The 57,207-nt window shown below is 52.2% G+C and carries 57 protein-coding genes (2 of these 57 cut by a window edge); 35 read left to right on the top strand and 22 right to left on the bottom strand.

The annotated features are described in order from the left end of the window. The 9 genes from AC07WB_RS21380 to AC07WB_RS21340 form a co-directional block, all read left to right on the top strand. Positions 1–673, top strand: the 3' portion of a protein-coding gene (locus tag AC07WB_RS21380) for an acyltransferase family protein (RefSeq protein ID WP_494941275.1). 398 nt of this gene lie to the left of the window's left edge; the window shows 673 of its 1,071 coding nt (coding positions 399–1,071); the start codon falls outside the window, past its left edge; the stop codon is at positions 671–673. A 209-nt stretch (positions 674–882) separates the two neighbouring features. Beyond that, complete coding sequence (locus AC07WB_RS21375) at positions 883–1,317, top strand: RidA family protein (RefSeq protein ID WP_097097929.1); 435 nt, start codon at positions 883–885, stop codon at positions 1,315–1,317. A gap of 4 nt (positions 1,318–1,321) precedes the next feature. Continuing rightward, entirely contained in the window at positions 1,322–1,996 is a 675-nt protein-coding gene (locus AC07WB_RS21370) for a DUF1028 domain-containing protein (RefSeq protein WP_494941274.1), read from the top strand. A 16-nt stretch (positions 1,997–2,012) separates the two neighbouring features. Further along, complete coding sequence (gene argE, locus AC07WB_RS21365; protein ID WP_494941273.1) at positions 2,013–3,173, top strand: acetylornithine deacetylase; 1,161 nt, start codon at positions 2,013–2,015, stop codon at positions 3,171–3,173. 124 nt (positions 3,174–3,297) lie between these two features. Further along, on the top strand, positions 3,298–4,446 hold the full coding sequence (locus AC07WB_RS21360; protein ID WP_400457700.1) for an ABC transporter ATP-binding protein: 1,149 nt from the start codon (positions 3,298–3,300) through the stop codon (positions 4,444–4,446). A 5-nt stretch (positions 4,447–4,451) separates the two neighbouring features. Continuing rightward, positions 4,452–5,462, top strand: coding sequence for an NAD(P)H-quinone oxidoreductase (locus AC07WB_RS21355; protein WP_097097925.1), 1,011 nt, complete (start codon positions 4,452–4,454; stop codon positions 5,460–5,462). Next, positions 5,459–6,070, top strand: coding sequence for a glutathione S-transferase (locus AC07WB_RS21350; RefSeq protein ID WP_345830682.1), 612 nt, complete (start codon positions 5,459–5,461; stop codon positions 6,068–6,070). Before AC07WB_RS21355 ends, AC07WB_RS21350 begins: the two co-directional genes overlap by 4 nt. A 15-nt stretch (positions 6,071–6,085) precedes the next feature. Continuing rightward, a complete protein-coding gene (locus tag AC07WB_RS21345) occupies positions 6,086–6,535 on the top strand; it encodes a type II 3-dehydroquinate dehydratase (RefSeq protein ID WP_400457706.1) in 450 nt (149 codons plus the stop codon). After that, the gene (locus AC07WB_RS21340) at positions 6,532–7,461 is read left to right on the top strand and encodes a 2-hydroxyacid dehydrogenase (RefSeq protein ID WP_494941272.1); all 930 of its coding nucleotides are present in this window, start codon (positions 6,532–6,534) and stop codon (positions 7,459–7,461) included. Before AC07WB_RS21345 ends, AC07WB_RS21340 begins: the two co-directional genes overlap by 4 nt. Positions 7,462–7,567: 106 nt before the next feature. Here AC07WB_RS21340 and AC07WB_RS21335 read toward each other — a convergent pair whose 3' ends face one another. After that, on the bottom strand, positions 7,568–8,530 hold the full coding sequence (locus AC07WB_RS21335; RefSeq protein ID WP_097097922.1) for a LysR family transcriptional regulator: 963 nt from the start codon (positions 8,528–8,530) through the stop codon (positions 7,568–7,570). Positions 8,531–8,893: 363 nt separating this feature from the next. Here AC07WB_RS21335 and AC07WB_RS21330 point away from each other — a divergent pair, with 363 nt between their 5' ends. From AC07WB_RS21330 to AC07WB_RS21310, 5 genes are all read left to right on the top strand, one after another. Further along, positions 8,894–9,925, top strand: a complete 1,032-nt coding sequence (locus tag AC07WB_RS21330) for a polyamine ABC transporter substrate-binding protein (RefSeq protein ID WP_097097921.1) — start codon at positions 8,894–8,896, stop codon at positions 9,923–9,925. Between the two features lie 70 nt (positions 9,926–9,995). Next, the gene (locus AC07WB_RS21325; RefSeq protein WP_345830688.1) at positions 9,996–10,850 is read left to right on the top strand and encodes an ABC transporter permease; all 855 of its coding nucleotides are present in this window, start codon (positions 9,996–9,998) and stop codon (positions 10,848–10,850) included. A gap of 1 nt (position 10,851) precedes the next feature. After that, positions 10,852–11,670 carry an ABC transporter permease gene (locus tag AC07WB_RS21320; RefSeq protein WP_097097919.1) on the top strand — a complete coding sequence of 273 codons (819 nt, stop codon included), beginning with the start codon at positions 10,852–10,854 and terminating at the stop codon, positions 11,668–11,670. 99 nt (positions 11,671–11,769) lie between these two features. Further along, positions 11,770–13,020 carry a flavin-containing monooxygenase gene (locus tag AC07WB_RS21315; RefSeq protein WP_400457710.1) on the top strand — a complete coding sequence of 417 codons (1,251 nt, stop codon included), beginning with the start codon at positions 11,770–11,772 and terminating at the stop codon, positions 13,018–13,020. A 70-nt stretch (positions 13,021–13,090) separates the two neighbouring features. Next, positions 13,091–14,239, top strand: a complete 1,149-nt coding sequence (locus tag AC07WB_RS21310; RefSeq protein WP_345830692.1) for an alpha-hydroxy acid oxidase — start codon at positions 13,091–13,093, stop codon at positions 14,237–14,239. 43 nt (positions 14,240–14,282) lie between these two features. Here the strand turns inward: AC07WB_RS21310 and mqo are convergent, their stop codons facing one another. Then, a complete protein-coding gene (gene mqo, locus AC07WB_RS21305; RefSeq protein WP_494941271.1) occupies positions 14,283–15,929 on the bottom strand; it encodes a malate dehydrogenase (quinone) in 1,647 nt (548 codons plus the stop codon). 362 nt (positions 15,930–16,291) lie between these two features. Here mqo and leuC point away from each other — a divergent pair, with 362 nt between their 5' ends. From leuC to AC07WB_RS21285, 4 genes are read left to right on the top strand one after another with little or no spacing between them, the layout of a single operon-like run. Next, complete coding sequence (gene leuC / locus AC07WB_RS21300) at positions 16,292–17,713, top strand: 3-isopropylmalate dehydratase large subunit (protein WP_400457717.1); 1,422 nt, start codon at positions 16,292–16,294, stop codon at positions 17,711–17,713. Between the two features lies 1 nt (position 17,714). Continuing rightward, positions 17,715–18,353: a 3-isopropylmalate dehydratase small subunit gene (gene leuD, locus AC07WB_RS21295; protein ID WP_097097914.1), complete on the top strand. Its 639-nt coding sequence runs from the start codon at positions 17,715–17,717 to the stop codon at positions 18,351–18,353. Then, positions 18,346–19,260 carry an alpha/beta fold hydrolase gene (locus AC07WB_RS21290; RefSeq protein WP_097097913.1) on the top strand — a complete coding sequence of 305 codons (915 nt, stop codon included), beginning with the start codon at positions 18,346–18,348 and terminating at the stop codon, positions 19,258–19,260. Before leuD ends, AC07WB_RS21290 begins: the two co-directional genes overlap by 8 nt. Positions 19,261–19,290: 30 nt before the next feature. Further along, positions 19,291–20,253 (top strand): LysR substrate-binding domain-containing protein, encoded by a 963-nt coding sequence (locus AC07WB_RS21285; RefSeq protein ID WP_345830702.1) that lies wholly within the window; start codon positions 19,291–19,293, stop codon positions 20,251–20,253. Between the two features lie 24 nt (positions 20,254–20,277). Here AC07WB_RS21285 and AC07WB_RS21280 read toward each other — a convergent pair whose 3' ends face one another. The 5 genes from AC07WB_RS21280 to AC07WB_RS21260 form a co-directional block, all read right to left on the bottom strand. Continuing rightward, positions 20,278–20,583 carry a YdgH/BhsA/McbA family protein gene (locus AC07WB_RS21280; RefSeq protein ID WP_097097909.1) on the bottom strand — a complete coding sequence of 102 codons (306 nt, stop codon included), beginning with the start codon at positions 20,581–20,583 and terminating at the stop codon, positions 20,278–20,280. Between the two features lie 341 nt (positions 20,584–20,924). After that, positions 20,925–22,793, bottom strand: a complete 1,869-nt coding sequence (kup, locus tag AC07WB_RS21275) for a low affinity potassium transporter Kup (RefSeq protein WP_494941270.1) — start codon at positions 22,791–22,793, stop codon at positions 20,925–20,927. Between the two features lie 276 nt (positions 22,794–23,069). Beyond that, entirely contained in the window at positions 23,070–23,870 is an 801-nt protein-coding gene (locus AC07WB_RS21270; RefSeq protein ID WP_097097907.1) for a MetQ/NlpA family ABC transporter substrate-binding protein, read from the bottom strand. 101 nt (positions 23,871–23,971) lie between these two features. Continuing rightward, positions 23,972–24,766 (bottom strand): MBL fold metallo-hydrolase, encoded by a 795-nt coding sequence (locus AC07WB_RS21265; protein ID WP_097097906.1) that lies wholly within the window; start codon positions 24,764–24,766, stop codon positions 23,972–23,974. 33 nt (positions 24,767–24,799) lie between these two features. After that, positions 24,800–25,126, bottom strand: coding sequence for a gamma-glutamylcyclotransferase family protein (locus AC07WB_RS21260; RefSeq protein ID WP_097097905.1), 327 nt, complete (start codon positions 25,124–25,126; stop codon positions 24,800–24,802). A gap of 145 nt (positions 25,127–25,271) precedes the next feature. Between AC07WB_RS21260 and AC07WB_RS21255 the strand changes: the two genes are divergently transcribed. After that, positions 25,272–26,291: an MBL fold metallo-hydrolase gene (locus AC07WB_RS21255; protein WP_494941269.1), complete on the top strand. Its 1,020-nt coding sequence runs from the start codon at positions 25,272–25,274 to the stop codon at positions 26,289–26,291. Positions 26,292–26,330: 39 nt separating this feature from the next. Here the strand turns inward: AC07WB_RS21255 and AC07WB_RS21250 are convergent, their stop codons facing one another. The 5 genes from AC07WB_RS21250 to AC07WB_RS21230 form a co-directional block, all read right to left on the bottom strand. Further along, positions 26,331–26,879 (bottom strand): RNA polymerase sigma factor, encoded by a 549-nt coding sequence (locus AC07WB_RS21250; RefSeq protein ID WP_097097903.1) that lies wholly within the window; start codon positions 26,877–26,879, stop codon positions 26,331–26,333. A gap of 5 nt (positions 26,880–26,884) precedes the next feature. Further along, positions 26,885–27,331: a hypothetical protein gene (locus AC07WB_RS21245; protein ID WP_097097902.1), complete on the bottom strand. Its 447-nt coding sequence runs from the start codon at positions 27,329–27,331 to the stop codon at positions 26,885–26,887. 89 nt (positions 27,332–27,420) lie between these two features. Continuing rightward, positions 27,421–27,885: a hypothetical protein gene (locus AC07WB_RS21240; protein WP_494941268.1), complete on the bottom strand. Its 465-nt coding sequence runs from the start codon at positions 27,883–27,885 to the stop codon at positions 27,421–27,423. Positions 27,886–27,989: 104 nt separating this feature from the next. Next, on the bottom strand, positions 27,990–28,700 hold the full coding sequence (locus AC07WB_RS21235; RefSeq protein WP_494941267.1) for an SDR family oxidoreductase: 711 nt from the start codon (positions 28,698–28,700) through the stop codon (positions 27,990–27,992). Between the two features lie 65 nt (positions 28,701–28,765). Then, entirely contained in the window at positions 28,766–37,399 is an 8,634-nt protein-coding gene (locus AC07WB_RS21230) for a glycoside hydrolase family 94 protein (RefSeq protein WP_494941266.1), read from the bottom strand. Between the two features lie 269 nt (positions 37,400–37,668). On the opposite strand from AC07WB_RS21230, the gene AC07WB_RS21225 reads away from it, so the two are divergent. Continuing rightward, on the top strand, positions 37,669–37,830 hold the full coding sequence (locus AC07WB_RS21225; RefSeq protein ID WP_494941265.1) for a YnfU family zinc-binding protein: 162 nt from the start codon (positions 37,669–37,671) through the stop codon (positions 37,828–37,830). Positions 37,831–37,937: 107 nt separating this feature from the next. Here AC07WB_RS21225 and AC07WB_RS21220 read toward each other — a convergent pair whose 3' ends face one another. Continuing rightward, complete coding sequence (locus tag AC07WB_RS21220) at positions 37,938–38,210, bottom strand: hypothetical protein (protein WP_494941264.1); 273 nt, start codon at positions 38,208–38,210, stop codon at positions 37,938–37,940. 187 nt (positions 38,211–38,397) lie between these two features. Between AC07WB_RS21220 and AC07WB_RS21215 the strand changes: the two genes are divergently transcribed. After that, positions 38,398–38,874, top strand: coding sequence for a YciE/YciF ferroxidase family protein (locus tag AC07WB_RS21215; RefSeq protein ID WP_400457742.1), 477 nt, complete (start codon positions 38,398–38,400; stop codon positions 38,872–38,874). A gap of 3 nt (positions 38,875–38,877) precedes the next feature. Here the strand turns inward: AC07WB_RS21215 and AC07WB_RS21210 are convergent, their stop codons facing one another. After that, positions 38,878–39,480, bottom strand: coding sequence for a LysE family translocator (locus AC07WB_RS21210; protein WP_494941263.1), 603 nt, complete (start codon positions 39,478–39,480; stop codon positions 38,878–38,880). 134 nt (positions 39,481–39,614) lie between these two features. Here AC07WB_RS21210 and AC07WB_RS21205 point away from each other — a divergent pair, with 134 nt between their 5' ends. Both AC07WB_RS21205 and clcA read left to right on the top strand, forming a co-directional pair. Beyond that, complete coding sequence (locus AC07WB_RS21205; protein WP_494941262.1) at positions 39,615–40,043, top strand: hypothetical protein; 429 nt, start codon at positions 39,615–39,617, stop codon at positions 40,041–40,043. A gap of 134 nt (positions 40,044–40,177) precedes the next feature. Continuing rightward, a complete protein-coding gene (gene clcA, locus AC07WB_RS21200; protein ID WP_494941261.1) occupies positions 40,178–41,563 on the top strand; it encodes a H(+)/Cl(-) exchange transporter ClcA in 1,386 nt (461 codons plus the stop codon). An 8-nt stretch (positions 41,564–41,571) separates the two neighbouring features. On the opposite strand, the gene ampR is transcribed toward clcA, so the two are convergent. Further along, positions 41,572–42,453 carry a LysR family transcriptional regulator AmpR gene (gene ampR, locus AC07WB_RS21195; protein ID WP_400457750.1) on the bottom strand — a complete coding sequence of 294 codons (882 nt, stop codon included), beginning with the start codon at positions 42,451–42,453 and terminating at the stop codon, positions 41,572–41,574. Positions 42,454–42,563: 110 nt separating this feature from the next. On the opposite strand from ampR, the gene ampC reads away from it, so the two are divergent. Together ampC and AC07WB_RS21185 are read left to right on the top strand one after the other, a co-directional pair. Then, positions 42,564–43,703, top strand: a complete 1,140-nt coding sequence (gene ampC, locus AC07WB_RS21190) for a class C beta-lactamase (protein WP_494941260.1) — start codon at positions 42,564–42,566, stop codon at positions 43,701–43,703. 100 nt (positions 43,704–43,803) lie between these two features. Next, entirely contained in the window at positions 43,804–43,944 is a 141-nt protein-coding gene (locus AC07WB_RS21185) for a hypothetical protein (RefSeq protein WP_176519236.1), read from the top strand. Between the two features lie 2 nt (positions 43,945–43,946). Here the strand turns inward: AC07WB_RS21185 and AC07WB_RS21180 are convergent, their stop codons facing one another. From AC07WB_RS21180 to AC07WB_RS21170, 3 genes are all read right to left on the bottom strand, one after another. Beyond that, a complete protein-coding gene (locus AC07WB_RS21180; RefSeq protein WP_400457755.1) occupies positions 43,947–45,068 on the bottom strand; it encodes an MFS transporter in 1,122 nt (373 codons plus the stop codon). After that, complete coding sequence (locus tag AC07WB_RS21175; RefSeq protein WP_400457757.1) at positions 45,065–45,607, bottom strand: TetR/AcrR family transcriptional regulator; 543 nt, start codon at positions 45,605–45,607, stop codon at positions 45,065–45,067. The genes AC07WB_RS21180 and AC07WB_RS21175 overlap by 4 nt, the downstream gene beginning before the upstream one ends. Positions 45,608–45,690: 83 nt before the next feature. Next, positions 45,691–46,608, bottom strand: a complete 918-nt coding sequence (locus tag AC07WB_RS21170) for a LysR family transcriptional regulator (RefSeq protein ID WP_494941259.1) — start codon at positions 46,606–46,608, stop codon at positions 45,691–45,693. A 142-nt stretch (positions 46,609–46,750) separates the two neighbouring features. Between AC07WB_RS21170 and AC07WB_RS21165 the strand changes: the two genes are divergently transcribed. From AC07WB_RS21165 to AC07WB_RS21155, 3 genes are read left to right on the top strand one after another with little or no spacing between them, the layout of a single operon-like run. Further along, a complete protein-coding gene (locus tag AC07WB_RS21165) occupies positions 46,751–47,488 on the top strand; it encodes an SDR family oxidoreductase (RefSeq protein WP_494941258.1) in 738 nt (245 codons plus the stop codon). Between the two features lie 28 nt (positions 47,489–47,516). Then, a complete protein-coding gene (locus tag AC07WB_RS21160) occupies positions 47,517–48,416 on the top strand; it encodes an SDR family NAD(P)-dependent oxidoreductase (RefSeq protein WP_097097884.1) in 900 nt (299 codons plus the stop codon). A 28-nt stretch (positions 48,417–48,444) separates the two neighbouring features. Next, the gene (locus AC07WB_RS21155) at positions 48,445–48,705 is read left to right on the top strand and encodes a hypothetical protein (protein ID WP_097097883.1); all 261 of its coding nucleotides are present in this window, start codon (positions 48,445–48,447) and stop codon (positions 48,703–48,705) included. A 55-nt stretch (positions 48,706–48,760) separates the two neighbouring features. On the opposite strand, the gene AC07WB_RS21150 is transcribed toward AC07WB_RS21155, so the two are convergent. Further along, positions 48,761–48,982, bottom strand: coding sequence for a hypothetical protein (locus AC07WB_RS21150; protein WP_097098335.1), 222 nt, complete (start codon positions 48,980–48,982; stop codon positions 48,761–48,763). Between the two features lie 156 nt (positions 48,983–49,138). On the opposite strand from AC07WB_RS21150, the gene AC07WB_RS21145 reads away from it, so the two are divergent. The 3 genes from AC07WB_RS21145 to AC07WB_RS21135 all read left to right on the top strand — a co-directional run bounded on the left by AC07WB_RS21145 (position 49,139) and on the right by AC07WB_RS21135 (position 51,907). After that, positions 49,139–49,702: a TetR/AcrR family transcriptional regulator gene (locus AC07WB_RS21145; protein ID WP_494941257.1), complete on the top strand. Its 564-nt coding sequence runs from the start codon at positions 49,139–49,141 to the stop codon at positions 49,700–49,702. Positions 49,703–49,764: 62 nt separating this feature from the next. After that, entirely contained in the window at positions 49,765–51,177 is a 1,413-nt protein-coding gene (locus AC07WB_RS21140; RefSeq protein WP_494941256.1) for an aldehyde dehydrogenase family protein, read from the top strand. A 73-nt stretch (positions 51,178–51,250) separates the two neighbouring features. Continuing rightward, positions 51,251–51,907 (top strand): Rossmann-fold NAD(P)-binding domain-containing protein, encoded by a 657-nt coding sequence (locus AC07WB_RS21135; protein ID WP_494941255.1) that lies wholly within the window; start codon positions 51,251–51,253, stop codon positions 51,905–51,907. Positions 51,908–52,418: 511 nt separating this feature from the next. On the opposite strand, the gene AC07WB_RS21130 is transcribed toward AC07WB_RS21135, so the two are convergent. Then, positions 52,419–52,775, bottom strand: coding sequence for a helix-turn-helix domain-containing protein (locus AC07WB_RS21130; protein ID WP_494941254.1), 357 nt, complete (start codon positions 52,773–52,775; stop codon positions 52,419–52,421). A 1-nt stretch (position 52,776) separates the two neighbouring features. Further along, a complete protein-coding gene (locus tag AC07WB_RS21125; RefSeq protein WP_494941253.1) occupies positions 52,777–53,082 on the bottom strand; it encodes a type II toxin-antitoxin system HigB family toxin in 306 nt (101 codons plus the stop codon). Between the two features lie 370 nt (positions 53,083–53,452). Between AC07WB_RS21125 and hxlB the strand changes: the two genes are divergently transcribed. After that, positions 53,453–54,013 carry a 6-phospho-3-hexuloisomerase gene (gene hxlB / locus AC07WB_RS21120; protein ID WP_494941252.1) on the top strand — a complete coding sequence of 187 codons (561 nt, stop codon included), beginning with the start codon at positions 53,453–53,455 and terminating at the stop codon, positions 54,011–54,013. Between the two features lie 195 nt (positions 54,014–54,208). Here hxlB and AC07WB_RS21115 read toward each other — a convergent pair whose 3' ends face one another. Next, the gene (locus AC07WB_RS21115) at positions 54,209–54,667 is read right to left on the bottom strand and encodes a GNAT family N-acetyltransferase (protein WP_494941251.1); all 459 of its coding nucleotides are present in this window, start codon (positions 54,665–54,667) and stop codon (positions 54,209–54,211) included. Between the two features lie 165 nt (positions 54,668–54,832). Here AC07WB_RS21115 and AC07WB_RS21110 point away from each other — a divergent pair, with 165 nt between their 5' ends. The 3 genes from AC07WB_RS21110 to AC07WB_RS21100 all read left to right on the top strand — a co-directional run. Further along, a complete protein-coding gene (locus AC07WB_RS21110; RefSeq protein ID WP_400457767.1) occupies positions 54,833–55,426 on the top strand; it encodes a response regulator transcription factor in 594 nt (197 codons plus the stop codon). 242 nt (positions 55,427–55,668) lie between these two features. After that, entirely contained in the window at positions 55,669–56,661 is a 993-nt protein-coding gene (locus tag AC07WB_RS21105) for a sugar phosphate isomerase/epimerase family protein (protein WP_400457768.1), read from the top strand. 296 nt (positions 56,662–56,957) lie between these two features. Next, on the top strand, positions 56,958–57,207 hold the beginning of the coding sequence (locus AC07WB_RS21100; RefSeq protein ID WP_400457771.1) for a creatininase family protein. 578 nt of this gene lie beyond the right edge of the window; the window shows 250 of its 828 coding nt (coding positions 1–250); it begins with the start codon at positions 56,958–56,960; its stop codon lies beyond the right edge, outside the window.

Genomic DNA, 57,207 nt, shown 5'->3' with positions numbered 1-57,207 from the left:
GTTTAAATCGATGGCGGGTTCGTTCTGGTCGCTTTATGTTGAAGCCGTTTTTTATCTTATTATCGGTGCCATCTATTTTACCTTTGGGCGTAAATATTGCTTACCAGGATTGCTGGTACCCATGCTGCTGCTGTCTGCCTCTTCGGTATTGAAGTCGTTGGGCTATCCTCTGTTTATAGATGTTATTGCCAAGTTCGGTTTTATCCATTACTCATGGTTTATGGTAGGCTGCCTGGTTTACGAAAGAATGCACGGGCGCGATAAGCTGTTGCATTACGCCATTGTGGCGTTCGCGATGCTGATTAATTTCAGCTATTACGTTAAGAATGCCGGCGTAATGACAATTATTCCTTTGCTTGTCGTCATGCTGTTTTTTATTGCCAGTTTCTATTTTAAACAGATGGAGCGTATACTCTCCGTGCGTTTTTTCACGGCGATTGGTTTTGCCAGCTACGCCTTCTATCTTATCCATGAAAACTTAATGATCGCTACGCTAATTAAACTGAATGTTTATATTAAGAGTGAGGGGGTCATGCTATTCATGCCGATTGTTGTGGCTACCGTGCTGTATTATATCGCATTTCTGATCACCAAATATGCAGAGCCAACGTTGAGAAATATGCTTAAAGGCAAGCGCGTGCCTGCGGCACCGCAATCGGGGGCGGGAGCTTAATACTTCAGCCTGATTGGTTTGGTCTTTCTCAGGGTGCGCTTTTAGGCGCACCGGTCGCTTTCGTCTGCGCATCAGATGTTTACCACCGCCATTTAGTCCTTTCATCCCTCCTTCGGAATTTCTAAAGCAACACCTCGGTTAATGCTGTTTTCACTGTTTCAGGCCGCAGGGTATATCTGACGTAAATCTTTCACTGTTAGCAGGCTGACATGAGCACACATACGCGCATTCGTAAATTCAACACCAAAGAGACGTATCCCAATCAGGCTCTGGATAACGATCTTTGCCAGGCCGTTCGCGCCGGTAATACCGTTTATGTCCGCGGGCAGATAGGCACTGACTTTGCGGGCAATCTGGTGGGGTTAGGCGATCCTGCCGCGCAAGCCGAACAAGCGATGAAAAATGTCAAACAGCTGCTGGAAGAAGCGGGCAGCGATTTGTCGCATATCGTGAAAACCACCACTTACATTATCGATCCGCGCTATCGCGAGCCGGTGTATCAAGTGGTGGGCAAATGGTTGAAAGGGGTGTTTCCCATATCAACTGGCCTGGTGATTTCCGGCCTCGGCCAACCGCAATGGCTAATGGAAATAGATGTGATCGCCGTGATCCCCGACGACTGGCAGCCAGCAGAAGGAGCATGAATTAATGACGTTATCCATTGTTGGACGCTGCGCGGCAAATGGCCAAATCGGCATCGCGATCGCCTCATCCAGTATCGCTGTGGGCGCGCGTTGCCCGTGGTTACGCTCTGACGTCGGTGCCGTCTCAACGCAAAACATCACGTTACCGGCGCTTGGACCACGCATTTTGGATCGCCTGCAGCAGGGTGACAGCGCTGAAGCCGCGTTGCGTAGTGGTTTAGCGAGCGATTGCTGGTTTCAGTATCGCCAGATAACGGTGTTAGCGGCCGATGGGCAAAGTGCCTGGTTCAGCGGAGAGCAAACGTTGGGGATACATAACGCGCAAAGCGGTAACCAGTGCGTCGCCGCCGGTAATTTGCTGGCCAATCCCGAGGTCATCCCGGCGATGGTCGCTGCTTTTGAGCAGCAGCAGGGGCAACTTGCCGCGCGTTTGCTGGCGGCGATGCAAGCCGGCATGGCGGCGGGAGGTGAAGCGGGCCCGATACACTCAGCCGCCTTATCGATCGTGGCGGATCAAGTGTGGCCGATTGTCGATCTCCGCGTTGACTGGACCGCAGCCGAGCCTATCGACGAGCTGAACCAGCTGTGGCTGGCTTACCAGCCGCAAATGAATGATTACGTGACGCGCGCCATCGATCCCACTCAGGCACCCAGCTACGGCGTGCCGGGTGACGAGTAACGTTCAAGGAGCGGTGATGTTAACCAGTCGACAACTGCTTGAAACGCTGGTGGCGTTTGATACCACCAGCCGCGAATCCAACCTGGCGCTGATTGATTTCGCCTGGCGCTACTTAACCGATCTGGGGGTTAGCTGCGAGCTGATCCACAACGCTGAACGCAGTAAAGCCAATCTTTATGCGCGGCTGGGGCCAGCGGGCGATGGTGGCGTCATGCTCTCCGGCCACAGTGATGTGGTGCCGGTAGAGGGGCAAAAATGGAGCCTGCCGCCGTTTACCCTAACCGAGCGTGACGGCAAGCTATACGGGCGCGGCACCGCAGACATGAAGGGTTATATTGCCTGTATGCTGGCCGCGGTTCCGCATTTTCTGGCGCAGCCGCTTACGCATCCTCTTCATCTGGCGATCACTTACGATGAGGAAGTGGGCTGCGTTGGCGTGCGTACTTTGCTTGACGCACTGGCGCAACGTGCGGAAAAACCGGCTATTTGCCTGATAGGCGAGCCAACTGAACTGCAGCCGGTGCTGGGACACAAAGGTAAACTGGGCGTGCGCTGTGAAGTGAAAGGCGCCGCCTGTCATTCGGCCTATGCGCCGCAGGGCGTGAATGCCATCGAATACGCGGCCAAATTAATTCATCGCCTCACTGCGATAGGCGAACGCCTTTCGCAACCGCAACGGCAGGATGCACGTTTTGATCCCCCGTTCACGACGGTACAAACGGGCACGATCAACGGTGGCACCGCGTTAAACATTGTGCCAGCCGAATGTACCTTCGACTTCGAAGTCCGCACCTTACCGCACGATAGCGCGCAGGCTATCGCCGATGAGCTGGAGAATTTCGCTCAAACCGCACTTTTACCGCCTATGCGGGCTATCGCACCTGAAAGCGGCATCCGTTTTTATCCTATAAGCGGCTATCCAGGTTTATTCACCGATAAGGAGAGCGCGGCGGCGCAGCTGATTGCCTACCTGACTCAATCAACCGATTTTTCAACGGTAGCCTTTGGTACGGAAGGCGGGCTGTTTCATCAGGCTGGCATTCCCAGCGTAATTTGCGGACCCGGCAGCATGGCGCAGGGCCATAAGCCGGATGAATTTATCAGCGTTGCCCAGCTTGACGCGTGTGATGCCATGCTGGCTCGGCTTGCCGGATGGATGTGCCGCTCATTATCGTGACAACGTCACGGATTGCGTTGCTTTATGTTTTCCAAATGCCAGCTTCAGTAAGCACTAACCGTGTTATACGCGCACAAGCCGTATGCTGGTGACAAGCAATACAGCCCCGTTTTTTGGAGATTCCATGGTAAGTGCAGAAGTGACTTCATTCCCGCATCCTGAGCGGCTTGCGCCAGCAGCGCAAGCCGTTAACGTTGCCGTGCAATTAGATGGCGTGCTAAAGCGTTTTGGTGACGCCATCGCGTTACACAAGATTTCTCTCACGATTGAAGAAGGCGAGTTCATTACGCTATTGGGGCCATCTGGCTGCGGGAAAACTACGCTGCTTAATCTGATGGCGGGTTTTGCCGAAGCCGACGGCGGCGAAATTTTCATTGATGGCGATCTGGTGACGGAGATCCCGCCTTATCAGCGTGAAATCGGCATCGTATTCCAGAATTACGCGCTATTCCCGCATATGACGGTAGAGAAAAACGTCGGATACGGCTTGCGTATGCGCGGTGTGGCGAAAGATGAAATTGCTGAGCGTGTTGAACAGGCGTTGGCGCTGGTCAAACTGGCGGGCTACGGCCACCGCAAACCGCGCGAGTTATCTGGTGGACAGCAGCAGCGCGTGGCGCTGGCACGGGCGCTGGTCATTCGCCCGAAAGTGCTTTTGCTGGACGAACCCTTCTCCGCACTGGATAAAAATTTACGCTTATCGATGCAGGTCGAGCTAAAAGCTATCCAGCGCAAACTGGGCGTTACCACGGTGTTCGTGACGCACGATCAGGGCGAAGCATTGAGCATGAGCGATCGCGTTGTCGTGATGTCAGCGGGGCACGTGCGGCAAATCGGCACGCCAGATGAGATCTATCGCCGCCCGCGCGATCCTTTCGTCGCTGGTTTTGTGGGCGATGTGAACATTCTGCCGGGTCGATACGCTGGCCGTGATAGTGCTGCGGTGGTTGAACTGGGCGGCAATGCGCTGCGTCTGCCCGCGGAACGCGTCCAGGCTACGGTGGGCGAGCGGCTTGACGTGTATGTCCGCCCTGAGAACATTCAACTGGCTGCGCTTGGGCCGCACTCCTTCCTCAGCGCGACGGTGATCACCCATGTCTTCCAGGGCGACCATGTTGATGTGCATCTTGATGTGCCCGCGTTAGGCAGTGCGACACTGTTTGCCCGTCAATCGGGGCTGGAATCATTGACGCGCTGGCCGGTGGGCAGCGTGGTGGGCGTGATGTTTGATGATGAGGGCGTTTGCGCCTTTACCTCTGAGAAGCAGGGATAACGCAGATGCTACCAGAAATGATGAAAGCGGTGATTGCTCACCAGCCGGGCGGCCCCGAGGTGTTAACCATGGTTGACCGCGCGGTACCGCAGCCAGGGGCAGGTGAAGTGCTTATCCGCGTAAGCCATGCGGGGGTGAACCGTCCTGACATTATGCAGCGCAGCGGGATGCCCGTTCCACCCGGTACCAGCGAGGTGCTTGGTCTGGAAGTATCGGGCGTTGTCGCGGAATTGGGTGAGGGCGTTGATAGCCTGAACCTCGGCACGCCGGTGATGGCGCTGCTCAACGGGGGTGGCTATGCCGAATATTGTGTCGCACGCGCCGAACTCTGTCTGCCGGTGCCGGCAGCGCTGCCGCTGGCGCTGGCCGCCGGCGTGCCGGAAGCGGCCTTTACCGTCTGGCATAACCTGTTTGAGCTAGGCCGCCTAACGCCGGGTGAAACCGTGCTGATTCATGGGGCGGCCAGCGGCGTGGGCAGCTTTGCGATTCAAAGCGCGCAGGCGTGCGGTGCGCGGGTTATTGCCACGGCTGGCGGAGCCGCTAAGATTGCCGCACTTCAGCGACTCGGCGTGTGGCGCGCCATTGATCGCCACAGCCAGGATTTTGTCGCGCTGATCCAGGATGAAACTCAAGGCCACGGGGTTGATGTGGTGCTGGACAACGTGGGGGGGGACTATGTGGCCCGCAATCTCAGCGTTATGGCGCAGGGCGGACGCCATGTCAGCTTGTCATTTATGCGCGGCGCTAAAATTGAACTCGATTTGCAACTGGTGATGCGCAAAGGCTTGAGCCTGACCTCATCCACGTTACGTCCTAAGCCGGCCGCCGAAAAAGCGCGTCTGGCCGAGTGTCTGCGAAAACACATTTTGCCGCTGCTGGCAGCAGGAAAAATCATTCCCACGCTACATCAAACCTTACCGTTAGCGCAGGCGGCTGAGGCACATCGCATCCTGGAAGCCAATGCCAATATCGGCAAAGTGCTGCTCGCCATTGATCAACCAGGAGTGTCGAGATGATGCAGCTCTACTACGCCAGCACCTCGGCTTATGTTCGCAAAGTCATGGTTACGGCGCATTGCCTTGGGCTGCTCGATGAGATTACGCTTTTGGCGTCAGCGGCCCATCCCATCGAACGCGATGAGCGCATTGCCAGCATCAATCCTTTAGCCAAGGTGCCTGCGCTGCGAACCGAGGCGGATTTATGTCTGTATGACAGCCGCGTGATTTGCGAATACCTCAACGCACGCGCGCAGGGAAATTTACTGCCGGCGCACGGTGAATCCCGCTGGGTAAGTCTGGCTCGTCAGGCGTTGGGTGATGGATTGATCGATGCAGCACTGCTGGCGCGCTATGAGTTCAGCGCGCGCCCGGCAGAGAAGCAGTGGCCTGGCTGGGCTGATGCGCAGTTAAAAAAAGTCAGCGCCGCACTGGGCGAAATTGAACGTCAGGCTGCCGGCTTTAACACCCTCCCCGATGATATCGGTTTAATCGCTATAGGTTGCGCGCTCGGTTACCTCGACTTCCGTTTTGCCGGGATGAACTGGCGTAAGCAGCATCCCCTTACTGCCGCGTGGTTTGCAATTTTCGATGCTCATCCGGCCATGGCCGCCACGCGCCCGCATTGATAGTCAGGAGCTTACATGGCACAGCAGATTTTCTTCCTTAACGGACCGAACGCAAATTTGTACGGCATGGATAAAGGCGGCACTTACGGCACGGAAAGTTTTGTCAGTATTGGTGAGCGATGCCAGCGCCGTGCGGCAGCACACAACGTGAACCTGCAATTTCGCCAAAGTAATCATGAAGGCGTTATTGTCGACTGGATTCAGGAGGCACGTCAGCATGCGGCGGGGATAATTATCAACGCGGCGGGGCTGAGCTACAGTTCAGTGCCTATTCTGGATGCCTTGCTAATGTTCGATGGACCCATTATCGAAGCGCATATGAGTAATATCTGGAAGCGTGAACCCTTTCGCCATCACTCGATGGTTTCCAAAGCGGCCACCGGTGTGATTGCCGGACTCGGCGTGCTGGGGTACGAGCTGGCGATTGATGCGGTGGTCACGTTGATAAAGGCGGACGCGGCATGAGTACGTTGGTGTTTTACAGTGAATTCGACAGTTTCACCGAGTGGTCAGCGCTATTGGCGCCGCATCTTCCCGGCGTCACTATTTGTCGCGCTGAAGAGGTACAGCAGGCTGATGAGGTGCACTATGCGCTGGTGTGGAAACCCCCGCACGGTTTTTTTGCCCCTTATCGCCATTTAAAACTGTTGGTCAATCTGGGGGCTGGCGTTGATTCGCTGGTTGGCCGTGATGATTTGCCGGACATTCCGATAATCCGCCTGTCGGATCCGCATATGGCGCGCATGATGGCCAGCTACGTGCTGTTTGCCGTGCTGCGCTACGCGCGTGATATACCAGCGTTTGAGCGGGCGCAGCGCGATCGACGCTGGCATTATCTGCATCCGCGATCGCCAGAAAGCGTGCGCGTAGGGGTGCTTGGTTTGGGTGAGCTGGGAGCCTATGCCGCGAGTGAATTGGCGCGGCAGGGGTTTGATGTACGCGGCTGGTCGCGTTCGCAGAAAACGCTGGCAGGCATTGCCTGCAGCAGCGGAATGGATGCGCTGGACGACTTCCTCGCCAGCAGTGACATCCTGGTGGTAATGCTGCCGTTGACGCCGCAAACCCACGGATTGCTGAACGCTGAAAGATTAGCGCGCTTGCCGCAAGGCGCTGCGTTTATCAATGTGTCGCGCGGTGCCATCGTTGATCAGCAGGCATTAACCCTGGCGCTGAGGCGCGGGGATATTGCCGAAGCAACGCTGGATGTCTTCGATCGTGAACCTTTACCTCCAGATGATGCATTGTGGGGCATGGATAATGTGCTGATCACGCCTCATCTGGCATCTGTGGCGATCCCCGCCAGTGCCGCACCGCAGGTGGCGGATAATATTCACCGCATCACTCGCGGGGAGCCGGTGTTAAATCAGGTGTTTCCGCAACAAGGTTACTAAAGCAAGCGCTTAGTTGCGTCGCTATGCATCCAGGTGCGCATGAACGCGCACCCTACGACATCCCCTTACCCTTTATGGTGTCCGGTTCACGCTTATCTGACGAGCATTACGCCACCTTGACCACTTGCGGATCGAAATAGCTCGGTGCCGCCATGCCGGGAATGTACTGGTCGGAAATAAACATGCGGCAACGCTCGGCAAAGGCACTGACCACCATCGATTGCTGCACATGTGCCACCGTGGCATAGCCGAGTTGCATGGGCTTATTCACACCCGCCAAACGTACGCGAATTAAGCGTTTACCATCCTGCGAAAGGTGAGCTTTGGGCCGCACGTTAGCGATGCCAAAACCTACGCCGTTTGCCACCATCGCGCGGACCACTTCCATATTGCTCGAGCGCATAACAATGTTGGGCGTGACGCCCGCCTCACTAAACAGACTCAGAAAATATTCCCGGCTCCACGGCATATCCAGCAATACCATCGGCACATCGGCCAGATCCTGCATAGAGACGGCTGATTGCGTGGCGAACGGATGATGTTCACCCACCATCACATAAGGCGGCAACTGCGCGAGTGATTGAAAGGTGATGTCGCCGGCAGGAACCAGATCGTAAGTCAGGGCAATATCGATATCGGCCGCACGCAGCTGTTTCAATAGCTGCTCGTGATTGCCCTCTACCAGCGTGATACGCACGCCAGGAAAAGCGCGACCAAAACCGAACACCAGTTCAGGCGTCAACATCGGCGCTAAGGTATCGAGACAGCCGACGCGCAGCGGTCCGCGCACATTATTCATGGATTCTGAAGCAATCGTGTAGAGGTTCGACATCTGCTCCAGGATCAGCTTCGCCTCTTTTAAAACCTGATGGCCGATGGCGGTGAGTGAGACGCCCTGCGCGTGATGACGGACAAAAAGCTGCACGCCAAGCTCAGACTCAATATGGGTGATAGCCGCTGAGATCGACGGTGATGAAACGTGGATACGTTCCGATGCGCCGATAATGCTGCCCGCTTCACCGGAAGCGACAAAATATTCCAGCTGACGCTGGGTGATGCGACTGAGCATGCAGATTCTCCTGGGATTGCTGACGCGCTCATGTCGCGCCAGTCATTCTAATTGTGTTGGAGACTATGCATTTATCATGCCGGCTCCCGTAACAGGATAATCACCTGCCTGCATCTCTTCGCCCATTCGCTTCTGCCTCACCTGCGGTTAAGAAAATCCTTGCCAGAGCAGCGCTTTTTTTAGCGTCAGAAATTCTGACGCAACAGCGAGGTAAATGCTGTTTTACCGAATCTCAGCCTGACGGCAATATCGCTTTAACACCAGAGAGCTGCCTTCGCACTGTTGTAGTGCAATGCGACGTAACGGAGCAGACGGTGGTTCACAGTTGCTACCACAGCCATTTCATTCATTGGGGACGAGAATATGTTGCGTAAGATTTGTGCCTTAACGTTGTTGACCACTGGCGTATTAAGCGCGGGCAATGCAATGGCCGCAGATAAGCTGATTGTCAGCACCTGGGGCGGCAGCTTTAAAGATCTGATTGATCAAACCATCGCGAAAGAGTTCACCAAAGAAACCGGTGTTGAAGTGCAATTTGTCACGGGCGGAACCATTGACCGCCTCAACAAAGCTAAGTTGGCCGGCGGCTCGCCCGAAACGGATGTGACGTTTACCACCGCGCACGTCGGCTATTTATATGCCAACAGCGGTCTGTTTGAGAAGCTCGATATGAGCAAAATCCCTAATGCGGTCAATCTGGTGCAGCAAGCCAAAGTCAGCCCTTATCACCTTGGTGTTTGGGGTTATGTTTACACCATCGGCTACCGTCCCGATTTAGTGCCAAAAGGCGAAACCTTCTCCAGCTGGAACGATTTGTGGCGCCCTGAGCTGAAAGGATCGCTGGCGCTGCCCGATTGGGATCCCAGCCATATTATTGCGGTATCTGCCAAGCTCTCCGGTACGGATGCAGCACACTGGCAACAGGGGCAAGCCAAGCTAAAGGCGCTGATTCCGAACATCAAATCCTTCTATACCGATGATGCCAACAGCCAACAGCTGATCTCTACCGGCGAAACCCCGGTGCAGGTGATGTTGTCGATGAATGCCTACAGCATGATTGCCGAGGGCGTCAACATTAAGCTGGCCATTCCCAAAGAGGGCGCGATTCTCGGGGTGGATACCGTGGGAATCAACAAAGGCACTAAGCATGCCGACCTGGCCTACAAATTTATGAACATTGCGCTTAAGCCGGAAATCCAGCAGCAGGTGGCGAAGATCTATCGCGGCAGCCCAACGGTGACCAATGCGCATATCGATCCTGAGCTGGCGAAGTTGCCGGGCATGCTGACCACGCCCGAACAGTGGAATGCCACCATCAACACCGATCCGCAGCTGCGCGCGGAGAAAACCGCCGAATGGCGTCAGTGGTTCTCGGAAAACATCATGTCTCATTGAGGGGGATGGGCAGCCCGCGCTGCCCACTTCTCAACGGTAGTCGCAACATTTTATGCAGGCAGCAACGTCTATGACGAGAAAACCGACATTTTTACCCTGGTTCATTATCCCAGCCACCTTTACGGCGCTCGGGTTAGTGGTTGCCATGTTCGCCGTGATGCAGTTTAGCGTGCGGGCCTATATTCCCGGTTCACTGGACGTGGGCGGATTTACCCTGGCGAACTTTAATGGCTTGTTTAAGAAAATCTATGCCGATGCCTTTATCAACACGGTGCTGCTTAGCGCGAAAACCGCCGTTTTTGGTTTACTGATGAGCTATCCGCTGGCCTACGCGCTGGTGCGAACGCGCACCACATGGATCAAATCCACCCTTTTGATTATTGCCATCACGCCGCTGTTTCTCGGCGAAGTGGTGCGTACCTATTCGTGGATTATCGTGTTGGGCAATAGCGGATTTCTTAACAGCTTACTGCTGGCAATCGGCATCATTCATAAGCCTATCCAGTTTATGTTCACGCAAACGGGAGTGGTGGTGGCGCTGGTGCATGTGACGATGCCGATCATGGTGATGATGCTGGCCACCGCGCTGTCACACATCAATCCTGATTATGAAAAAGCCGCCACCAGCCTCGGGGCCGGGCCCATACGCACACTGCTTACGGTGACGATTCCGTTGTCGCTGCCAGGCATAGTTTCCAGTTTAACCACGGCCTTCGCCTGGACCTTCAGTGCTTTCGCCACCCCGCAACTGATCGGTGGAGGACGCGTTAGCACCGTGGCCACCATGGTGTATCAGCTGGGATTTTCATCGATGAATTTTCCGTTTGCCGCCGCGCTCAGCATTGCCGGTTTACTGCTGACGATTCTGCTGCTGATGGTGCTAAAACGCATGAGCCGCTTCCTGCACGCAATGGGAGAACATTAAGATGACGCGTTCGCTAAACGATAAACTGATTACCCTGACCGGTCGCCTGCTGGTCATTGCCATTGTTCTGTTTGTCATGCTGCCAACGATTGTGGTTTTCATCTCCTCATTCAGCAGCACATCGGTGCTGTTCTTCCCGCCGAAAGGCTGGTCACTGCGCTGGTTTGAGCGTGCAGTAAGTTACGATGATTTTCGTCACGGCTTCTATTCAGGCCTCATTGTTACCGCCTGGGCATCCTCCCTGGCGGTGATCATCGGCGCAACACTGGCTATTGCAATTGAGCGCTACAGCTTTCCCTGCAAGCAGGTGCTGGAAGGGGTGTTGCTCTCACCGCTTTTCATTCCCCATTTCACTATTGGGCTGGGTTTGCTGATGCTGGTTTCGCAGCTCGGTATCGGGCGCGGTTATCCACTGGTGATTTTCTGCCATATCGTGCTGGTGCTGCCGTTCGTGTTGCGCAGCGTGTATGTGTCATTAAAGAATCTGGAGCAACGTATTGAACTGGCCGCCGCCAGCCTTGGTGCATCGCCTTTACGCGTGGTGTGGACCATCACCGTGCCGTTGATATTACCCGGCCTGTTTGGCGGCTGGTTATTTGCGGCCATCCTGTCGTTCAATGAATTCACTGCCTCGCTGTTTATTACCACGCAAGCGACGCAAACCCTGCCGGTGGCGATGTACAACTATGTACGTGAATTTGCTGACCCCACGCTGGCGGCGCTCTCGGTTATTTATATTGCCGTAACGGCAACAATGTTAATTATTGCCAATAAGTTTTTAGGCTTAGGAAAAATTCTGAATGTTGAAGCGGGACATTAATTAATTTACTGAGCGTCAGCGCTTTCTAACGCACCGATTAACTTCAATGCGACTCTTTTCCATGAAAAGGGCGGAGTCGTTCATCTTTAGGAAATTCACATGTCAGTAGAAAAAATGAATACCGTGATTGTCGGGGCAGGCCAGGCAGGTATTGCGATGAGTGAGCATCTGTCATTAATGGGGGTTCCCCATGTGGTTTTAGAGCGTAGTCGTATTGCCGAACGCTGGCGTTCTGAACGTTGGGATTCATTAGTTGCGAATGGTCCAGCGTGGCACGATCGTTTTCCGTCATTAAAATTCGACAATATTTCCCAGGAAGCTTTTCCGCCCAAAGAGCGTATGGCGCAATATTTCGAGGATTACGCAAAAATGCTCGATGCGCCCGTGCGAACTGGCGTTGAGGTTTATCTGGTTGAGCGCCTGGCCGGACGCAGCGGATTTAAAGTCGTCACCTCGGCGGGAGAATTTGAGGCGGATAACGTGGTAGCCGCCACCGGGCCTTTTCAAAAGCCCTCGTTCCCGCAGATTGTGCCAGAGAGCGTCGCGCTGCATCAGATCCACTCTTCGGGCTATAAAAATCCTCAGCAGCTGCCGGAAGGCGGCGTGCTGGTGGTGGGTGCTGGCGCTTCCGGGACACAAATCGCGGAAGAGTTAAGAAAATCAGGGCGTGACGTGTATCTCTCAGTCGGCGAACACTATCGTCCGCCGCGCGCCTATCGCGACCGTGATTACTGCTGGTGGCTCGGCGCACTTGGCCTGTGGGATGAGGTGAAGATCAAGCCGAAAAAACAGCACGTTGCCTTTGCGGTGAGCGGCTATGAAGGCGGCAAAACGGTAGATTTTCGTCGTCTGGCCCACATGGGCATCACGCTTGTGGGCATCACGACGCGTTGGGATGATGGCGTACTCAGCTTTGCCGAAGGTTTGGCGGAGAATATTGCCGAAGGGGATAAAGCCTATTTCGATGTGCTGCGTGATGCAGATGCTTATATTGTACGCAACGGTTTGGACCTGCCGCCGGAACCGCAGGCGTGGGAGTTATTGCCGGATCCTGAATGCCTGATTAATCCGCTGGCTAAGTTGGATATTCATGGCGCAGGGATTAGCACTATTATTTGGGCCACCGGATTTAAATTTGATTTTAGCTGGCTACAGGTCGATGCATTTGATGAAAAGGGTGTGCCATTCCATAAGCGCGGTATTTCAGCAGAACGTGGCATCTATTTTCTTGGCCTGCCGAATTTGGTTAATCGTGCGTCCTCATTTATTTATGGTGTCTGGCATGATGCGAAATATATAGCTGACCATATCGTGTTGCAAAATGCCTATACCGATTACGTAAAATCGTAATTTATGCGCATGAGGTGCGTATAAATACGCACCCAGCCGCGCTGTAGTGAATATTTTCGGATGCCGATTGATGAACATAACCTGTATTGAAGAGTTACGCCTTCTGGCGCGTAAGCGTGTACCGAAAATGTTTTATGATTATGTGGATGCAGGTTCATGGACGGAATACAGCTATCGCGCTAATGAGGCCGACCTGCAACGCATCGAATTTCGTCAGCGCGTGGCCGTCGATATCTCTCAGCGCAGCACCACCAGCACGATGTTGGGGCAACCCGTTACGTTGCCGATGGCGATTGCACCCACCGGCTTAACCGGCATGGTGCATGCCAATGGTGAAATCCTTGCCGCGCGGGCAGCAAAAAATTTTGGCATTCCTTTCACGCTATCCACCATGAGCATCTGTTCTATCGAAGCGGTGGCACAGGCGACACAGCACCATCCCTTTTGGTTTCAGCTGTATGTGATGCGCGATCGTCAGTTTGTCGCCCGTTTGATTGAGCGCGCTAAAGCCGCCAACTGCAGTGCGTTGGTGGTTACCATGGATTTACAGGTGTTTGGTCAGCGGCACAAAGACATCAAGAATGGCTTATCCACGCCGCCCAAAATGACGCTGAAAAATATGATCAACATTGCCAGCAAACCGCGCTGGTGCCGCAACATGCTGGCATCACCGCATCGTAATTTTGGCAATATTATTGGTCATGCCAGCGGGGTAGAGAGTATTGATGCAATGATGGCGTGGACGCAGCAGCAGTTTGATCCTTGCCTCTCGTGGCAGGATGTTGAGTGGATTAAACAGCGCTGGGGCGGCAAACTTATTGTCAAAGGCATCATGGATGCTGAGGATGCGCGATTAGCGGTGGCAGCGGGTGCGGATGCCGTGATCGTTTCTAATCATGGTGGTCGTCAGCTGGACGGCGTCTCTTCATCGATATCCATGTTGCCACTGATTGTTGATGCGGTGAAAAATCAGGCCGAAGTGCACTTTGATGGCGGCATCCGTTCCGGACAGGATGTTCTCAAGGCTATCGCGCTGGGCGCCAAAGGCACCTATATCGGCCGCAGCATGCTGTATGGATTGGGGGCATTAGGTGAGCAGGGCGTAACCTGTGCGCTGAATATCATCCGTAATGAATTCGACCTCTCAATGGCGTTTTGTGGCAAAACGGAAGTGGCCGCAATTGATGCGACGATATTGCGTCAGGATATTTGCCGATAAAAAAAGCCGGACATGGTCCGGCTTTGTTCATTTCTGGCGTGAATTACAGCGCCATATCCTGCTTGCCTGATTCCACACGCGGCTTGGCCTGCGTTGGCGCCACGGTCTGGTCGCCCATGTTAATCACCGGCGGTTTAGTCAACTGCAGCGTGGCTGCGGTATTGTCCCAAACCTGCTGCGTCAACGCGGTGTTGCCGTTCAGCTTCTGGCCGAAACTTGGCACGACGTCACGGATCTTCTGCTGCCACTCTGGCGATGCAAACTGCTCTGGGAACAGCTTCTTCATCACGTCGAGGGTGATAGGTGCGGCAGTCGATGCACCTGGTGAGGCACCTAACAGCGCTGCCAGGGTTTTCTGCTGATCGGTCACAATTTCGGTGCCCAGCTTCAGCACGCCGCCTTTGTCTGCGTCTTTCTTAATGATCTGTACGCGCTGACCGGCCTGAATCAGTTTCCAGTCCTCTTTACGTGCGTTTGGATAGTACTCCTTCAGCGCAGCAAAGCGATCATCATCATTCAGCATCACCTGACCAATCAGGTATTTCACCAGATCAAAGTTATCAATACCCACATGCGTCATCGGCATGATGTTGCTGGTGGTGGTGGCGCTCAGCAGATCGAACAGCGAACCGTTTTTCAGGTACTTGGTCGAGAAGGTGGCGAACGGGCCAAACAGCACCACTTTCTTACCGTCGAGGTAGCGAGAATCGATGTGTGGCACGGACATTGGCGGTGCGCCCACAGAGGCCTGGCCGTACACTTTTTCCAGGTGACGGTTGGCGATCTCTGGGTTTTCGGTCATCAGGAAGGAACCGCCGACCGGGAAGCCGCCGTAGTTATCGGCTTCTGGAATACCGGTTTTCTGCAGCAGCTTAATGGCAGCGCCGCCTGCGCCGATAAACACGTATTTCGCATCGACAGAGCGCTTATCACCGCTCTTCACATCTTTAACGGTAACGTGCCAGGAGTTGTCACTGTTACGCTTGAAATCAGTGACTTCAGTAGACGTTTCCAGCTTGAAGTTCTGATCTTTTTTCAGGCTGCCGATCAGCTGACGGGTGATTTCACCGTAGTTGACGTCGGTGCCCACTGGCGTCCAGGTTGCAGCAACTTTCTGGTTCGGATCGCGGCCTTCCATCACCAGCGGTGCCCATTGCTGGATCTGCTGATGATCGGTTGAGAATTTCATGCCCTGGAACAGCGTCGTTTTCTGCAGCGCCTCATAGCGCTTGGTGAGGTATTCGACATTTTTGTCGCCCCAAACGAAGCTCATATGCGGAGTCGAATTGATAAACGAGTGTGGATCGTGCAACACGCCGCGCTGTACTTGTGAAGTCCAGAATTGACGAGAAATCATGAACGCTTCGTTGATTTCCAGCGCTTTGCTAACGTCGATTGAACCGTCTGCACGCTCTGGCGTGTAGTTCAGCTCCATGTTAGCAGAGTGCCCCGTACCGGCGTTGTTCCAGCCGTTGGACGATTCCAGTGCCACGCCATCCAGCTTCTCAACCATCAGCTGTTTCCAGCCCGGCTGAAGCTCTTGCAGCCAGGTGCCAAGCGAGGCGCTCATGATACCGCCGCCAATCAGCAGCACGTCAGTTTTTTCTGGTGCATCTTCAGCGTGTAGCGCAGAAGAGACAAACAGCGCTGCCAGCGATAGGGCAGACACGATCTTTTTGGTGTGAGTCATTCCAGTCCTACTTATTATGCAATGCAGGTGAACGTTAAAAATTCGGTTTGCACATTAAGAGATTGTTACGAAATGATTAACTTATTTTTAGTTAATAAAGTATTGGTGTTAATTAATTAACTTTAAAAAAAGAAAGGCGGATAAAACATAAGCAAAACAGGGAGTAAAGCGAGGATAAACCGCTCAGGTCACGCGGTTATTCTTTATATCGGTTGACGCGACTTAGGTCAAATAAAAACCTCGCCTACCGCTGCACATTTCATAAACCATCACTGCACGAAGCGTGTTCATTGCGCGTAGCAAAACTGTATTACCCTAAGGTCTCTAATGATTTGTTTAAACACTTTCACGTGGGCAACGGCATGGCTAACAAAACGCTGTATGAAAAACTGATCGATCAGCATGTGGTTCGGACGTTAGACGACGAAGGGCATGTGCTGCTGTACATCGACCGCTCTATTCTGAATGAGTACACCAGCCCGCAGGCGTTTAGCGGTTTGCGCGATCACCAGCGTGCGGTGCGTAATCCCGGCACTATTTTACTGAATGTCGATCACGTCAACCCAACGCGTCCCGAACGCGATGACGCGATGACCGATGCCGGTGGACAATTACAGGTTGATTATTTCCGCCAGAATGCCGCGCATTTTGGCATTGAACTGTTCGATGTGATGGATCCACGTCAGGGTATTGAACATGTTGTTGCCCACGAGCAGGGCCTGGTCATGCCCGGAATGGTGATCGCTGCAGGTGATAGCCATACCACCACATACGGCGCGTTTGGTGCACTTGGCTTCGGCATCGGCACCTCGGAAATCGAGCATCTGCTTGCCACGCAAACGCTGATTTATCGCCGGTTGAAAACCATGCTGGTGACGGTGAACGGCGAGTTGCCATTTGGCTGCTCGGCGAAGGACATCATCATGGCGCTGATTGAGCAGATTGGCGCTTCAGGCGCTACCGGTTTTGCCATTGAATTTACCGGTGTTGCCATTGCGGCGCTGAGTATGGAAGGGCGCATGACGCTGTGTAACATGGCGGTGGAAGCCGGTGCTCGCGGCGCTATCATCGCGCCGGATGAAAAGGTCTTTGCCTATATTGCGGGCAAACCGCAAATGCCGGTGGGACCAATGTGGGATCGGGCCGTTGCGGAGTGGCGTGCATTAAAGAGCGATGCTGACGCGCCCTTTGATCGCCGCATTACCATCGATTGTAGTGACCTCGAACCCAAAGTGACCTGGGGAATTAGCCCGGATCAAGCTGGCGCTATCACGGGGCGCGTCCCCGATCCCGCGCAGGAAAAAGATCCGGTTAAACAGCAGGCGTTAAATACCGCACTGAAATACATGGGGCTGGAACCCGGCACGCCGTTAGCCGATATCGCCATCACGCACGCCTTTATTGGTTCCTGTACCAATGGTCGAATTGAGGATTTACGAGCCGCGGCCGCCATTATCGACGGCCATAAAATTGCGCCACACGTGCGAGGCATTATCGTTCCTGGTTCAACTCAGGTGCGTCAGCAGGCAGAAGCGGAAGGATTAGCGGCGATATTCATCAACGCCGGCTTTGAGTGGCGTCAATCAGGTTGCTCAATGTGTCTGGCAATGAATGAAGATGTGCTTGCGCCTGGCGATCGTTGCGCTTCAGGTACCAACCGTAATTTCCCAGGCCGTCAGGGCGCAGGTGCCCGCACGCATTTGATGAGTCCGGCGATGGTTGCCGCCGCCGCGATTGCCGGTCATCTGGTTGACGTCCGCCGCTTTATGACAGCAGAGGTTTAAAATGGAAGCGTTTAATAACATTACCGGCACGCTCGCCCCGTTACCGGCTGCCAATATTGATACGGATGTGATCATGCCGAAGCAGTTTCTCAAAGGCATTGATCGCCAAGGTTTAGATCGCGGCGTGTTCTTCGACCTGCGCTTTTTGGCCGATGGCAGCCCAAACCCGGATTTCATTCTCAATCAGCGCGGGTGGGAACACGCCACTTTCTTACTGGTGGGGGCGAATTTCGGCTGTGGTTCCAGCCGCGAACATGCGGTGTGGGGGCTCAATCAGCTCGGCATTCGCGCCATTATTGGTACCAGTTTTGCCGGTATCTTTGATGATAACTGCCAGCGCAACGGTGTTCTGACGCTGACGTTGAGTGATGAGGATTACCAGCGATTGAGTGCAGTGGCGAACGATCCTACCAACAATCGCATTACCGTTTCGCTGGAACAGCAGGCGATCCTTTTCGATAATCAACGTATTGCGTTCTCCGTGAGCGCATTGAAACGTGAAATGCTGCTGGGCGGCGGAAGCGCTGTAGATTGGACGCTGCAATACGCCTCTGATATTAGCCAGTTTGAAACGCAGCATTTTGCCCAACGTCCGTGGCTGAAACGCGCGAATACGGCAAAGGATGAACAGCATGAGTGAGATAACGCCTCAGGGAGATTCGCCGTTTATTGAAGGCTTTACGCTTAGCGACGTGCGTCTGGCTAACGGCATTACGTTACGCGTAGCCATGGGCGGCGAAGGGCCGCCGCTGCTGCTTTTGCATGGTCATCCGCAGAATCATCTGGCGTGGCGCAAGATTGCGCCGCAGCTGGCGCAAAAATATCGCGTTATCCTGCCGGATTTACGTGGCTATGGCGACAGTGATAAACCGCCGAGTGACGAAACCCATCGCCCCTACTCAAAACGCGTGATGGCCGATGACATTAGCCTGCTGATTGAAGCATTGGGATGGGAGCGCGTGGCTTTCGTGGGCCACGATCGCGGCGCCCGCGTCGGGCACCGATTGGCGCTCGATCACCCGGAAAAACTCTCCTGCTGCGTATTTGTCGATATTGCACCTACCGCAACCATGTATGCATTAACCGATAAAACATTCGCCACGCGTTATTTCTGGTGGTTTTTCCTGATTCAGCCGTACCCGTTACCCGAAACCATGATCGGTCACGACCCGGCTTTATTTCTGCGTAAACACATTGATGGCCAATTAAAAACGCCAGGCGCAACCTCGGATGAAATATTTAATGATTATCTGCGCTGTTATCAAAATAAAGCGATGATACATGCAGTATGCGAAGATTATCGCGCTGCGGCCACCATCGATTTAGACGACGACGCGCAAGACAGTGATAAACGTATTGAATCTCCGCTATTGCTGTTGTGGGGTGAAAAGGGCACGGTTGGTCAGTTATATAACGTAGTGGATACCTGGCAGGATAAAGCGCGTCATGTGCAAGGGCAGGCATTACCTTGTGGCCACTCGCCGCATGAGGAAGTACCCGAACTGTTTTTAAGCCAGCTTCAGTGCTTCCTGGATTCTGTGTTATAACCGGCTAAATTTCTTTAACGCTGTGGTGTTATGAAGATATTGCTTGCCGGAAAAAGTTATCAGAAACCCTTGCAGGGCTGGCCTTCAGTAGACGATCTGTACGTGTTTATCAGCGTGGCGCGCTATGAAGGTTTTGGCCGCGCCGCGACGGAGCTGGGCCAGTCGCCATCTTACATCAGCAAACGTATTGCCATCCTTGAAAAGCAGCTGGAAACCCGGCTGTTTTTTCGCACCAACCGTGTGATGCGCCTGACGCCCGAAGGTGAAAAAGCGCTGGAGGGCGCGCTGCAGGTGGTGCATGAAATGGATTCTTTCCTGAATAATTTCCAGCAGTGGCGCGGAGAGCTGACCGGCGACCTCACCGTGGCTTGCTCCTTTGGTTTTGGGCAAGACTATCTTTCCGACGCCGTGGCAGAATTTATGGCGCGTCATCCCTCGCTGAATATCAAATTAATTCTCACCGATCGCGATATTGATCTGCTGCAATCTGGCATCGATGTTGATATTCGCGTCAGTGATGATATTAATCACTCTTACATCGCCAAAAAATTAGCAGCTAATCGGCGTATTTTATGCGCATCGGCAGAGTATTTAGCGCAGTCACCTGCATTAACCACGCTGGGCGATTTGATGGATCACAGCTGCCTTATTATTAATGAAAACAACAATACATTTGGGCATTGGACATTGACCGATGGTGAGAACAAAATTGTTTGTCGTCTTAATAGTCACTATTCATCCAACAGTGGCAAAGTGATTCTTAACTGGGCATTAAAATCACACGGGATTGCACTGCGCTCAGCCTGGGACGTTTCACCTTATTTAACAGAGAACAAACTCGTTCACGTTTTACCGCAGTGGTATCAGGAAGCCAATATATGGGCGGTTTATACACAACGCTCTTCAGAATCTCCGCGTATTAAGGTGTTTATTGATTTTCTGTCGGAGTATTTCGCAGAAAAAAGCCTGCCGATGACGCAAGGCAGGCTATGAATTCATGCAGGACGACAGTAAACATCAGCCATAGGCCACTTTACTATTGATGTGATAAAGCGTCGCTGTTGCAGCCATCACGTGTTGGCCATCGTGCGCCGGCTCGTGAGACTCAACGTCGGTGATGTGGTAGCCCACAGCGCCAGCGGCAAGTGCTTTTTGCACAAATGCGTCATTCAGTTCTTCCATTGAGGTGGCCCAGCTCACGGAAGTAAATCCAACCGGATGGATTGATGAAATTTCGCGATGGGTTAAATCAGCACGAATTAAAACGGGTTTTACAGATTGCGGTGTAAAGATTGAGATAACATCATTAATTAATTGTTTCATGGCCATACTCCTCGGAAAGAATAGCTGAGCCCATGGCTGAAGCTGCGAGTTGTTCAATTGTTGATAATGCGCTTTTACATCCCAAAAATGCTCACGGCGGGTGATCATTGCCGGTAAAGCTAATAAACACGTTTTGAGGTTAAGCGTTTTAGCTTTAATTGCTAATTAGATGTTAAGAAATCTTCAGCCACAACTCATTCAAACTTCCGCGAATATATTTGCATGTGGTTACATTTGCCGGTGTTAAAAATGTTGTCATGAATGGCGGCCTGACAAAAAACGGTAAAGCGCTTCTGACAGCCGCATTCATGGCAACCCGACTAAGGGTGGCGTTAGAAAAATTAAAACTCGCGCTGTCCGCCCAACTCAATCACCCGATTCGGCGGGATATTAAACTGCTCATGCGCGCGCAGCGCATTACGCTGGCAGAAATGGAAGATACCGCCTTTCACCCGCATCAGACCTTTTCTTTTTTTCATCACCAGGGTGTCATGTGAGGTAAAGAAGGAGGCTTCATTCACGGTACAGCCAAATCCTTCCAGCCCACACAGATGCAGAATTTCAGCCATTGACGGCGTTTCGCGCCAACCATAAGTGGCGGTGACTTGCCAGAATGAAGGGGACAGCTGGGAGATGCTCAGGCGCTTTTGATTATAAACGCGCGGTATATCAGCGGTGCGGATGTGTAGCAGCACCACGCGTTTATGTAATACGCGGTTATGTTTGAGGTTATGCAGCAGCGCCTGCGGAATTTCGTGCTGTTTCCGCGCCAGAAAAATCGCCGTGCCCGCCACGCGACTGGGCGGATTGGTTTCCAGCGATCTGACCAATGCTTGCAAGCTTTCTGGATCGTTATTCAATCGGCGAATTAAACGATTACGCTCGCTGCTCCAAATCAGCATGAGTCCCATCATACTGAGCGCCAGCAACACGGGCACCCAACCGCCAGAGAACAATTTCATCAGATTGGCGCTAAATAGCGGTACATCAATGCTGAGCATACACAGCAGGAAAATGAGAGCGACCGGTAACGGCCACTTCCAGTTACGCAGCGCGACGACGCCTGCCAGGCAGGCGGTAATCACCATTGTTCCGGTGACGACGATGCCGTAAGCGGAAGAGAGCGCCGAAGACTGGCGGAAGGCCAAAACAATCACCGTTACGGCAACAAACAGCAGCCAGTTCACCACGGGAATATAGATCTGTCCGGATTCGGTATGTGACGTAAAGATAATGCGCATCGGCGGCAGGAAGCCCTGACGTATCGCCTGATGCGTCAGGGTATATACCCCGGAAATCACGGATTGTGCGGCAATCACCGTTGCCATTGTCGAAAGCACAATCAGCGGAATTTGCCCCCAGGCAGGTGCGAGGTTAAAAAACGGGTTATTAATAGCCTGCGGATTGGCAATCACTAATGCACCCTGACCAAAATAGTTAAGTACCAGCGCAGGCATGGCGATGACCAGCCAGGCCATGCGAATCGGTGTTTTACCCAAGTGTCCCATATCTGCATACAGCGCTTCTGCACCGGTTACCGCCAGAACTACCATGCCGAGCGCGGCAAACGAGAGCGCTTTATGGCTCAGTAAAAACGTCAGTGCGTAGGAAGGATTGAGCGCGTAGAGCACGTCAGGGTTGAGTGCGATACCGCGAATACCTAGCAGGGCGATTGAAACAAACCAGACAAACATCACCGGCCCGAATACTTTACTGACCTTCTCCGTTCCGTGCCGTTGAATGATAAACAGTAGGGTAAGAATCACTACCGCCAGCGGTACCACATATTTATCCAACTCTGGGGAAACCACTTCAATCCCTTCAATCGCCGATAGCACCGAAATTGCCGGCGTAATAACGCCATCGCCATAAAAGAACGCGCCGCCAATTAAGCCCGCCAGCACAATGATGTGACCCGCTTTTTCTCCAACGTGCTGGCGCGCCAGCGACATCAACGTCAGAACGCCGCCTTCGCCATCGTGATCGGCTCGCATGACAAAACAAACATATTTCAGGGTGACGATGAGCGTCAGCGCCCAGAAAATCAGCGAAAGAAAGCCCATCACCGCCGTGGTTGATATGCCGCCATCGGGCAGAATGGAGAGGCACTCTTTGAGGGTATAAAGTGGGCTGGTACCGATATCGCCAAACACAATGCCCGCTGCGGCTAGCATCCCTGCCGGTAGGGACTGTTTTTCGTTCTGACTCATAGATTTCCTGTAGGTATCAGGTTTGAGACTCATGATGGCGAACATACCCGTTTGCTACGCGGGCGAACAGAGTAAGGCGAATTTATGAACACCATTTTTACGCCAATCGCCGATATTTTTACGGCATTTTTATATTGCTGCCTGGTTTATGATCTGAGCGTAGTTGATTAATCGTTTTAACAGTGAGAGAGGAAAGCAAATGTGAAGAGAAAGAGGGGCTTGATGTTGAGATAGCCGCGCAAAAAAATGCGTTGCGCGGCTTTATTTTGCCGGGTATTACCAGCCTTTAATAATATCGCCTTTATAGATTTCGTTCGCTTTATCCAGCACTTCCTGCGACTGGAAGGCCTGTTTCAACTTCTGCACGTTGGCGCTGTCTTTATTGTCTTCACGCGCCACGATGGCATTGACGTACGGTGAGGCTTTGCCTTCCATAAACATCCCATCACGCGAAGCAGAGAGATTCACCAGGGCAGCAAAGTTGTTGTTGATGATGGAAATATAAACCTGTGGGTCATCCAGGGTGCGCGCTAGCTGCGGCGTATCAACTTCCACAATTTTCAGCTTTTTAGGATTGTCAGTGATATCCAGCGTGGTGGGCAGCAGACCCGCTTCTGGTTTTACTTTAATTAGGCCTTGCGCCTGTAACAGCAGCAGACTGCGGCCCAGCGTGGTCGCTTCATTAGAGATAGTTACAGTGGCACCGATGGGTAACTCATTAAGCGATTTTATCTTGCGGGAATAACCCGCAATCGGGAATACAAAGGTGTTGGTTACTACGGCGAAGTGGTAACCGCGCTCTTTTGATTGCATCTCCAGATAGGGCAGGCTCTGAAACGCATTGGCGTCAACATCTTTGTTATACAGCGCTTCGTTTGGCTGTACATAGTCATTGAAGGCGACAACATCAACATCCAGCTGATATTTGTCGTGCGCAACTTGCTTCACTGTGTCCCATAACGCTTGGTCTGGCCCGGTATTTATGGCCACTTTGATGTGGTTTTCATCGTTTTTATTACAGCCACTCAACAGTGCAACGGAAGCAGCCAGCAGAGTTGTGAGTATTATTTTCTTCATTGCGCAGGTCCCCTCTTAACGTAGGAAACGGACTATAATGGATATCTAGACGTCTGTACATCCATTGGTGAGCCGTTCGCCTGGAATTCGTTCAGGGGCCGCTACTTTTGCAAACAGGCGATGTATTTCTCGCCCGAATGCAGAACTTTTTTCTGCGCTTCGGTCAAAATTTCACGATGCTCAAATGCGCCGTAAAGTTGCTCAAATTTTAACGGTGAAAGCCGAAGCATAATGTCGCTCACCGTCGAGGCAGAGAGTGGCAGCATATTTGGGTAGCTCCACATAAATGACACGGCATTAGCGCCAGGCGTGACTTGCAATATATCGCCGCTTAAAAGTAAGCCGTCATTGTGCGAATGATGCAACACACAACCCCCGGCAAAATGGCCGCCAAGACGAATCAGCTTCACTGCAGGTAAAATTTCCTGTTCGTCACCGTGCCAAAGCTGAATATGGGAACTGGAGCGCATAATCCATTCACGATCGCTGGCATGGAGGTAAATCGGCGCGTTAAAGGCGGCAGCCCAATCCTGCATGGTGCTGTAATAATGCGGGTGTGAAATAGCGATGGCGTGAATACCGCCAAGCGCGCTGATAATGGCTTTCGTGGCGTTATCCAGATTAGCGATGCAATCCCAAAGAATATTTCCCTGAGATGTTCGCAGCAGAAAGGCGCGTTGATTGATGGCAAAGCCAGGCACCGTCTGCAAGCTAAAGAGTGTGGCGGTGTGCTGCTGCCATTTATTGCTGTGAGTGACGAGCAGGCGTTCCAGCGGCATCCATTTTTGCCCGGTTGCCGGCACGTATTGCCGATCATCGTCACATATTGCGCAGCGTTTGATTTCTTCACGTTGCTCGTCGTAAGACGTGCCGCATGCAGTGCAGACTTTAATCATGCTCGACTCCTGACCATAAATGAAACATGCTTATTACTGCGGCTGAAGCTGGTAAATCCATGCCGAGAGCGGCTGTCCATCAAGGGTGATCACGTCGACTTCAACGCGATCGTAGCCATCTTCAAATTCATCAAGCATCGGCCAATGTGACGCCAGCCGATCGGACATAAACACATAACCCTGCACGCGTGGCCCGTCGTGCTGCAAAACAATGCCGGGAAAATCCGCTGCAGCGCCCCAGCCACGCGCGTAGTAGATGCCTGCAACCGATCCCGCCAGCCATTCGCCGCCGATATTTTCCAGAATATGGGCATTGGAGTGGCCTGGTTGTAACGTACCGTAAACAAATAAACGTTCCATTTTCCCTCGTAAAATCAAGCAAAAGCGGCACTTTACTCTGCCGCAGGGATGATGTCATCCCCGGCATGCAGACCGCCCGATATGTGATGTGCGTACTATTGAAAATCGCTATTCTGAACCACCCGCCTGGTGAGGTAAAAGATCAATGATGAATAGTTCGAGCATTGCCCGCTGCACGATAAAAAGCTATCCACAATCCGCACAATTTGATGGCAAGAGATTTAATAATGGCATTCCACGCCAGCAGCTGGGATTGGCCGAATATGCCAAACTTATCTGGGACTTTACGTTTAACAAACCTAAAAATACGGTTCCCGAGCATGCATTACCGCTTATCCCTCTTAGCGCGCAGCAGCTGCTTCTCGCACCGGATAAGCGTGTATATCGGCTTGGACACTCTTCATTATTGTTTAAAATACAGGGCAAATTTTGGCTGACCGATCCGGTATTTACCCAGCGTGCGTCACCGTTTCGCCGATTAGGTCCCAAACGCTTTCAGCCGGCACCTATTTCACTCGACGCGCTGCCGCCCATCGAAGGGATTATTCTCTCGCACGATCATTATGATCATCTCGATTATCACAGCATCATGCAGCTCAAAGATCGGGTGCGATATTTCCTGACTCCGCTCGGTGTTGGCGACTTGATTACATCCTGGGGCGTTGCGCCGGAGAAAATTACGCAGCTCGATTGGTGGGAATCCACAGATATTGGCGGCATTCAATTTGTCGCAACGCCTTCGCAGCACTTTTCCGGGCGAGGTTTATTTGACGGTAATAAACGCTTATGGTGCTCGTGGAGCATCATTAGCGATGAATTCCGCCTGTTCTTTGGTGGTGATTCCGGCTATTTCGACGGATTCAAACAGATCGGCCATAAGTTTGGCCCATTCGATATGGCATTTCTGGAAAATGGGGCTTATGACCGTCGCTGGGCCGATATTCACATGCTGCCGCAAGACACCATAAAAGCCTTTAAAGATCTGAACGCGAAATGGCTGTTTCCGATTCACAATGCCACCTTCGATCTGGCATTTCATCACTGGAACGATCCGCTGAATCAAATAGTCGCGCTGGCAAAAGAACATCAAATCAAACTCTGTATGCCGCAAATCGGGCAGGGCGTGCAATTTTTGCAGCCGCAGGAAGAAGCCTCCTGGTGGTAAAAAGCAGCATCCCAGCGCATGAGGCTGGGATGCTTTTTATCAATCGAGGGTTAATTCATCGTACAGGCTGCGTAAGCGGGTGCGCAAAAACAGTACCGCTTTATGCTTGCGCGACAATAAAGCCTGCACGCTGCTGCCGCTTTCTGCTGCCAGCTCATGGTAGCTATATCCGAGGAGTTCGGTTTTCTCGAATACCTCGCGCTGTAACGCTGGAAGCTCAGCGAGCGCTTCCTCCAGCTCTTCCCACAGCAACGCTTTTAAATATTCATCTTCTGGCGTTTGCGGCACCCCAAATAAGGTTTCCGCCAGCTCATCCTCAGGAAATTCACCCTCTTCGTCACCGCCGAAGACGTTCGAAAGAGGCTGTTCGGTCTTTTTACGCGCGCGGTCGGTCATTTCATTGCGCGCCGCGCGAAACAGCCAGGCGGCGACGTTCTCCACCGGCTGCTCTACCTGCATCAGCTTATAGGTGACTTCCTGCAAGATATCATCAGCATCTTCACGCACCGCCGTTCGACCGCGAATAAACGCCTTCAGCTTTGTGCGACAGGCGTTGATTGCTGACATTAGCAGTGAATCCTGCGGCATCACGATTACTCGGAATCGCTGGGTTTGGACGCGTTGCTATCGGGCTGCGGGCGAGAATCGTTTCTTTCGTCACGACGACCACCGTGCCAGTCGCAGCGATCGCGGTGGCCGCGATGACCAAAACGATTACGGCGATGCTGCATAAACTCTTCGCGCTGTTCCGGTGTCATTTGCATCCAGCGTTCATGCATACGGCGGCGTGCCATACCAAACATCCCTGGGCGGAAACCCAACCCCCCAAACAGAATGCGGCAAAGCGCTAACAGCCCCAACGCCTGCCAGAAACCGATGCTTTTCACGCCGACGATGCCCGGCAGTAACGCATTCCAAAGCGACATCACCAGCAATCCGAGTACGGCAACAATAACGGCACCGATGATCAGCGGTTTTGCCATGCGGTGACCACCAAAATGGTGGCCGTGATCGCGTCTGTGCATATCAAAATCTCTCATTGCTCTTTCCTCATTACATTATTAGATAACGGCTTGTGATGAGGTAGACGAATGAGCGGCAGAAATATTGCTGATTATTTGAAAAATATTCAGCCAGCGGTTTTCAGCGGTCTGCATTCACGCCAGAAAGCATAGCTACAAACCAGGATGATCAGCGTGGAGGTCAAGGTGCGAGACGTCCAGTACAACTTCACGATCTGTTGTGTGATCATCTGCGCTAGTCCAGCAGAATAAGGTGGGGCGCTGGTGATATTGGCGGTGATCATCCACAATATTGTCACCACGAAACAGCTGCCAATCAGCCAGGCAATAAAGGGCAACGTCAGCGCAAAACCCCAGGTGAAATGGGCTTTACGCGTTAGCCAGACAAAACAGGCGAGAGGAATGCATGCCGGGACGATATTGGCGCTATAGGTCACGACCAGCTGCCAGATCGGAACATCGTATTGTTGCAGTACTTGCCACGATAAGACGATCTCGGCAAGCAACGTCCGGTACAGTAATAAAAAACAAACCACACCCCACACCAGTGCCGCTCTCAGTTTTGTGTTCATCAGCTAACTAATCCTTAGTTATCAAAGATGCCACTTTACCTTCACACCCCCGGCGCTGGGAATGCGTTAAGCCACACATTCAGGCAATGTTCACTCAATGGCTGTTAACGCCTGGCCTTATCCCGGCGCGGGCGTATTACGATGTCGGCGATTTGCGTGTCTTCCGGACTATCAACAATAAATCTGACGGCACGCGCAACAGAAGAGGCCTCAAGATATTCCCGTGGATTGATGGGGGCATGGTTACCGGCACGTTGGCGCGAGGCTTGATTCATCGGCGTATCGGTGGGGCCTGGCGCGATCGTCGCCACGCGCACGCCATGCTCGCTCTCTTCCGTCCGCAGCGCATGCGCCAGTGCCGTGAGCGCAAATTTCGAGGCGGAATAAACTACATGGCCTGCCAGCGCCAGCGTGCCCGAGCCGGAGTTAATAAACACCACCTTACCCTGAGATGCGCGCAGAGCAGGCAACGCTAAGCGCGTCAGTTCAGCCGGTGCAATGACGTTGATACTCAAATGCTGCTGCCACAGTTCTGGCGTGGCCGAGTAAGTGGTGCTGAGCACCGAGATCGCCGCAGAATGTACCAGCACATCGACACGCGCGAGAGAAGCCGTAAACGCGGCTACGGCGGCGTAATCCGTGATATCCAATGCTACCGGTATTACATTTGCCACCTTTTCCAGTGCCTGAAGCGTTTGCGGGTTGCGCCCAATCGCGTAAACCTGGTGATCGGTCGCCAGTAATTTTACCGTTTCCAATCCAATGCCGCTGTTGCCACCCGTCACAATGGCAACGGGTAATGTTGATGCCGTCATCTATTCTCTCTCCTGGTAAAAGCCTTCACCCTATGGAAAAGAGAATAGTGTGGCAAATGCCGAAATTAACTATCTATAGACGATACGCCCTGGCACCGAAGCGACTGGGTCAGATGGATTATCACCTGGTGATGTCGCGCGTCGTCGCACAAGGTGATTTCATCTCCCGCGCAGAGCTCACCATCCAGCCACATTTGATGGGCACCCTCGGCACGCACAATATCAATCTCATACGTTGCCTCGCCTTCGCGATAGGTGACCTTCGCGCCTGGCCACGCGGTTGGCAGTCGCGGACGTAATTGCAATTGCTTGCCGTGTCGGATGATGCCCAGCAGGCTCTCAATTATTAGCTGATAGGCCCAGCCAGCCGAGCCGGTATACCAGGTCCAGCCGCCGCGCCCTTCGTGGTTCTCTGCGCTGTAGACATCCGCCGCCATCACATAAGGCTCAACTTTGTAGGTTTCAACGTCAGCCGGCGTGAGGCTGTGATTGATAGGATTAACCAGCGCCAGCAGTGACCAGGCGCGGTCAACGTGGCCCATTTCGGCAAAGGCCATAATCGCCCAAAGTGCCGCATGCGTATATTGCCCGCCATTTTCACGCGTGCCCGGCAAATAACCGCGGATATAACCGGGATTCGGCCCTTCACCGTTAAACGGCGGCGTTAGCAGCTTAATCAGCCCGTTATCGTTATCGACTAACTGCTGGTGCAGCGCCTGCATCGCTGATTCACATTTGTCCGGATCGCCAGCGCCGGAAAGCACCGACCAACTTTGGGCGATGGCATCAATGCGACATTCGTTATTGAGATGCGATCCCAGCGTTTCGCCGCTGTCAAAATAACCGCGCAGGAACCACTCGCCATCCCAGGCAACGTTATTAAGCGCTGTTTTCAGGCTATCGGCCTGAGACAGGCACAGCGTAGCAGCATCGGTTTTCCCTAGTCGGTGCGAGAGGGCTGCAAAACGGGTAAGCACGCTATAGAGGAAAAAGCCCAGCCAGACGCTCTCTCCCCGCCCGGCAATGCCCACCGCGCTCATGCCATCATTCCAGTCACCGGATCCGATGAGCGGCAGGCCATGCTCGCCGAAAGTCAAGGCATGTTTGATTGCGCGTAAGGCGTGCTCCCATAGGTTTTCGTGTATCTGACTCACGCCGGGAAGGCTATATACCGATTCCTGTTCCGGCAGCAGCAGCGCTGCTTCCAGATACGGTACCTGCTGCTCTAACAAGGTAAGATCGTCTGTCGCCGTTACGTAATGGCACAGCGCATAAGGTAGCCATAGATAATCATCTGAGCAGCGCGTTCTGACGCCACGTCCTGTCGGCGGATGCCACCAGTGTTGGACATCCCCCTCAAGAAACTGACGAGATGCGCAGAGCTGTAGCTGCTCACGCAGCAACTGCGGCGCGGCATGGGTGAGGGCAAGCGTATCCTGCAGCTGATCGCGAAAACCGAATGCTCCACCCGACTGGTAGTAACCGCTGCGTGCCAGCAAGCGACTGGCTAGGGTTTGATAGAGCAACCAGCGATTTGCCAGTAAATTCACAGCACGATCGGGCGTTTGCACCTCGATTTTGTTCAACACGTCTTGCCACTGGTTTTTTACCTGCTCAAGTTCAGCCTCCGTTGCTTCAAGAGGCAGGAAGCGCTGCATAAGCGTCAGCGCCGCGTCGGTATCTTCCGCTGCGCCCAACACAAAGACGAAGGTACGCGTATCGCCATCGATCAGGGTTGTCAGCGTTTGCAAGGTGGCACAAGGATCATAACCTGCTCCGGTATTGCCCGATAATCCACGCGCTTGCATCATCGCCGGTTTGCGCATCGATCCGTTGCGGCCAAGGCATTCAAGTCGATTGCCGCTGAAGGTAATCTGGTTGCCTGATGCGGCAAAAAAGGTGGTTCGGGCCGACCCTGCGCTGTTATAGCGATTGATCGCCAGAATGGCGCTGCCGGCTTCCACCATGGCCGATGAGGTCTGAACATGCGGGGCAGATTGACTCATCAACTCGCCCAGCACCCATTCGACATAACCGGTGATCGACATATACCGCGTTCTGCCTGAGAGATTACTCAGCGTGACGAGCGTAATCTTCGCGGCCTCTTCTCTTGCCACAAAGGTGGTTACGCTACTGCTTATCCCCCGTTCCTGATGCACAAAACGGCTGTAACCCATGCCATGCTGCGTCACATAGGCGCCTTTACCGCGCATCGGCAGCGGCAGCGGCGACCACACATCACCGTTCTCTTCATCGCGCAGATAAAAGGCTTCTCCGGAGGTATCGCTTACCGGGTCGTTTTGCCACGGGGTTAACCGATATTCATGGGCATTTTCATACCATGTGTACGCTTGCCCACTTTCCGAGACGACGCTGCCAAACTGTTTATTGGCCAGTACGTTACACCAGGGGGCCGGCGTCTGGTGGTTTTCCGGTAAATGAATGTGGTATTCGTTACCCTCTGCGGTGTAGCCACCGGTGCCATTGAACATCTGCAACGCTGCCGATGACGGCGGCAGAACGGCGGCCGGTGCGGAATGTTTGTGTGGCAAGAAGTGAGCGGATGCTGGGGTAGGCTGCGGTTTAAGCAGCACCGTAAGCTGGTCGGCTAAACTGCCGTTTCGCCCCTCAAGCACCACGGCGGCCACGCTGATTAAGAGCGTGATGTCCTCGCTCGCCAGATGCTCGCTTTGGCGGATGAAGACGCCGCCGGGCTTGTCAACAAGCTGTTGCGTTTCAGCGGATGCCATCATTGTTAGTAATTGATTTTGCAGGAGTTGCTGGTAACCACCGTGTTCGCCGTTGATGATCACTAAATCAGTTACCAGGCCTTTTTGCCGCCAGTATTGATGCGCCTTGATCAAATTACTCACCAGGCTGAGTTGCGTACCGTTTTCGATGCGCACCAGCACGATGGGAAGATCGCCCGACAGCGAATGACGCCACAACGATGACTGTCCCAAACGATTCTGCTGCAGGTATTGGCTGTCGCCGCGCATTTCCGGGCTGGCAAAGATCACCGCACTGGCGAGTTGATTGTACAAACTGGCATCTTCGGCAGTGATATTGAGCTGGCGTAGCGCCACCTGACTATGGGACGAGGCCATTTCAAAGACCCGATTGGCATAGACGTTATTGCGATACTTCTCCAGCAACGCCAAACAGGCGGCGCGCTGCGACGTCACGCCGTAGATCAGATCCAGCGTGATGGATTTCCCCGGCTTGAGCTGTATTTTTTGCCGAATCGAGAGCAAAGGATCCAGCACCGCGCCAGCGCTGCCCGAGAGGACGCCGTCGGGTGCTAATGCCTGAGGATTGGCAGCGCTGTTGCCGCGTCCGATAAACTGCGCGCGATCCGTTTCAAAACTGGTGGCGCGCTCGCTCGCGCCGTGAATCAGCAGGGCGTGGAACATCCAGACCGGTTCGGTCTTCTCTTCGCGCGGACGACGATGGGTCAAAATGGCTTCCAGCTCGGCCACGATTTCGGTCTGCACAAACAGGTTACTGAACGCGGGATGCGCCATATCACTGGCGGCCGGAGCCAGCACCACTTCCGCATAACTGGTGATATCAATATCACGCGGTTGCCGCGAGTGGTTGGTAAGGATGACCCGCCGAATTTCCACGTCGTCTTCCGGTGAGACCACAATATGCGTATGGGTGCTCAGCGTCTCATTGCGGGCTTCAAATTCTGCCGCAGCATCACTGAAGCGCGCAATATATTGCGGCTCTCCGTTGCAGGTCGGCTGAAACGTAGGGCTGATGACCTCGCCTGTCTGACGATCGCGGATATAACAGAAAATACCATGCTGGTTACACGTGCCATCCGCACGCCAGCGTGTCAGCGACAATCCTTTCCATAAACTGTAGCCCGCGCCGGATTGCGTGACTAAAACATGGTAATTGGCATTAGATAGCAGCTGCAGCTGCGGCAGATGCCCCGCTGATCCGCTGAATTCGCGTAATCTGGCCAGATCCGAGCGAGGCGCTTTATCCACCACCTCAGCAAACTGCCGGCGTGGCGTATACAGCTCGATATCGTCTGGCACGCGCTCCTGCAACAGTAAGTAGGATGACTGGAAGCGGGCGGTAGACATAAAACGCGTCACCATCGGCGCATCAAACAGCAGGTGCGAGATCGCCAGAAAACCCATTGCCTGGTGATGGGCCATATAGGTTTTAACGGCAACAAATTGCTGACCGCGCGCCAGCCGATGGGCGGTGAAATCAAGCGCCTCATAGAAGCCATACTTGCCGCAGGCCCCCATTTTTTTCAGCTTCATCAGGTTCTCAGTCGCAGGATGCGGCAGAACCATCAGCGCTAATAGCGTGGCGTAGGGAGCGACCACGTGGTCATCGCCGAGGCCGCGCTTCAGGCCGAGCTCGGGGGTGCCAAACGCTTTATATTGATAGTTTTGACTGTCATCAAAGGCGGCATAGGCCGACTCTGATACGCCCCAGGGAATGTGCGCAGCTTCACCTGACGCTATCTGCTGTCTTACCGCTGCTAAGGCCATTTTTTCCAGCAAGGTATCGGGATACACCGGCATCACCAGATGTGGCATCAGATACTCAAACATCGAGCCGCTCCACGACATCACGGCGGGTTTATTGGCGAGCTGCGTAAATAATCGCCCCAGAACAAACCAGCTTTTTACCGGTAGTTGGTTTGCGGAGATGGCGAAGTAGTGCGTCAGTCGCACCTCGGATGGGAAGAGATCGTAAGCGCCTTTATCCATTAGTCCGCTATCGAGGTTATAGCCGACGCTGAGCAATGAGGTGGCGGGAAGGTAGAGGAAACGAAAATCCATTTTGGCATGGTTTTCCAGCCGTCCTTCCAGCTCCAGCAGGGTTGCCATACGTTCGCGAGCGGCCCAGATCACCGGTTCGGATTGGTTTAGGGGAAGATCGGGATAGTGAACATGTAATTCCACCAGCCACAGCAACGAAGGCAGCTCTTTCGGAAGCGTATGCTGCGGTGTCAGCCAGCTGAAAAACAGCGTCCACTCTTCCTGAAACTCGATAAGCTGCCGGATGAACAGTTCAAACCATTTAACCTGCTGCTGAGGAAAGACTATCTCCGCCAGTACCCTCTCGCTCAGGCCAATCAGCGCTGAGGTGCGTTTTGCTATCGCTGCGGGCTGCGCCTGCTGTAATCCAGCAAATTCTGCCGTTAACGCTTCCCAATGATGATTTCGCTCGGCCCCCATTTGCTTTTCAGCCAGCAGAAAGGTGTCTTGCAGACCGGCCATAATCACAGGCAGCGCCAGCAGCGGCTGATGTTTCCATTGCGCGAGGCCTGACTGCAGCGTGATCAGATGCGCGGCGAGATTGCCGCTGTCGACAGTGGAAATGTAGCGCGGATGCAAAGGCTGCAGCGTGTAAGTGTCATACCAGTTGTAGAGGTGTCCGCGAAAATGCTCCATGCGGTCGAGGCTATCCAGCGTGGCGAGCGTGCGGTTAATCACCTGTTTTTGCGTCACGTAACCAAAATCCCACGCGGTTAAATTGGCCAGCAGCGACAGGCCAATGTTAGTGGGAGAGGTACGATGCGCAACCGTGGGTTGCAACACTTCCTGAAAGTTGTCAGGCGGCAGATGATGGTGTTCAGCCGTGACGAAATCATCAAACCAGGCCCAGGTATGTCGCGCGGTCTGACGTAAAAATTGTTGCTGTTCGAAGGAGAGTCGTTTCTGACGGGGAGCTGCCGGTTTACTCAGGTGCCACAATAAGCCGGGCGCAGCCGCCCACAGCAACGCGATAGGCATCGCCATTGGCAGCAACATCGGATTGATCAAACCTGTTAAAAGTGACAGTGCAACGCCCGCCATGGGATTGATCCACATGGCGCGATAGAAATGACCTAACCCGGGGGCTTGCCCAGCATGACCGGCTGCAACACTCTTCCACTCATGCAGAAACTGCCCGGTAACGTTCAAGCGCCACAGGGTGACAACGATCGCCTTCAGTGACCAGTAACTTTCATGCGGCAAGGCAGCCAGCAGCAGTGCGGCTCGACTCAGGCGGGTCAGCGCATCTGCCGATAAGATATACAGATGATGTTGCCAGGCGCGCTTCTTACTTTTTCTCATGCCCTCAATCCCCAGCGCGAGTAGCCCTGGCAGCAGAAGGTAGAGAACAATACAGCCCAACCAAAAAATTGGATTCGCGACGTAGGTAAACGTCAGGAATATCAGCATTAACAAGGCCGGTGCCACTACGCTGCGCCGCAAATTGTCGAACAGCTTCCAGCGCGACAGCGCGCTCAACGGATTGGCCTGATGACTACCATCTGCCAGGCGTACGCGTAGCCGGAGCCAGTTCAGCAGCTGCCAGTCACCGCGAACCCAGCGAAAACGGCGAGCAACATCACTCAGATAGTTATCGGGATAGTGCTCATAGAGCACCACGTTGCTGACCACGCCGGACCGGGCATAACAGCCTTCAAGCAGATCGTGGCTAAGCACCAGGTTTTCCGGGCAGGTGTTACGCGTAGCGCGCGTGAACGCAGCGACATCGTAAATTCCTTTGCCGACGAACGAGCCTTCGCCAAACAAATCCTGATAGATATCAGATGACATAGAGGAATAGGCATCGTTGCCCGGCACGCTGCTGGAGAGCCGTGCGTAAATGCCTTGCCCAAACGGCGGGATCTCTTCAGCCAGACGCGGCTGGAGAATGGCGTAGCCTTCAACAACGCGGTTAAGGCGATCGTCAAACACGGGTGCATTAAGCGGATGCGCCATAATGCCGATTAACTTATGTGCGGTTTCCCGCGGCAGGATGGTGTCACTGTCGAGGGTAATAACGTATTTGACCTGGCGCATTTGCGCATGCGTGGCACCCACGGTGACGTTGAACATCTCCTCTTCACCCTGTAACCAACGGTTCAGCGCATGGAGCTTGCCGCGCTTGCGCTCGTACCCCATCCAAACGCCCTGAGAGGGATTGTGCACGCGGTTGCGATGCAGCAGAGAAAACAGCACATCATTTTGCGTCTTGCTGCTATAGCGTCGATTGAGCGCTTCAATTTTCAGTACCGCATAGCCGATAATTTCATCGTCATTCGCCTGATGTTCAGCCTTGCTGTCGGTAAAATCAGCCAGCAGCGCAAACGTGATATTGGCTAACGCATTCCCGAGATAGCTGGTTTCCAATGACCGCAGTAGCGTATCGATCCCTTTTTGACTGCTAATCAGGCAGGGAATGACCACTAACGTCCGATCTTTATCAGGAACGGCGGCTTCAAAATTGAGCCGCGGTAGGGGAACAGGATGACGGGTGCGGGTGGTGACTTCGCTGAGTAACTGCATGGCGAGCTGGCTGCTAATCACTATCACGGCGGGCAGCAGCAGTAACCAGACTAGCGAAGACATGTTCGCATGGCGGGTAATCAGCAGCGTCTCGGCAGTAAACGCGGTGGTGAGCAAGGTGAGGCTACCTAACCAGGAGAGGAGCGGCGTCTGGCTAAGATGATGCCGCGCCTGGCTCAGCAACGAGCTGCGCGGCTGCAGCTGCTGCTCCAGTGTTGTCCGCCCCTTGTCTAGCAAAAAATAACCAATGTGCTGCTGCCGAATAGGTAATCCAGCCTGACGACTTAGCGCCAGCACCTGATTAGCGACGCTTAACTCATCAAATTGACTTTGCCGGGCGAGCTCTTCAATCACATGGCGATACTGATCGCGACTGTCAAAATGCATCTGTGAGTAAATGCCGCTGGGATCCTGCGCCAGCACTTGTTCAACCAAACTCAACGACTCTACCAAATCCTGCCAGTTAATTTCTCCCAGCTGGCGTAATCCTGAGATGCTATTGCTCACCGAGAGCTGGCTGAGCGACAGATGACGGTTAAATTGTTCAATGACATCCGCCGTGTTACGTCCGGTATTCAGCAGATGCTGTTCCACCCAGGTGAGCGCCAGCGAATGATTTTGTCCGTTGAGCTTGCGTGCCAGTTCAGCGACAAAGGCACCGGACAGTTGATCGTTTTTATGTGCCATTCGGGCGATAACCTGAATGACCTTGCTGGCATCTTTTGCAGAGTGGTGAATGATTTCATTAATCCATTCCTCCGCCTGGCCTCTTTCCTGATGGATGTCGGCTACTCCCACAGCAATGCGGGCGAGATTATCGATTAATGCAAAGCGCAGCATGGCAGGAAGCGCCCAAAGTTCGCCCATTAACAGTGGCGTAACTCTTTGATAGGCATGTATAAAGGTCGACAATACGCTGGATTCGAGCCGACCGTCGCTATGACTGATCATCTCGTCCGCAATCGCCTGGATACGCAAATAGTGAGCCGGTTCGGTTAATACGGGCAATCCCTGACCAAATTTTGCGGGCAGCAGATGCCGCACCATACGAATTTGTTCTTCGATAATATAAAAATTATCCAGCAGCCACTCCCCGGCAGGTGTCAGGTTACGTTCATCACCGGCACTCAAGATTTCCGCGCTTTTGATTAGCGCCTGCTCATTTTCTTTTAATCGTTGTAATAATTTATAGCTTCTTTTCGCGCTGGAAAGATGGTGCGTTTTTGCTAAACGCTCGCCGTAAATGTCCATTTGTTGCTCAGAAAAAACATCTGGCCGGTTCGCCTGGTAAATACCACTTTCATGTAAAAACTCAACGCTGCTGCCTGTCATTTCTGGCAGCACGCTACTGTTTAAGATCGACCCGGTGGGAATTTTATTTCTCATAATGGCATCACAAAAATCCGATGGATTAAAAAAGCCAGCACTATCAATAGGAAAATTGATGGTATAGGGAGGGCGAGGGAAATTAATTTACCTTTAATGAGTATAGCGCTAAATGGCGTTTGCGGTTGGTTTACACGGCAATCGCTTATTTAAAAATTATAAACAACGTAATGATAGACTTGGACCGGTTTTATCGGCTTGTCAAATGTTAGTTGCGGTGAAAAAAATAAGGTGTGTTAGAATGAGTTATCGGAAAAAGGAAATAAATCATGAGCTGGTTAAATCGATTTCTGGAAAGTTTGGGCCGCCGGGAGGTTAGTGCGCAGTGTCCGGTGTGCAAAAAGTTTTGCCCACAATCTTCACATAAACAATCCCACAGCCAGGCAATGCTGTGCCCACACTGTAAGTCCTTATTTGTTATGGATAAGTGAGCCTGCTGCCGCGTCTTTTTCTGTTAATCACTGAACTGATTCTGCTCACCTGTACAAGAAGAGCCACCTACCGTTTATCATTTGCCTGTCTAAAGCTGTAAAATAATTTACCTTTCATATTCCCAAAATGAACGCTGAGCTTCAGCCTGGTCTACATACTGAAAAGACATCGGATGTATTAATTTCTCATCACAATACCAAAGATTATTGATGCATTTAAAAATGTCACCTGTTTGAAATGTCTGATCATTGTCTAAGCGTATAACGGCATACTTTCCGTTGTTAAAGCTGACTTCATACAGAGAAATTAACCCTAATTCGGATAATGTGCGTTGATGAATGATCTGACAGCGCATTTCAGAGGGGGATGTTTTTTTCATGATACTTGCTCCACGTTGGCCTCTCTTAAGCCTGGCATTGCATGAAATAAAATGAATTATTTATTTAACGCTGCGCTTGTGTAATACGCGATGTCCACCATGATTAAGGCAGGATTAGGTTGCAGCCTAATAAATGGCCGCCGCTTCCCCGCCTTTTTTTATCAATACTCTACAACAAGGTAATATTATGACTATTAAAACGCTACATGATCTCTTCGTACATGATTTATCTGATATTTATAGTGCTGAAAAGCAGATTACCAAAGCGCTACCCAAAATGATTCGTGCGGCTACGGATGAAAATTTAGTTGCTGCATTTGAACTTCACCTTGAAGAAACGCGCGGACAAATTGATCGCATTGACCAGCTGGTTGAACTCACTGAAGGGGTTCGGATTAAACGAATGAAATGCCATGCGCTGGAAGGATTGGCTGAAGAGGCGCAGGAAATCATTGATGAAGTGGAAGCAGGACCGGTAAGAGATGCCGGATTGATTGGTGCGGCTCAAAAAGTTGAGCACTACGAGATTGCCACCTACGGTACGCTACGTGCCTTAGCGCTTAAACTTGATTATCAGGATGCGGCGAAGTTGCTGGGCGAAACGCTGGAAGAAGAGAAGGCGACTGACGAAAAACTTACCCTGATTGCTGAAGAGCAAGATTAACCGTTAGTGGAACAGGTTGCCAAGCGAGAAAACAATAAGCAGTAACCCCCCGCCAATATTAACGTATTTTTTCAGCACCACAGGGTCCGCCTTGCGGGCTGAAAAAATCAGCACATTACTCACCGAAATCAGCCATAAACTCATCACCGCAATATGGACCGACGCCAGCACCAGATAATGACTCACTTCACCGCTGCTTCCAGCAAACTGCGATACCACCGTCAGATAAAAGATCACCGCTTTGGGGTTTAGCACGTTAGCCAGCCAGGCCTCTTTTAACGTTACGGTCGAATTTTCACGCGTAAAATCAACGCGTTGCGATTTCCATCCGCTCAGTATCAGCTGCGTCCCTAACCAAAGCAGATAAACGGTTCCCGCTACTTTCAACATGCCAAACACACCGGGAGATGAAACCAGGATAGCGGTGAGGCCCAAGCCAATGAGCAGGGCATGCGTATAAATGCCTAGAGCAGTGCCCGCCAGCGTACGGATCAGACCACGACGTCCGCCCGCCAGCGCGCTGTTCATGGCCAGCGTGAAGCTTGCCCCAGGTGAGCATGCCACGGGAAGAAGCGCAGGAATAAAACCCAGTAGATTGATTTCCATAGTGTTTGCATAGTAAGTGAAGCATTACGCTGTTGCCACTGCTATCTGGAACCTGATGCAGATCAAAGCATGATGGCTATCCGCACACTACTCTGCGCTTCGTAAAGAAATGTAAGCGCCGCTCTGGCTTAAGTGTGATCGAGGAAAAAGGGATGAATAGAGGTTCTTTTCGTTGTGCTTTGCTGGCCCTGATAATGGTAGCTATCAGCCCTGCACATGCCATCAACGCCGCTCATCGGGCTGCTCTGACACGCTCGGGATGCGATATGCAAACTGAAGCGACGTGGTGCGATATCCACAAAACCAAAGCACAGAATGACGCTAATCGACCAGCAGCCGAGTCCCGCAACAGTATGATGGAACGCCAGCGCGGTGATATCGCCTCCTTTCTGCAGGCACGCGTTCTGGCACAGCCTAAAACGAGCGCTTTTGCGGCACTGGTGGAATATGGATTCACACGTGAGAATGATGGCGACTTTTTTAAGATTACCGATCATTCAGCCTGGCATATGCTAATGACGTTCAATTCAGACGGCACCGTAGCGACGGCTACTCTCCAGTAATCGCTGTTATTGCCCGGTCGTTTTGAAAAATTCACTTGCGAATTATTGCATTAACTTGATCGTCATTCTCAGTATGCTTATCTCCATCTTCTCATACTAAAGTTTGCATCGTGGTGCGGAAACAAAGGGTACGCATGTTGGCTAATGAACGATCTGCAGAGCCCCGCACGTTTTTACGTGCCGGACGTTTCATATTGATACAGAAACTATTACGTCGTGATAAAACGCCAGCCTTGCTATTAGCGCTGGCGGCGCTGGTGGGCGTACTAACGGGACTGATCGGCGTGGCGTTTGACCGCGCCGTAAATTTTGTTATTCACACCCGCCTCAACATGATCGATAGCGTAGATGGCAGCCCGTGGTTGACCGGTCTGAGCGCTTTTTTTCTGGGCGCTGTCCTGGGCGGCATAGGTTACTTTCTGGTGCGCCGATATGCGCCGGAAGCGGGCGGCTCGGGCATCCCGGAAATTGAAGGTGCGCTGGAGGAGTTACGTCCGGTGCGCTGGTGGCGTGTGTTGCCAGTGAAATTTATTGGCGGAATGGGGGCGCTGGGTTCCGGCATGGTGCTTGGACGGGAAGGGCCCACCGTTCAGCTGGGGGGAAATATTGGTGGGATGTGCGTTGATCTTTTCCGCGTGCGTGCCGCTGAGTCTCGCCATACGCTGCTGGCAACAGGGGCTGCAGCCGGTTTATCAGGGGCTTTCAACGCACCATTGGCGGGTATCCTGTTTATTCTTGAAGAGATGCGGCCCCAGTTTCGCTATAGCCTCATTTCTATCAAAGCGGTGTTTGTGGGCGTTATCGTTTCCAGCATTGTTTTCCGCCTATGCAACGGTAATGAGCCAATCATTAATATTGGTCAGTTACGGGATGCGCCTACGAATACACTTTGGCTCTATCTGATTCTGGGTATGTTATTTGGGGGATGCGGCGTTGCGTTTAATCGCCTGATTTTTGCTGCACAGGATCAGTTTCAGCGCTGGCATAAAGGACGCGTAACGCCATGGGTGATAGGGGGGAGTTTACTGGCCGGCACCTGTGGCGTGATAGGAATGGTGCTACCACAGGCCGTGCAGGGCGGGATCTCGCTGATCCCGGACTTTACCAGTGGTAATGTCAGCGCACAGGCACTCTTCTTCCTCTTCGCGCTGCGCACGCTGATAACCATTTGCTGTTTCTCTTCCGGTGCGCCCGGGGGGATTTTTGCACCAATGCTCACTCTGGGCACACTTTTAGGTACCTGCTACGGCCAATTGTGCATGCAGTGGTTCCCAGGATTACAGCTGGAGCCGGCTACTTTTGCCGTTGCGGGTATGGGCGCGCTTTTCGCCGCGTCGGTGCGCGCTCCACTGACGGGCATTGTGCTGGTGTTGGAAATGACCAACAATTATCAGCTGATTCTGCCCATGATCATCACCTGCCTGGGGGCCACGCTAGCCGCGCAGTTCTTTGGCGGTAAACCCCTTTATTCTTCAATTCTTGCCCGAACGCTGGCAAAAGCTAATAGGATCGAAAGCTAAGTCATTGTTTAGCTCGCCATGCCAAACTCTTTACCCAGCCACGCAGAAAACGCCGTCATCGCGGCGCTCTCTGCGCGCGATTGCAAGCGTGTAAGCCAGTAGCCACCCAGATCTATCTCTGCGGTAAATGGACGGACGAGCTTATCCGTCTGTAGCAGGTGATGGAAAATCTTGCTCGGGGCTAACGCAATGCCGACTTCCAGCAGCGCGGCTTCAACCATCGTCAGTGAAGAATCGAAGATCATCACCGGATGTGAGGGCGAGGGGGGATGTTCGTTTATGCTTTGCAACCAATGGCTCCACTCATCGCGGCGAAACGAGCGTAGCAGGGTAAATTTATGCACGTCAGCGGGTTGCTGCAGCTGTTGGGCAATGGTAGGACTGCAAAGCGGTGACAGAGGCGCATCGCAAATAAACTGTGCCTCGGTTCCGTGCCAGGCTCCGCTGCCAAAACGAATCGTATAATCGTGCCCCTCGGCAGCGGGATCGACACGGTTATTGTGGGTGGAGAGTTGCAGCTCAATATGTGGATGCTGGCGGTTGAAATCGCTCAAACGCGGGATGAGTAAGCCGGTGGCAAAGCTACCCACCACCCCCACTTTTAATTTTTCACGCATTGTTCCCGCAGAAAAGCGATCCAGCGTATCGGCAATACGATCAAACGAATCATTCAGCACCGGCAGCAGACTTTCACCTTCAGTGGTCAACATCAATCCACGCGAAATCCGCACAAATAATTGGCAACCGAGCTGCTGCTCCAGCGATTTCACCTGTTGACTCACCGCCGCGTGGGTGACGTTCAGTTCAATCGCTGCATTAGTAAAACTTAAATGGCGAGCTGCCGCTTCAAATGCCCTTAGAGCATTGAGCGGTATATAGGGGCGCGTCATGCATTAACCTGTAAGATTTTCTATTGTCTAACGCTAAAATTAACCGTTTGTTGCGGCTTGTCAAATTGGGCAAACTGCTCGCGGAACACCAACCCGGAAGATTAAATACAATGAAATTGATTTCTCAAGCGTGGATAGCAACGCTCCTGGCATCGGTATGCTCCACAGGCGTGGCCGCCACGCCCGATGTAGAAAAAACCGTGAGTGAAACCATAAAGCCATTGATGCAGCAGCAAGGCATCCCCGGTATGGCCGTAGCGGTGATTGTGAAAGGCCATCCTCACTTTTTCACCTGGGGTATGGCAGATGAACAACGTCATCGCCCGATAACCCAGGACACGCTGTTTGAATTAGGCTCGGTGAGTAAAACTTTCACCGGGGTGTTGGCCGGCGTAGGCGTCAGCAAAGGCGAGATCTCACTTAACGATCCTGCGCGCCAATATTGGTCGGCACTTAATCAGCCTCAGTGGCGCCACATTACGTTGCTGCAACTGGCGACTTATACCGCGGGTGGTCTGCCCTTACAGGTCCCGGACAGCGTGACCAATGAGCCTGAACTGGTGGACTTTTATCACCAATGGCAACCTCAATGGTCACCCGGCAAGACACGGCAATATGCCAACAGCAGCATCGGCCTGTTTGGTTATTTAGCCGTGAAGACGAGCGGCCTCTCTTTCGAGCAGGCGATGCAGCAGCGCGTGTTTACGCCACTTAAGCTCAGTCATACCTTTATTACGGTGCCGGATGCGCAGAAAGATTCTTACGCCTGGGGCTATCGGCAGGGCAAACCCGTACGCGTATCGCCGGGAATGCTGGATGCAGAAGCCTATGGGGTGAAGTCATCCATTAAAGATATGTCGCGCTGGATGCAGGCCAACATGGCACCAAAACAGGTGGATGATAAGACATTACAACAAGCCCTTGATCTCGCGCAGACACGGTTTTATCGCACTGATAATTTATATCAGGGACTTGGCTGGGAAATGCTTGATTGGCCTGATCAGGCTGCAATGGCCGAGAAGGGGGCTGATAATACCGTTGCGCTGGGGCCACAACCGGTGGTGGATGCGTCAATACACCCGCGTGTAGCGGCATCGTGGGTACATAAGACAGGCGCCACCGGCGGTTTCGGTGCTTATGTTGCCTTTATCCCGCAAAAGCAGGTGGGCATTGTTATGCTGGCCAATAAAAATTATCCGAATACCGAGCGGGTAAAGGCCGCCATGCAAATTTTAACGGCGCTGGAATAAGTGCCAGGGGCGAATTTTCGCCCCGTTTCTTGTGGCAAGCCACAAGAGCCGGGCGATTGATCATCTACACTTAAACTCTACTCATACTAAGGAGATCGAGATGACAGACCACCCGGAAAAAAAACGTGATGTTAAAGATGAAAAGCACCCGGCTAAAGATGCGCCTAATGAGCACGGTGAGATTCCAAGAACGCGCGACGACAGTGAAGACCACAAAAAAGATCCCTTCCGTGATGAGTGACGTTAATCGGTTTTCGCTGGTGTAAGAAAAAGCATCGCCAGGGGTAGCGCGGCGAAGAGTAATAACGCACTCGCTGCGCCTGCACTGGCGTAGACCTGACCAAAAAGGAGCGAACCGATCACTTGTCCAGCCGCTAACATAAAAAACAGTATGCCAACGCCGCTGGCGGGCGAATGCGCTGTTGCTTCGGCACCCCATACCAGCAGCACGCCGGAAAGCGTCACATAAGCAGCTCCTCCCAATGCCACGGCAGGAAATAGCCACCACGCATAGTGATGGCTGAGTGCCAGCAGCAGCAAAAGTAACGACATACCGCATAGCGACAGTCGATAAACAGCATTCATGCCAATCCATTTTGCCATCGGCCCCGTTAATGCGCCGAAAATGCCTGCCGCACCGCCAACCAGCCATAACAGACTCACGACGCTGGCATTCACATCAATGTGATGCAATAAATCGGGGCCAAAACTCCACCAGGCCGCGCTGGCGATGCCGCTAATCAACGCAATGACGATTAGCCGCTGAAGCGAGCGCTGGCGCAGTGTGCTGAGCCACGATGAGTGGCGCGCAGCGTCACTTTTTCCGGGCAGCTGACGCCATACTGGCAGGATGCAAATGAGCGCCAGCAAAGCAAACAGGGCGCAGGCTGCTCGCCAGCCTCCCGGTAGCCAAAACAAAATGGGCACGGACAGCATGATCCCCATGCTGGTCCCGGCATTGATCGCGGTATTCATCTGCGGCTGTTGTCGGGATTCTATGCGCTGGCTCACCGCGTCTGCCAGCGCCGGAGAAGCAAGGCCAGCGCTTAGGCCGGCAATAAACAGCCCTGCACCGAGAAGCCATGGCGATGCGGCGCTGGCCAGCAGCAGCAATCCCGTTGCCGCACACAGGGCTGCAACCATCGCGGAAAACCGCGGCCCGGCGCGTGAAGTTAGCATCGGCGCAAGCATCACCGCGACGCAGTAGGCCGCAAAACTACTGGCTGAAAGTACGCCAGATATACGCGGTGTCAAAGGAATAGTGTGCATCACGTCTGGCATCATCAGGCCCCAGGCGAAGCGCGCCATGCCATAAGTGATGGCGATAAGCGAAAAGCCGGTCAGGACCAGCGCAGTCCCTTTCATGGCTGCTCACTGAGATTCAGCAGCTGGAGTGCGGCAGCTTTAGCCGCCTCACATGCATTCACCGCGCCGAGGATCAACGCGGAGGTAAGCGCACCTTCAAACAGTAGCCATATGGCATCAGCTAGCGCCACCTTCTCCTCGCCGTGAAGCTTGTGAACGCAGCGCGCAATGTAAGCGCGCATGCTATGACGATATGCCATCGCCTGTTCAGCCAGTGCGATATCCTCCCCGGCATACTCTCCCCATGCTTTGAGGAATAAGCAGCCGTTGTTACCGTATTCAAGCATCCATGCGCTCATGGCATCGAATATCTGGCTTATTGCGTGGGGATGTTCTGCGGCATATAGCGCGGCGAAAAAACGTTCCTGACGCGCTGTCAGTACCGCAGCCGTCAAGGCTTCGCGAGAAGGAAAATAGCGATACATCGTGCGTGTAGACACATTGGCCTCGCTGCAGATGCGATCGGTACTGGTGGCATGAAAGCCATTGAGATAAAACAGCCGCTCAGCGGCATCAATAATGTCTTGTTGTTTATTCATCCTTAAAAAGTAAACCGATCGTTTTACTTTTGCAAGCTGACGGGATTAATCAGTTGATAAGGCCTTCGTCGCGTTATCGACTTTTACTTCCTTATTTTTTCCGCCGCGAAGGTCGCACTGTACAAGCTCAGTAACCAATCGATAAAGACGCGCACTCTGGGCGACAGCTGGCGATGCTGCGGATAAAGTGCGGAAACCTCCATGCCAGGGCTTTGCCATGCGTTGAGCACCTCGACCAATCTTCCGTCCGCCAGCGCCTCCGCAACGTGATAACGCGGTAACTGCACCAATCCCGCCCCTCGTAATGCGCAGATAACATAGTTTTCCGCATCGTTTACCGTCACCCAACCTTTGGGTGAGAACGCCTGTTTTTTACCATTGATAATTAACTCAATGGAATAATTCATGCCGCCCGTGGTTGAGAAAAAATTAACGCACTGATGCGCCATCAATTCTTCGGGATGCTGCGGCATACCAAAGCGTCCGAGGTAATCGGGACTGGCGCAAATCACTTGAGGCATCGTGGCCAAATGACGCGCCATCAGGGAGGAATCATGCAGTTTTCCCGCTCTGACTGCGCAGTCAACGCCTTCACGCACTAAATCAACCAGCCTATCGCCGCTACTGATCACCAATTCAATATCCGGATAGCTACGGTGAAATTGATCGATATTCGGCAGCACAATGCGCGTTGCATGCGCGCCATGGAGGTCGAGCCGCAAAATGCCACGCGGCCGCGCAACCGTGTGTCGCAACGATGACTCAGCGTCATCAAGTTCGGAAAGGATATGCACGCACCGCTCATAGAAAGCTTTACCGTCCAATGAAGTCCGCACATGACGGGTGGTTCTTTCGAGCAGCCGGCACTCAAGATTTTTTTCTAGCTGTTTGATCGCATTGCTGGCCGTGGCGCGCGGCACGCCTAGCTGATCTGCCGCCTGACTAAAACTTTCTAACTCGACAATACGCGTAAACAGCAGCAGCGTTTCAAACTTATCCATTATCTTTTCTCACGCGCTAATTATTAACGAAAACGGAATTATCATATCAATTTAGCCAGCTTTATCTCTATTTATAAAGCATTAGTATGGATTTCACAGCACGCGGATGCGTGAGTCATTACCTTCACATTGGGAGAAACACATGAGTTCTGTAACGAAAACAGCCCTGGTAACGGGCGCCTCTCGCGGGATTGGTCGGGCGATTGTTGAGCGTCTGGCACAGGATGGATTTTCTGTGATCGTGAACTATGCCGGCAACGCCAGCGCTGCACAGGAAACCGTGCAGGGCATCATCGCTAAAGGCGGCAAAGCCATCGCGATTCAAGGCGATGTAGCAAACGAAGCGGATGTTAGCCGCCTGTTCAGTGAAGCCAAAACCTTTACCGGTAGTCTGGACGTTGTGGTACACAGCGCGGGAATTATGCCGATGGTGAAGATCATGCCAGCCGGTCTTGCCGACTTCGATAAAACCATCAACACCAATTTGCGCGGCGCTTTTCTGGTGTTGGCGAACGCCGCCGAATCCGTGAGCGAGGGTGGTCACATCATCGCCTTGTCGACAAGCGTGATCGCAAAATCGTTCCCGGCTTACGGTCCTTATATCGCGTCCAAAGCGGGGGTGGAAGGCCTGGTTCATGTACTGGCCAACGAATTGCGTGGTCGCAACATCACCGTCAATGCCGTCGCGCCTGGGCCGACCGGCACCGATCTGTTCTTTAACGGTAAGAGCGAAGAGCAAATCGCCGCTATCGCTAAACTGGCGCCGCTGGAACGTATCGGTACGCCTGGAGAGATCGCCAGTGCGGTTGCCATGCTGGCGAGCGCTGACGGGAGCTGGATTAATTCGCAAGTGATTCGTGTTAACGGCGGTTTCGCCTAATCGGCGGATCTGCAAGCAGGAGCATATTATGCAACAAGTCATTCTGGTTACCGGCGCGTCGAGCGGTTTTGGCGCCTTATCCTGTCGTGCATTCGCCCATGCCGGGCACATTGTCTACGCCAGTATGCGCGACACCAAAGGGCGTAACGCAGCGCAAGTTGAGAGCACACTGCAGTACGCGAAGACACAGGGTGTAAATATGCAGGCGATTGAATTGGATGTGCAGTCACAGGATTCAGCCGATGCAGCGATCGCCAGAATTATTGCCGAGCAGGGACGATTAGATGTCGTGGTCCACAATGCTGGACATATGGCATACGGGCCAGCGGAAGCCTTCTTGCCGGAACAATTCTCACAGCTTTATGACATCAATGTCCTTGGTACCCAGCGGGTAAACCGGGCTGCACTTCCGCACATGCGTACGCAAAGAAATGGCCTGCTGCTGTGGGTTGGCAGCAGCAGTACCCGTGGCGGAACGCCACCTTATCTCGCCCCCTATTTTGCGGCGAAAGCGGCGATGGATGCCGTGGCTGTTAGCTATGCGGCAGAATTAGCGCTGTGGGGAATTGAGTCGTCGATTATTGTGCCTGGAGCCTTCACCAAAGGGACTAATCACTTTCTCCATTCAGGTAAACCGGCTGATAGCGATCGCGAGCGTGAATATAACCTCACCGGTCCCACCGCAGGACTAAGTGAACAAGCATTAAAGGGCCTTGCAGAATGTGAACCGGCGGATGCGGATGTTGCCGATGTTGCGGCGGCAATGGTCGGTATCGTCAACGCGCCTGCGGGTAAACGTCCGTTCCGCGTACATGTTGATCCCTCTGATGACGGTGCGGAAGTGGTGAATGCGGTGGCCGATCGTATTCGCAAACAGTTTTTGCAGCGTATTGGGTTAGATGCGCTGTTAAGGCCGAGCATACGTTAGCGGTGGTAAAAGCGGGCTGGAGGCTACGATGCGAACGCTGCTATTTTTACTCTGTGGCTATCTGCTGGCGGGGGCGTGTTATTTGCTGGTTCGCTTGTTTTCCGCAATCTATCCGGCAGTTGCAATGCTGTTTCCAGCACTATTTACTTTGATGTGGTTCGCTGTCTCGTTAACCAATCTTATCGCTGGAATGACTCAGGCCGGATATAGCTTTGGTGAAGAATTGCCTCTGTTTTTGCTGATATTTATGCTGCCTGTAGCAACGTTATATTGGCTGGGGAAAGTGTGACGGCTTAAATCCGCCAGCTGCAGCCCGACGCGCTGAAGCTGGCGGCCCAACTAACTTACTGAGATTGCTGCTTTTTGCTGTCAGCCTCTTTCTGCTTTTTATTGGCCATGTGATGACCCACTGCACAGCCAGCTGCAGCACCTGCAACGCCATGATGCGCCATATGACCAGCCACGCCGCCCACAGCGGCACCTTTCAAACATCCTTTCGCCTCAACCTGAGACGTTACGGACATCAAGATACCTGCGGTAAGTACAATTAGTGAGAGTTTACGCACTGGATTTTTCCTCATTATGTTAATAGGCACATTAAGCCCGAATAGAGCATAGCCATCGTAAATAAATGCACTATTAAAAAGTGTAAGGAAAAGCATTCACTTGCATTGTTTCTAAAGTTCATTATGATTGACTAATCACTCATTTAAGGTGTTTGTATGGCAAGGCCACTTAACGAAGAAAAACGTAGAGCCATTTTAATGGCGGCATTACGAATTATCCCTGAGGAAGGGTTGGGTGCCACAACGGCTCTGATTGCCCGTGAAGCAGGGATTTCGTCTGGCTCACTTTTCACCTATTTTCCGGACAAAGTGACGTTGCTCAATCAACTTTATCTGGCGATTAAAACGGATGTTGCTGAGGCGCTGATGCGCGGTTTTCCTCTCCAGTCTGCTATCAGAGAGAGGGCATATCATGTCTGGATGGCTTATATCGAATGGGCATGTGCCCATCCTGAACAGCGCGCAACACTGCAGCAACTATCGGTGTCGCGGGTGGTAACTGCTGAAGTGAGGGCGCAGTCTGCCGTTATGTTTGAGGCTATTAACATCATGCTGGCAGAACTGGGTACCACCGGCATTTGTGACAATGTGGAATTTATCACGTCGGTCATGGCTTCTCTGGCGGAATCAACCATCGATTTTGTGTTGCAATCGCCAAACGATAAAAAAGCATTAACCGAAGCAGGGTTCAATATGTTCGCAAGAGCGACAGGCATTTAGCCTTTAGCTTAATCTATAAATGACTGACTAGTTAATCATTATCTGCGCATAGGAGAAATACGATGAAACACATCACTCAACATTACATTAACGGTACGTTCACCGATTCCATTGGCCAGGAGAAATTTGAACTCTTAAGTCCATCGACAAATGAAGTGATTGGCAGCGTAGTACTGGGAAATGAAGAAGATACGCGGCTGGCCATTGCGGCGGCAAAACAGGCATTTCAGAGCTATTCGCAATCAACGAAGGAAGAACGCGCCGCCTACCTGCAGCGATTTCATGATGCGATCATGGCAAGGCAGGATGATCATGTGGAAGCTTTTGTGACCGAGTATGGCGGCCCAATTCAGATGGCGCAGTTCCTGGTAAAAGCTTCTGCTGACGCGATTCTCAGCGCAAAAGAGAGCCTGCTAAACATGGCTTTCACCGAAAAGGTCGGTGAAGCGGAAGTTTCACGTAATCCCATCGGCGTTGCCGCACATATCACACCCTGGAACGCGAACATTATTTATTTCTGCAACAAAACGGCGACGGCATTAGCTGCCGGATGCACGGTGGTCACCAAGCCCAGTGAAATGAGTGCCATTCAAACCCAGGTGATTATGGAGTGTGTTCATGCCGCAGGTTTGCCCGCCGGATTGATTAATATGGTCAACGGGCGAGGGGATGTTGTAGGCGTTGAGCTGTCGCAAAACCCAGACATCGCCAAGATTTCGTTTACCGGTTCAACCGCAGTGGGGAAAAGTATTGCAGCCCTCAGCGCGCAGACCATGAAACGCGTGACGCTGGAACTTGGCGGCAAATCGGCCCATATCGTACTGGACGATGCGGATTTAAATAAGGCGGTACCTTTTATTCTTGCGACAGGTTTTCTCAACAGCGGACAAGCGTGCATTGCCGGAACGCGCATTTTGGTTCCTGCAAGCCGTCAGAATGAGATCACCACGGCCCTGAAGCAGGCTATTGATCAGATTAAAGTGGGTATGCCGCATGAGAACGATACTGCCATTGGGCCGATGATCTCACAAAAGCAATACCAGCGCGTTCAGGACTATATTCAGAAAGGGATCGATGAGGGTGCGAAAGTGATTGCCGGCGGAGCAGGACATCCTGATGGGTTAGAGGCGGGAAACTTTGTGAAACCCACTATTTTTGTCGATGTCACGAATCAGATGACGATCGCAAGGGAAGAGATTTTCGGACCGGTTCTCTGCGTTATTCCCTACAAAACCGACGACGAAGCTATAGCGATTGCTAATGATTCACCTTATGGCCTTGCGGGATATGTCAGCAGTGAAAACCGCCAGCGTGCGAAGCACATTGCCGATCAACTGGATACCGGGATGGTATCAATTAATACATTTGTACATACGCCTTTTGCTCCGTTTGGCGGTACCAGGCAGTCTGGTCTTGGCCGGGAAAATGGCATGTATGGCATCGGGGCGTATCTGGAATACAAAACCATTGCTTAATTTGCCGAAAAAAGCGTCGGTGAAGAGTGTTAGTTAATGAGCCGGGTCAGCCCGGCTAATCAGGAGCAAATAAGTGAACCTATTAATTTACGGGGCATCGGGCATGGTTGGCCAGGGCGTATTGCTTGAATGCTTGCGGGCAGAAGACGTGGAGTCCGTAACCGTCGTGGTGCGCGCAGCAATCTCTCAAAATCACCCCAAACTGCGACAGCTCATCACCGCAGATCTGTCTGTAGAGATGAATAGCCGTGATTATGATGCCTGTTTTTTTTGTCTTGGCGTCAGTGCCGCAGGTATGACCGAGGAACAATACAGCAAGCTGACCTTTGATTTAACCGTGAACATTGCCGCTAAACTGGCACAATCAAACCCTCGCATGACGTTTGTCTATGTTTCTGGTGCCGGTACAGACAGCAGTGAAAATGGCAAAATTATGTGGGCGCGGGTTAAAGGGAAAACCGAGAACGCACTGCTTGCGATCGGATTCCATTCAGCGCTGATGTATCGCCCAGCCATAATCCGACCCATGAGGGGCGTTCGTTCCAAAACGGCGAGCTATCGTATTTTTTATCTACTGATGATGCCAATTCTTCCTGTCCTGAAGTTGATTTTTCCCCGCGCCATCCTGACAACCGAGGAAATAGGCATTGCTATGCTTAATGCGGTTAGATATGGCAGCCCGAAAAAGGTGCTTGAAAAAGAAGACATTTTCGAGCAGGCACACCGGTGAGAACGCGGTAACGCTGCTGCGATATTTCTGTGGTGAACATGGTGCGAAACTAAGATAACTTTCACGTAGCGACGCCGCAGTATTAAGTGCGCATAATCATGATTATGTTAAATGACTCGGGCGTAAAAGGATCCAAGCGTGGTACTACGCAATTATCCTGTCTGATGCAGTTGGATTCGCTTCTGTCCGTTTTGATTTCAACTACAAACAGCCACAGCTATAAATAAATTTTACTTCGCACCTTCCCTGCCGGTTTTGCCGCGTTGATGATGGCGTCGCTACGTGAATTCTGGTGCGTTTGCAGTACATTGGCCCGCAAACTTTCGCGTAGCGTAACGGATAAAGAAACACCCGTGACCGGATGCGCCGTTTGCGGTACGTTCTGATGCTTGCCGTAAGCACCGCGCTGCCTGCCGTGATGTTTTCCACCTTCATTGCGCGCAGCGCTCGTCAGATTGCAGCCATAAAAAAACCGGCTGTGATAGCCGGTTTTTTATTATTTCCCGCACTTTCAGCCAACAAGGCTTTCAAGCGGAATATTGAACTGTTTGTGCAGATTGCGAATCATTGGAAGCGTAAGCTCGCGTTTGCGGTTAAGCACTTCATATACGCGATTCTGCCGACCAATTGCCGGTGCCAAATCTTTGGCCGTCAGCCCCATCTGGTCCATGCGGAATTTAATAGCCTCAATCGGGTCAGGCGGTGCAATTGGGTAATGTTTTGACTCATAGTGTTCAATAAGCAGACACATCACCTCAAAGAGATCGCTTTCAGGTGAGCCCAGCACGGGCTCATTATCAAACATAGGCTCTACGATGCGAAGTGCCTCTTTATAATCCTGCTCTGTTTTAATCGGTTTTATATTCATGTCAGGGCTCCAGTGTAACTGTGTTGGCGTCTATCCTGTCGTATTCTTTATGCGTACCGATAAACTTAACAAATAATCTTTTGTGCGCGTAAGCAACTGAAACTATTAACCGGTAGTCGTTGCCCTTTATGTTAAATACAACGCGGCTGTTTTTTAATATGCTCGCCGTTCCGTACTGCGCCTTTATATCTGCCGGGTTTTGCCAGTCGGCCTTTTTAACTTCATCTACCCAGGCGCGTAACGGTTGTTCTGAATCAGGATGAACCGTCCAAAAATCCTTTAATGGTGCGAGTGCAATAATGTTCATGCGGATAGGGTAATCCCGCTGTGGGACATTTGCAACCACAAAATCCCACGGCGGGACCACCCTGTTAAGGACAGTGCTCAACTATATAATTGTGCAAGTAATTTATTTTTATTCGGTCTTGCCCGGACTCCGTAAAGGGCTTGTTAAATGTCACACATCCAAAAGATAACACCTGTCTTGATATGCCAAGTGAGTAGAAAAAGGTTACTCTTTTGAGTGAATTTGCAGAGATGTCAATTCACATGAATTGACGATGTATCTGTTTAAAGATGGAATTCGCTATGCCAACGAGTAAAAAAACAGTCGCTAGTAAGGCTGCGGTCCTCGTTATGGATGGCGCACGCACGATAGCAAAAGGGGATCATGACTCATGAGTTTTCAGGCACACACCATCGCTATTCTGAAAGATTTGGAACAAAATGCGTTGCAACTCGACAACGCGCAGGCGATGAAACTCATCTCTAAGATCCGTAATGCGAAGCACATTTTCCTACAGGGGGCTGGGCGAAGTGGCATTGCTATTCGGGCGTTCGCTAATCGCTTAGTGCATTTAGGCTTCTCGGTTAGCGTGGTAGGTGAAATTTCATCCCCACATTCTAAACCAGGTGATTTATTAATTATTGGTTCAGGCAGTGGTGAAACATCGAGTCTGAAAAGTCTGGCGCATCAAGCCGTTGAAAATGGAGTTGAGGTTGCGCTTATCACCATGAAACCCGATTCGACGATTGGCCAATTGGCAAGCAGCGTGCTGGTATTACCGGGGAAGATGAAAACGGAAAACGATCGTCAACTAATACACTTCTCTCAGCCAATGGGTTCGGCTTTTGAGCAACTCTGCTTCATCGTCTATGATGCGATCGTGCTTGAGCTTATGGACCAGCTAGGTGAGACCAGCCAAAGCATGTTTAAGCGACACGCTGATTTTGAGTAGTCCGGAATTTCGCGCCCCAACGTCAACGCATCACTACCCTGCTAACGCATCACATTCAACGCTACGCTGATGAGCTGCTGCCGGCGGGCTTGATGAGTCATACGTTGGGGAACGGGTAAGTGGTCAATTTTGTTAAGTTCAGCATCACTCTGCTATTTGTAGCTCATACACCACACATGGCACATCGTAATGTTCCTAAATAGCTTTGTAATTCATGCCTAGTCGTTGCATCACTTTCTGCGAAGCGGTGTTTTTGGGATCGGCAACCGCGACCAAGTATTTTGCACCTATCTTTTCAGCAGCAAAATGAATAATCGCCCGGCCTGCTTCCGTGGCGTAACCTTTACCGTGATGATTTGCGTGCAAACGCCAGCCGATTTCCAGAGGTGCGCCATCTTGATTGGCTAAATGTTGTAGACATGCCGCCCCCACCACTTCATGCGACTCCTTTTCCCGCATCGCCCACCAGGAAAAGCCGTACTGCTGCCAGCGCAACATAACGCGTTCAATATTGGCTCGCGTCTCTTCAGGGGATTTCACGATGCCATTGCTGATATAGCGCATTATCTCTGGATCGCTTTCCATCGAGCGCAGGCCGTCAAAATGTGCGTGTTCGAAAGGTTCCAATACTAAGTGTGTTGTAACTAATTTCATCGTTTCTCCCAAAGATTTCATCATTGTAACCAGACCATAAGAATCTCCCGCTTTCCGTGTCAATGTTATTTAGGAAATTTCGTACAAGTCGCCACTCCTCGGTCTGATACTTATCAGTGCCCTGCCGCGATTTAATAACAACATAATTGGGATGGGGAGGTAGAAATGTTGTCATTAACACTAGTAGACAATAACCAATGGATTGCGGAAGGTTTAAATCACTATTTTTCTGAGAAACCTGTTCAAATTAAAAAAATTGACATCGACAGCCTCAATTCAGCCCTCAAAAATATTGCCGGCTGCGATGTACTGATCAGCGAATTAACCGCTTACGGCCGCGATGTGCAGTTTTTTACTGAGCTGTTACGTAAGGTAAAAGTGTCTTCTCCTGCAACGCGCATTATTGTTCTTACCGATCTCAATGAGAAAGCGGTGGTCAGTTACGTTATGAGCGTGCTGCCAGGAGTGATATTCCTTGCTAAAACCAGCTCGCTCGATGACATTTGCGATGCGGTAGTGGGCCACGCGACGACACAGAGTACGCGACGTTCCAAGCAGACGCTCTCACCGCGTGAATTTGGGCTTTTGCGACTGCTGGGACAAACCAGTAATCTGACAGATATTGCCTATTCGCTTAGGCTGAGTTGTAAAACGATCAGTCACCATCGTCAGAGCATCATTCGTAAACTCAACTGTGCCAACAATAAAGAGTTATTTAATCGCCTAAATCGCATGGGTTACCAATTAGAAAAGATTTAATCATTCCCTCCTGTTAATTGAACCGCAAATTGGTGCGGTTCAATTAACACTCAACGTGGTAGCGAATCCCCCCAATCTTCACTTTTCTGGATTTTGTGTGACTGAGGTTGCATTTTCGCCATGAGCTGCTGGTTAACGAGGCACGCCCAGGCGCAGAATGGAATATATAACCATTACTGAATATATATTCAAATCGATTTGCATGCATAACCCAACACGCAATAATTTAAGGAGAAGGTTCTATGAGTAGTTACACGTATCCGAAATTTGGTGCCGGATTGTGGCACTTCGCTAACTATATCGATCGTTACGCGGTTGATGGTTATGGACCGGCGCTCAGCACTCTCGACCAAATAAAACTCGCCGCCAGCGTCGAAGACCTGTCCTACGTTGATGTCCCCTATCCTTTCACTGAAGGCGTTACGGTGGCTCAAGTCAAACAAGCCCTTGAAGATGCTGGCCTACAAGCCATCGGCATCACGCCGGAAATTTATTTACGTCGCTTCTCCCGCGGTGCTTTCACTAACCCTGATGATGCTATCCGTAAACAGGCTTTCGATTTAATGCATGAAGCCGCCACCGTGGTGCGAGAGCTCGGAGCCAACTATGTCAAAATTTGGCCAGGTCAGGACGGTTGGGATTATCCGTTCCAGGTAGATCATAAGAATCTGTGGAAGATGGCGGTTGATGGCATGCGGGAATTGGCCAGTGCCAATCCCGACGTAAAATTCGCTATTGAATACAAACCACGCGAGCCACGCGTGAAGATGACCTGGGATTCTGCCGCACGCACCCTGCTGGGCATTGAAGACATTGGTTTGCCTAACGTCGGCGTGCTGCTGGATTTTGGTCACGCGCTGTTTGCCGGTGAATCTCCGGCGGATTCGGCTCAATTGATCATCGATCGCGGGCGTTTATTTGGGATGGACGTCAATGACAACCTGCGCGGCTGGGATGATGATTTGGTAGTTGGCACCGTACATATGACGGAGATTTTTGAATTTTTCTACGTACTGAAGATTAACAATTGGGATGGCGTATGGCAGCTCGATCAATTTCCCTTCCGTGAAGATCATGTCGAAGCAGCCAACCTCTCCATTCGCTTCCTGAAACATATTTACCGGGCATTAGATAAACTGGATATCACCGCGCTGCAGGAAGCGCAGCGTGAACAAAATCCGCTTAAAGCTCAGAAGATCATTCAAAACGCGTTGCTCAGCAGCATCGAGCAGTAAGGTTAAGCCCAGCACGTGCATTTTGGACAAATAGGTGGTCATAAATGGCCTAATGCCGTTCAATTAGGCAATCCCTCTTTATGCAGGTGCGCATGAATGCGCCCCTACGAAAACCCGGTTATATCCGCGTTAGGTCACCATTTATGGTGACCGATTCACGCTTAGCTGACGAGCAATACGCCATAAATGGCCACCTTACATTGAATTCGAATGCCTAAAACGCAACGCTCAGTACGAATTTTGTTGCTTCCATTGCAGCGTAAACCCGCTAAGTTGGGAAAAAAATGGAGGTAACTATGCAAATGCCCTCTTCACCCTGGTGGTGGGATCTTTCTACGCGAGAATTTAGTGAACTTGATATGGCAAACATCGTTGCCATACTGCCAATCGGTGCGGTGGAACAACATGGGCCTCATTTGCCGGTACGCGTTGATGCGGCAATAAATGCCGGCATTGTTCAGCGCGCGGTCGAATTGCTGCCTGATAACTTGCCGCTGCTGGTCATGCCCGCACTGCCGATCGGTAAATCCGACGAACATCTCGCTT

Source organism: Pantoea sp. GW821-FHT03E06 (assembly GCF_059420725.1).
This window is presented reverse-complemented; position numbering and strand designations above follow the sequence as displayed.

Bases quoted from the DNA above. Each gene is read 5' to 3' on its own strand.
- AC07WB_RS21165 (WP_494941258.1), top strand. From the start codon at position 46,751: ATGAGTTCTGTAACGAAAACAGCCCTGGTAACGGGCGCCTCTCGCGGG.
- mqo (WP_494941271.1), bottom strand. From the start codon at position 15,929: ATGACTCACACCAAAAAGATCGTGTCTGCCCTATCGCTGGCAGCGCTG.
- AC07WB_RS21255 (WP_494941269.1), top strand. From the start codon at position 25,272: ATGATGAATAGTTCGAGCATTGCCCGCTGCACGATAAAAAGCTATCCA.
- AC07WB_RS21260 (WP_097097905.1), bottom strand. From the start codon at position 25,126: ATGGAACGTTTATTTGTTTACGGTACGTTACAACCAGGCCACTCCAAT.
- AC07WB_RS21280 (WP_097097909.1), bottom strand. From the start codon at position 20,583: ATGAAACAATTAATTAATGATGTTATCTCAATCTTTACACCGCAATCT.
- leuD (WP_097097914.1), top strand. From the start codon at position 17,715: ATGGAAGCGTTTAATAACATTACCGGCACGCTCGCCCCGTTACCGGCT.
- AC07WB_RS21290 (WP_097097913.1), top strand. From the start codon at position 18,346: ATGAGTGAGATAACGCCTCAGGGAGATTCGCCGTTTATTGAAGGCTTT.
- AC07WB_RS21130 (WP_494941254.1), bottom strand. From the start codon at position 52,775: ATGAATATAAAACCGATTAAAACAGAGCAGGATTATAAAGAGGCACTT.
- AC07WB_RS21315 (WP_400457710.1), top strand. From the start codon at position 11,770: ATGTCAGTAGAAAAAATGAATACCGTGATTGTCGGGGCAGGCCAGGCA.
- AC07WB_RS21180 (WP_400457755.1), bottom strand. From the start codon at position 45,068: ATGAAAGGGACTGCGCTGGTCCTGACCGGCTTTTCGCTTATCGCCATC.
- AC07WB_RS21160 (WP_097097884.1), top strand. From the start codon at position 47,517: ATGCAACAAGTCATTCTGGTTACCGGCGCGTCGAGCGGTTTTGGCGCC.
- AC07WB_RS21230 (WP_494941266.1), bottom strand. From the start codon at position 37,399: ATGAGAAATAAAATTCCCACCGGGTCGATCTTAAACAGTAGCGTGCTG.
- AC07WB_RS21215 (WP_400457742.1), top strand. From the start codon at position 38,398: ATGACTATTAAAACGCTACATGATCTCTTCGTACATGATTTATCTGAT.
- AC07WB_RS21265 (WP_097097906.1), bottom strand. From the start codon at position 24,766: ATGATTAAAGTCTGCACTGCATGCGGCACGTCTTACGACGAGCAACGT.
- AC07WB_RS21115 (WP_494941251.1), bottom strand. From the start codon at position 54,667: ATGAAATTAGTTACAACACACTTAGTATTGGAACCTTTCGAACACGCA.
- AC07WB_RS21270 (WP_097097907.1), bottom strand. From the start codon at position 23,870: ATGAAGAAAATAATACTCACAACTCTGCTGGCTGCTTCCGTTGCACTG.
- AC07WB_RS21170 (WP_494941259.1), bottom strand. From the start codon at position 46,608: ATGGATAAGTTTGAAACGCTGCTGCTGTTTACGCGTATTGTCGAGTTA.
- AC07WB_RS21210 (WP_494941263.1), bottom strand. From the start codon at position 39,480: ATGGAAATCAATCTACTGGGTTTTATTCCTGCGCTTCTTCCCGTGGCA.
- AC07WB_RS21250 (WP_097097903.1), bottom strand. From the start codon at position 26,879: ATGCCGCAGGATTCACTGCTAATGTCAGCAATCAACGCCTGTCGCACA.
- ampC (WP_494941260.1), top strand. From the start codon at position 42,564: ATGAAATTGATTTCTCAAGCGTGGATAGCAACGCTCCTGGCATCGGTA.
- AC07WB_RS21370 (WP_494941274.1), top strand. From the start codon at position 1,322: ATGACGTTATCCATTGTTGGACGCTGCGCGGCAAATGGCCAAATCGGC.
- AC07WB_RS21310 (WP_345830692.1), top strand. From the start codon at position 13,091: ATGAACATAACCTGTATTGAAGAGTTACGCCTTCTGGCGCGTAAGCGT.
- AC07WB_RS21105 (WP_400457768.1), top strand. From the start codon at position 55,669: ATGAGTAGTTACACGTATCCGAAATTTGGTGCCGGATTGTGGCACTTC.
- AC07WB_RS21375 (WP_097097929.1), top strand. From the start codon at position 883: ATGAGCACACATACGCGCATTCGTAAATTCAACACCAAAGAGACGTAT.
- AC07WB_RS21320 (WP_097097919.1), top strand. From the start codon at position 10,852: ATGACGCGTTCGCTAAACGATAAACTGATTACCCTGACCGGTCGCCTG.
- AC07WB_RS21350 (WP_345830682.1), top strand. From the start codon at position 5,459: ATGATGCAGCTCTACTACGCCAGCACCTCGGCTTATGTTCGCAAAGTC.
- AC07WB_RS21325 (WP_345830688.1), top strand. From the start codon at position 9,996: ATGACGAGAAAACCGACATTTTTACCCTGGTTCATTATCCCAGCCACC.
- AC07WB_RS21140 (WP_494941256.1), top strand. From the start codon at position 49,765: ATGAAACACATCACTCAACATTACATTAACGGTACGTTCACCGATTCC.
- AC07WB_RS21285 (WP_345830702.1), top strand. From the start codon at position 19,291: ATGAAGATATTGCTTGCCGGAAAAAGTTATCAGAAACCCTTGCAGGGC.
- AC07WB_RS21245 (WP_097097902.1), bottom strand. From the start codon at position 27,331: ATGAGAGATTTTGATATGCACAGACGCGATCACGGCCACCATTTTGGT.
- AC07WB_RS21330 (WP_097097921.1), top strand. From the start codon at position 8,894: ATGTTGCGTAAGATTTGTGCCTTAACGTTGTTGACCACTGGCGTATTA.
- AC07WB_RS21240 (WP_494941268.1), bottom strand. From the start codon at position 27,885: ATGAACACAAAACTGAGAGCGGCACTGGTGTGGGGTGTGGTTTGTTTT.
- hxlB (WP_494941252.1), top strand. From the start codon at position 53,453: ATGAGTTTTCAGGCACACACCATCGCTATTCTGAAAGATTTGGAACAA.
- AC07WB_RS21110 (WP_400457767.1), top strand. From the start codon at position 54,833: ATGTTGTCATTAACACTAGTAGACAATAACCAATGGATTGCGGAAGGT.
- AC07WB_RS21345 (WP_400457706.1), top strand. From the start codon at position 6,086: ATGGCACAGCAGATTTTCTTCCTTAACGGACCGAACGCAAATTTGTAC.
- AC07WB_RS21125 (WP_494941253.1), bottom strand. From the start codon at position 53,082: ATGAACATTATTGCACTCGCACCATTAAAGGATTTTTGGACGGTTCAT.
- leuC (WP_400457717.1), top strand. From the start codon at position 16,292: ATGGCTAACAAAACGCTGTATGAAAAACTGATCGATCAGCATGTGGTT.
- AC07WB_RS21220 (WP_494941264.1), bottom strand. From the start codon at position 38,210: ATGAAAAAAACATCCCCCTCTGAAATGCGCTGTCAGATCATTCATCAA.
- AC07WB_RS21175 (WP_400457757.1), bottom strand. From the start codon at position 45,607: ATGAATAAACAACAAGACATTATTGATGCCGCTGAGCGGCTGTTTTAT.
- AC07WB_RS21225 (WP_494941265.1), top strand. From the start codon at position 37,669: ATGAGCTGGTTAAATCGATTTCTGGAAAGTTTGGGCCGCCGGGAGGTT.
- AC07WB_RS21235 (WP_494941267.1), bottom strand. From the start codon at position 28,700: ATGACGGCATCAACATTACCCGTTGCCATTGTGACGGGTGGCAACAGC.
- clcA (WP_494941261.1), top strand. From the start codon at position 40,178: ATGTTGGCTAATGAACGATCTGCAGAGCCCCGCACGTTTTTACGTGCC.
- AC07WB_RS21185 (WP_176519236.1), top strand. From the start codon at position 43,804: ATGACAGACCACCCGGAAAAAAAACGTGATGTTAAAGATGAAAAGCAC.
- AC07WB_RS21355 (WP_097097925.1), top strand. From the start codon at position 4,452: ATGCTACCAGAAATGATGAAAGCGGTGATTGCTCACCAGCCGGGCGGC.
- ampR (WP_400457750.1), bottom strand. From the start codon at position 42,453: ATGACGCGCCCCTATATACCGCTCAATGCTCTAAGGGCATTTGAAGCG.
- AC07WB_RS21335 (WP_097097922.1), bottom strand. From the start codon at position 8,530: ATGCTCAGTCGCATCACCCAGCGTCAGCTGGAATATTTTGTCGCTTCC.
- argE (WP_494941273.1), top strand. From the start codon at position 2,013: ATGTTAACCAGTCGACAACTGCTTGAAACGCTGGTGGCGTTTGATACC.
- AC07WB_RS21155 (WP_097097883.1), top strand. From the start codon at position 48,445: ATGCGAACGCTGCTATTTTTACTCTGTGGCTATCTGCTGGCGGGGGCG.
- AC07WB_RS21360 (WP_400457700.1), top strand. From the start codon at position 3,298: ATGGTAAGTGCAGAAGTGACTTCATTCCCGCATCCTGAGCGGCTTGCG.
- kup (WP_494941270.1), bottom strand. From the start codon at position 22,793: ATGAGTCAGAACGAAAAACAGTCCCTACCGGCAGGGATGCTAGCCGCA.
- AC07WB_RS21340 (WP_494941272.1), top strand. From the start codon at position 6,532: ATGAGTACGTTGGTGTTTTACAGTGAATTCGACAGTTTCACCGAGTGG.
- AC07WB_RS21145 (WP_494941257.1), top strand. From the start codon at position 49,139: ATGGCAAGGCCACTTAACGAAGAAAAACGTAGAGCCATTTTAATGGCG.